Raw genomic sequence first — 57,671 nt, 5'->3', positions numbered from 1 at the left:
GCGTGACTTCGACCGGCTTGGCGTCCGGCGGCATGGCGCTCCGTGGGGTATTTCTGCGGCATTTTTGCGGCTTTTCTGCGGCATCCGGGCGTGATCACGCCGCAGCACGCTGACCAGCCCAAACAAGGGTGCTGGTGGGGTTTTGCGGTTTCTGCGGTTTCTGCGGCAGGGTCAGGGGTGCCGGTGGGCGGGGTGGACCAGGTAGGTCGGCGAGGGTGCCCGGCCGCGTTGCCCGGTGCGGTCGGGGTCCGGTAGCCGCCGGACGTGGCCGTGTTCTTCCAGCACCGCGAGGGCGGGGGCGAGGTCGCCGACCTTGCGGAACTGGGCGCGGCTGATCCCGGTGAACAGTTCTCGCACGGTGAAGCGTTCGGGGCGGACCTTGGCGAGCCAGTCGAGCACGTGCTGGGCGCCGCGGATCGTGGCGTCGGTGCCGAGCTGGTCGAACACGGCCAGGGCGTGGGCGGCGAAGTAGGCGCCGAGCCGCCGTGCGGCCGCGAACGTGTCGGCCTCGATCGGCCGGGTCCAGGGTTCCCGCGGGTGGGCGGCGACGTGGATCAGGCCGGCCAGGCGTGCGGTCTGGCCGGCGACTTTGCCGCCCCAGTCGCCGATGTGGGACCAGGCGCCGGTGACGGGGTGCAGGCGGGGTTCGATCTCGTCTTGCAGTGCGGCCATGGCGTCGTCGGCGTCGGGGGTGAAGACCAGGCGGGCGGGGTCGGTCCAGTCCACCAGGGTGTGCACCAACGCCCGTAGTCGCTGGTCGTACTCGACGGCCACCTGTTCGGGGACCGGGGCGGGGCGGGCGATGCGGCCGCCCACGGTGTTCACGGGCAGCGAGTACAGGAATCGGGCCAGCAGGCCGGTGCCGCGAAACAGCGAAGTCTTGCCCAGCTCTTCCAGGATGGCGGGTTGGGTGGTCAGGCCGATGGTGAGGGTGGTCGTTTCGATGTACTCGGGTGGGCGGCCGCCGCGGTCGACGCGGTGGGTGTCGCCGCTGTAGCCCTTGAGGAACACGTCCAGGTTCGGCGAACCGCTGTAGCGGCCGGCCAGCGTCCCGAACAGGCCGCCCTCGGCGGAGAGGATCGCGAGCCGGCCGCCGTGTTGGGCCAGCAGGGTCGCTGTCTGTTCGGGGGTGATGTCGTCGGCCAGCAGCCGCGGCTCGACCGGGACGTCGACCTGGGCGGCCTGGAGCGCGGCGTCGACGGCCTCGGCCATGGCGTTGTCCTGGTCGGCGCCGAGGGTTTTGTGTGCGCGGGCCTCGGCCTGCTCCATGAGGGCCTCGGCGGTGCGGCGGGTGATGCGGGCCTGCTCGATCGCGGGGCGGGCGACCTCGACCAGTTCCCGCTCGACCGCGGCGATCGGGCGGGTCATGGCCCGGAACACGGGACTTTTGCGGGCCGAGGGCGGGAGCACGACCACGGTGTAGATGTTGGTGGGTTCCTCCCAGCCGGGCCGGATCTCGACCACCGACCGGCCGCCGGCCGCGGTCGACAGGGCCGCGAGTGCGATGCAGCCGGCGAGGTCGGGCGGGGTCTGGGTGAACTCGGCGACCGCGGCGACCATGTCGGCCACCCAGCCGGGGAGGGCGTCGACCGGGAACGGGGGGAGGGTGCGGGCGCCGATCAGTGGGAGCGGGGGCTCCCAGACCTCGACCTGTTCGGCGGGCGGTGGAATGTCGTCGTAGGGGGGCACCGCCCGGAGGTGGGCGGGTCCGGCGTGTGGTGCTGTGCTCATGCCGGCGCTGCCTTTCGCGAGGGGTGCACGCATGTGGTGCGGGAGGGGCGATGGCCGGCGCCGCCACGGTGCGGGCGACGCCGGCGCCGGGGGTCACGCGGCGACGGGAACCGATGCCGGTGTCGGGACGGTGTCCAGCAGCCAGTGCAGGGCGGCGACGGCTTGTCGGGGGACGACGCCGTTGCCCAGTACGCGGCGTTTGTCGTCGTCGGTCAGGCCGGGCACGTCGGTGACCCAGCCGTCGGGCAGGCCCATCAACCACTCCATGAACACCGGGTTCAGGCGGGGGCGTCCGGACCGTCCTGGAACAGCGGGAGCGGGAGCGGGTCGTCCGAGGGCGTGTTCCCAACGTCGGATCGCCGGCGCGTACCGGCCCCAGTCGATCCCGATGTCGTCGGCTCGGTCGCGGTGAGCAGCCGGTGGATGGTCTCGTCCAGCGGGCGGCCGGTGGTGGTGCGGTAGTCCGTGCCGGGTACGCCTCGTCCGGAGCCGTCGCGTGCGGTCGGCGTGGGCAGCAACGAACCCAGGATCGCCTGTGGGCCAGGCGATGCCGATGATCCGGAATCGTCGGTGGGCGGTGCCCAGGTCGGAAGCGGGTAGGCCGACCCAGCTCGCGTCGTACCCGAGGTCGGCCAGATCTCCGAGTACGGCTCCCAGTGCCCGAAGAGGCCGGGATCGGGACGGGTCCAGCCCGTCCCGTCCCACCGGGCGAACGGCGTTGGCACTGAGCAGCCCCCTGACGTTCTCGAACACGACCAGCTGCGGGCGCAGGCGGTCGATGGCGTGGGCGGTGTGGAACCACAGGCCGCTGCTGGTGTCGGGGGTGAGCCCGGCCTGTTTGCCGGCCGAGGACACGTCGGTGCAGGGGAACCCGGTGGTGGCGATCGTGACCTGCGCGACGGTCGACCAGTCAACGGTCCGGATGTCCCCGAGGTTGGGTGTGTAGGGGCAGCGGATGGTCAGCAGCTGGGTGACGGCCGGGTCGTTGTCGCAGTGCCACGCCGGCGTGGTGCCGAACACCTGAGTGACGGCCATGTCCAGCGCGCCGGTCCCGGTGAACAACGACCCGTGCCGCGGTTTTGCCTTGTTGAGCTCAGCGGCAGCGGTCACGCTGCCCTGCCGGGGGTGAGGCGACGTGCCTTGCTGCCGCCGAGCTTGAGGCCGGACCGGATGGTGGCGTCGACCTCGGCCTGGGTGCAGCGGCAGGCGCCGGTCACCAACGGCTGGGCGGCATGCTGCAACAAGGATTCGGCTTCTGCGTGGTCGAGTTCGCCGCCCGCGACCAGTTGGCCGAGGGTCAGGGCGGCCTGAAAGAGGGTCTTGTTGTGACGGCCTGACGGGGCCGCACGGACTTTGTCCTGCTCACCGGTGACTATCGCGTGCAGCAGCCGGTTCGGGTTGGTGACGGGCTTGTCGTTTCGCCCTGGGGTGGCCGTGGGCGGCTTGGGAGACAGGGCCTGGACCAACCAGGCGGGCAACTCGGCCGGGTCGGCCTCGTCGACCAGTTCATATCCGCCGTTCGGCAGGGTCGAGCCGGCGGCGACGACGTAGCCGCCGTGTCCGCGGGTGTCGAGCAGCCAGCCGAGGGTGCCGATCGTCGACCGCAAGCGGAGCCCGGCGGGCTGCCGGTAGACCAGGTGCAGCCCACCGGACGGGGTGGCGACCATGTAGGTGGCGGGCAGGTCGCCGCGGGCGCGGCGTGCGAGTTCGCCCAGCACGCCGAGCCCGTCGTCAATTCCGATCATGTTGAAGCCGTCCGGTCCGACCTTGCCGTCGGCGGCGACGTCGCAATCGACGACCAGCAGGTTGGACGGTCCGCAGGCCACGCCGATGTTGTGGTGCGGGCGGGTCGTCCAGAACTCGGCGGCGTGGCTGCGGTCGAGGGTGGCCCGGTTCTCCCAGTCGGTGATCGCGGGGACCTTGCTGTTGGGTTTGAGCGGGAAGACCGCGAATCCGCGGTCGATCAGGTCGAGCACGGCGCCGACCCGGGCGGCCTGGGTCGGGGACAGCGCGGTCATGGCGTCACCACCAGGTGCTGTCGTAGTTGGGCGTGTGGTCGTGGGCGCAGGCCGGGCACAGCCAGTGCCGGCCGTGCTGGCGCCAGCCGAGCTCGGTCGAGGTGGCGGCGAGGAACTCGCGGTCGGTGGTGGGGCGTTCGATCCAGTCGCCCTCGCCGGCGAACCAGCCGCCGACGGCGGGCTGGTCGTGGTGGCACAGCGGCGCGGCGCACACCAGCCGCCAGGACAGGTCTCGGTCTCGCGAGACGGTGATCGTGCCGATCAGTGGGTCGGCGAACGGGTCGTCGTGGATCAGGTCCAGCCAGCCGACGACACCGCGCCAGGTGGTCCAGGCCGGGCCGAAGTCGAGGGCGGAGATCCAGCCGTCCTCGCCGTCGGCGACGTCGATGCCGTTCAGTCGCCACAGCGGCGGGCAGGCTTGCCAGCTCGGTCGCGCCCACCACAGCGGAACGCCGCACTGCCAGGCCTCGGTGGCCGCGATGGTGACGTGCAGGATGGCGGCCCGGAGGCGCGGTCGGGTGGGTTGGGCGGCGACCGGGTCGGTCCAGTCGATGCCGTGCTGGCCGAGCTGGTCGGCGACCTCCCGGGCGTAGACCAGCGGCAGCGCGGTGTACGGGACGACCATGCTGGACGCGGCGTGCACGACCACGAAGCGGCCGGTCCACCGGTTGCCCTGCCAGTCGGGCGCCAGGACCAGGCCCGGGGTCGCGATGGGTTCGGCGGGCAGGTCGAGCGTGTGATCCCCGCGGCGGGTGGTGACCGGGACCCAACCGGGCGCGGGCGTGACGGTGCGAGTCATGTGCTGCTCCCCAGGTGGATGGGTTAGGAGGCGTCGGGCGGCAGGAAGCCGCGCGCGGCCAGCACGGGCGCCAGCCGCTCGATCCGCGACCAGTGCCGCCGGACCAGCCGCCGGGCGTCGGCGACGGCCTCGGCGCGGTCGACGTCGCGGAACAGCGGCTTGCGGCGCAGGTCGCGGTAGGCGACACGGTCGTGGACGTCCTCGCCGACCAGGTGCGTCAGGCCGTGCCGGTCGCACCACCGGTGGCCGGCCGCGACGCCGGCGAACACGCCGACCAGCACCGCGTGGGCCTGGGCGGCGTCGCGGGGCGGGTCGACGTCGGCCTGCACGTAGCCCTCGGCTCGGATGCGCGAGCCGAACAGGCGGACCTCGATGATCTTGACGTCGGCGAGTTGGAAGGCGATCAGGTGGCCGACCTCGTGGGCGGCGACGATCGGCCGGACGTCCTCCACGTCCGCGCGGTTCCGGGACATCAGGCGCTCTCCCCGGCCTCGCCGACCGTCGGGACCGGGCGCAGCCGAACGAGCCGCCCGGCGCGCTTGGCCGCGTACATCGCGGCGTCCGCCCCGGCCAGCAGCCCCGACAGCGATACCCGGTGTGTGGGCGCGGTGTAGGCGCCGACGCTGGCGGTCACGGTCAGCACCAGGCCGTCGACGTGCACCGGGGCGGCCAAGGCGGCGGCGACCTCGGCGGCGCGCTGTTTGGCGATCCGCTCGGCCGCCTGGCCGTCCGGCAGCGGGCCGAGCCAGAGGGCGAACTCGTCGCCGTGCAGCCGAACCGGGACCTCGCCGGGCTCGGCGGCCTCGGCGAGCCGCTCGGCCAGCTCGATCAGCACGGCGGTGCCGGTGGGGTGGCCGTGGGTGTCGTTGATCTGCTTGAACCGGTCCAGGTCCAGCAGCAACAGGCCGGCCGAGCCGTGCCGGCGGCGGCCGGCGTGGCCGGCGAGTCGGCGCAGGGCGGCGCGGTTGGCCAGGCCGGTGGTGGCGTCGGTGTGCAGGCGGTGGTGCAGCAGCGCGGCGTAACCGGTCGTGCTGGTCGCGGCGAGGGTGGTTGTGCTGATCAGGGCGGCCGCGAGGGTGGTGTCCATGGCGGTGACCTCTCGGTGAGGCGACGACGTGGGCGACGGACGCGACAGCGGAGACGACCCGGTGATGTGGGCCGCCTCCGCTGTCGGGGGGCTGGTGGTGCGGGGACCTGTGCTAGAACGGCGGTTCGTCGGCGAACCCGCTGCTGCCGGTGGCGGCACCGACCGGCGCGGGCGCACGCGTGGCCCACGAGTCCTCGCCGGCCGGGCCGGCGTTGCGGGTGACCTTGCGGACCTCGACGTTGGCCCACTTGAGGCTGGCGCCGACCTCGGTGACGTCCAGCTCCATCGCGTAGCGCTTCTCGCCGTCCTTCTCGTAACTGCGCTGGCGCAACGAACCGGTGACCAGCACGCGCTGGCCGCGCTTGAGGGACTCGGCGACGTGCTCGGCGGCGTCGCGCCAGATCGAGCAGCGCACGAAGGTGGCCTCGCCGTCCTCCCACTTGCCGGTCTGGCGGTTGAGGGTGCGGGGGTTGCAGGCCACGGTGAAGTTCGCGACCGCGATCGCGCTTTGGGTATAGCGCAGTTCGGGGTCGGCGGTGAGCGTGCCGGCCATCGTGACCTCAGGCAATCCGACCATGACGAGTTTCCTTTCGAGTGGCGGTGCGGGAATGGAGCGGCCAGCGCTGGCTCAGAACGTGAGCCCGGCGCACTTCCTGGAGCGGGCGAGGTCGGCGGCGGCGCTGGTGGCCTCGGCTATCGCGCTGCGCGCGTCGATGACCTGGTGCTGGGCGCGGGTGAGGTGGCTGGACATGACGTCGGCGTGCTCCGCGGCGACCTCGTTGGCCGTCGGGTTGTCGCCGTTGACGGTCTGGCGGAGGCGGACCGCCAAGCCCTGGGCGGCCCAGGCCAGCCGGTCGGTGACCCGGGTCAGCAGCTCCAGGCCCGCGGCCAGTTCCTTGGGGGTCGTCGCCGACGGGTTGTCGATGCAGCGGATGACGGTGGACATCGCGGTGAGGGCGTCCTGCGTGGCGTCCACGAGTTTCGACACAACGGGTCCTTCCACTGGTGGGGTGTGGTGCGGACGGGGTGGCGCGGTCAGAACGTGAAGGCGGTGCCGCGGACGGCGGCCACGAGGTCGCCGAGCTCGCCGTGGACGTCCTTGAACGCGTCGCGGGTGATGCCGGCCTCGGTCTCGGCCTGGCGCAAGTGGTCGACGACGCTGCGGGTGATGTCCACGACCTGCTCGGTCGCGGTCGGGTTGCCGCCGTGGGCGGTCAGCCGGCTCTCGTGGGCCAGGCGGCGGGCGACGATCCGCAGGTGGTCGGCGACCTCGATCAGTTTGCTCATGCCCTCGGCGGCGGCCTGCGGGCTCAGTGGCGTGCCGGTGACGGCGCGGGCGGCGGCGTCCATGGCCTGGGCGGCGTCGAACGTGGCGTCGGTGAACAGCGACGACGTCATGAGTTCTCCCCATCGGCGTCGGACGTGATCACGACCGCGGTGCTCTCGGTGATGACGACCGTTGTCGGGTCCAGTGCGATCAGCGGCGTGCCCGGGTCGTCGGCGTCAACGAAGAACGCGGGCTGCCCGCCCCACACCGGGATGAACACGATTCCTTCGGCCGTGATGAAGTACAGCGACCCGCCGTCCCGCACCACCTCGATCTCGGTCACCGTCACGCGCGGCATGAGCGCGCCGGATGCGCCGAGAAACAGTTCGACCGCGGACGTGCCGAGGTCGTGGTTGTCGAATCGGGTGAAGATCAGACGACCGTCGGGGTGCTGGAACAGGTGCTGCTGGAATGCGGCCACAGCTCGGCCTTTCTTTCGCGCGGACGGCAAGGCGCTGCCTTGCCGCGGATGTGGGTCAGGCGGAGCGGGTGTCAGTCGTCGTGCGGCAGGTCCATGTCTGAGCGGACCTGGCACAACGAGCCGACGTGGACGTGCACCGCCCGCAGACGCTGGGCGGCCACGCCGAGGGCCTCGCGGGCCTTCTCGATCGCCCGGTCCTGGGCCTGGGCGAACCGGGCGGCCTCCGGGGGCAGGGTGCGGCGGGCGTGGCGGTTGGCCTGCTGGATCAGCTCGGCCCACCAGCTCAGGGACTCCAGACAGGCCGCGGCGTGGTCGAACGAGTGCCACTGCTCGCAGCAGGGCGTGGTCAACCCGCCGCCCACCGCCTCGCGGGCGTGGGTCGTGGCGCCGGCGGCGCGGGAGATGGCGGCGGTGCTGGTGTCGGTCATGAGCAGGCCTCTCGTCACAGTGAGGCGCTGGGGGTGTCAGGCGGTCAGGGCGGCGAGGGTGAGCAGCACGGTTGCGGCGGCGGTGCCGATCAGCAGCGCCCGGCGCAGGCGCGTGACCCAGGCCAACGCGACGGACTCGGCCACCAGCCGGCCCGCCAGCGACGCCGGGTGCCCGACCGCAGTGCGCGCGAGGTCGGCGTACACCGCGCTGGCCGGGGCCTTGGCGAACAGCGCCCATCGGCTGAATCCGGCGGCGGGGTCGGTGGGCTGCTGGGCGGCGCCGAGCAGCCCGGCCACCAGCGCGCCGCCCGCGGTGAGCGCGGCGGCGTCCAGGATCAGCCGCACCGCCAGGCCCGGCTGGGTCTGGGCCAGCACGATCGCGGCGGCCAGCAGCACCGCCGGCACCGGCAGCATGCCGACCAGCCGCCGTTGGGTGCGGGTGGCCTGCTCGTCGACCTGCTCGACCGCGGTGCGCAGTCGGGCCTGGATGACCGGGTGTGACCCGTCGGCCAGGCCGCCCGCTGGCTGGTCGCCGTCGTCGTGCTGGTCGTAGGGCGGCAGGGTCGGGTCGACCACCGACACGGCCGCCGACGGGCCGCCGGCCACGGTCACGTACTCCATGGGAGACACTGCACAACCTCCATTTGGTTACACTGGGTAGTTGAATATGGGCGAGCAAGGTCGGTCCGGCGTTCGTCAGGCGATCGTCAGACCGTTGTTAGAACAGTGTTATGAATGAGTTTTCGCGCGCGCACGTGCGCGCGCACGCATTGACCCGGGGAATGGACGGGTGTGACGTCACGTCACGTCAGATGACGTCACACCCGCGCGTGTGTCACGCTGCGTTACGCGCGCGGAACGCATACACGATCGCCTTGCCGTCCACGCCGGCCTCGGTGAGCGTGCCGTCCAGCACGAGCTGGCCCAGCTGACCGGACAGCCACGACCGGCCCCGGCCGAACGCCTGCTCCGGATCCGGCAGGTCCCGCACCGTGATCGTGGTACGGCCGGACGCGGCCAGCTGCTCGATCATCTCCGCCAGCAACTCCCGCGCCTGGGTCGGGCTGAGTCGGTCCTGCGGCAACGGCATGTCGGGGTCGTTGGGGAGCTCGGTGTCGGCGGTGACGTCCAGGTCCGGCTCGTGCGTGGCCGGCAGCGGCACCAACGTGTCAACCTCCTCCTCATCCAGGTCGTCGACCATCTCGTCGAACGCCACGTCGTCGTCCTCCTCCCAGGCCTCATCGGACTCGGTGACCGAGCTCCCGCCGGTCGCCGAGGTGGCAGTGGCGGGCATGCCGTCGACCTCGCCGGGCCGGATCGGCAACCCGAGCGCGGTCGCGGTGATCGGGTGCAGCGCGGCCCGGTACGGCTTGCCGGCCTCGATATCGGCCGCCAGCTGGGCGTCGGTGGCGGCGAAGGTGCGGCCCGCGACGGCGAAACGTTCTTCCGGGATGCCGGGGCCGACCAGGTAGTTGCAGCCCGGCCGGCGGTTCTTCCACCGGTCCGGCCGCGCCCCGGCGTCGATGACCTGCTCGTCCAGGGTGTAGGCGGCGTCTTCCAACTCGTTCACGCCGAAGCACCACACCGCGCCCAGCTGGGACCGGGTGTCGGTGGACATCTGCCGGAAGCTGGCCTTTTGCAGCGACAACACGACGCTGATGCCGGCCGAGCGGGCTTCCTGCACGATCCGGGTGACGGTCGTGGCGTCTTCGAGCACCCGCGGCGCTTCCTCGATCCACAGCACCACGTAGGGCATGCCGTAGCGCTCGAACGCCTCCGGGGTCCACTGGTGGGTGGCGTTGCGGTGCGTGCGCTTGTCGCCGGGCAGGAACAGCAGTTGCGGCTCGTTGTCCTCGTACAGCCCGACCCGCAGACCCTGCATGATGCTGCCGCCCGGCGCGGAGGGGCCTTGCCAGGGCTGGGGGTGGCGCAGCACGTCTTGGGGGACGATCGTCAACGTGCCTCGGGCCTGGTCGTCGGGGTCCTCGGTGACCCGCACGGCCCCCTTGTGCAGGTGCAGCAGCCGGCCCATCGTGTCGGCCTGGGCCTGCACGTCAGCGACGCTGGTCTCCGCCGAGGTCAGCTGCAACGGGGCGGTCACCTTGTTCGGGCCGACCTCGATCTCCCCCGCCCGCACCCCAGCGAGCTTGACCTTCTCGAACAACCCGTCACCGCCGGCCTCGTTCGACTTGCGCAGCAGGCGGCGGATGTTCCAGCTCAGGGCGACGGTGGCGCCGCCCAGCGCCCACAGTTGCAGCACCGGCGTGACGGTCGCGCCGGTGATGGTCGCGGTGGTCAGCCACGCGGCGATCAGGCCGGTGGTGGCGGTGGCGTGCCGGCGGGTCAGCACCGACCGCGCCTTCGAGCACATCCAGGTCAGGGCGGTCAGCCCGGTGCCCAGCAGCGTCTCGCCGGTGGACACCCACGGCAACGCGGTCGCCGAGGCCAACCACAGGTGCAGGCCCTCGCCGGCCAGCCACACCGCGCCGACCCCGGCCCACTCCCCGGCATACGGGGCCAGGCGGGAGGCCCAGTAGGAGCGGGGGACGTAGTAGCCGAACTCGCTGTTGGCCTCCGTGCCCGCGAGGTCACCGCCACGGTTTCGCTTGCCTGCCACGGGTTTCTCCTTTCTCGGTGTCCTCGCGGAACAGTCGGAAGAACGATCGGTGTCAGCCGTTGAACTGGAACTCGCGGCGCTGCGGGGACCGGTCCCGGTCGCTCATCGGCTTGACGTAGTGCTGGCGGAAGCTGGCGTACACGCGGACCAGGGAGGTCGAGGCGACCTCGATCGCGTCGGCGGCGTGGTGCATGTGCCGGGCCACGAGCCGGGCCCGGACGCGGGAGTCCAGGCCGAACACGGTGGGGTTTGCCGAGGTGATGTGCTTGAGCACGGCCTGCAACTCCTCGGCGGAGATGTGCAGCTCGTTGTGCAGGGGGCGCAGCAGGTTGCGGCCCTTGTTGCAGAAATCCCTGATTGCGGTGGTCGAGAAGAACTCGGGGTCGTCGAAGAACTGCTGAGCCATCACTGGCACCTTTCGTTGCAGGACAACACGGTTCGGCCGCAACCGGCCGATGTGGAGGGTCAGTGGGCGGCGTCGCCGTTGAAGCGGCGTCGGGTCGGCTTGGGGGCCGGCAACACCACGTCGTCGGCGGGCTGGTGGCTGGCCGCGGCGATCCGCAACCGCAACCGCGCGGCCGTGATGTGGCGCTCTTGGTCGCCGGTGTGGGGGCGGTCCTCGGCTTTGCGTAACTCGGCCGCGGCGGCCAGCACGTCGTCACGTCCGCCCGGGTACTGGCGGGCGACCTCGGCGGCGTCCAGGTAGACCTCGGCGATGGTGATATCGCTGGCGGCCATGAACCTCTTGTTGAGCAGCAAGCGGGCCTGCTCCAGCATCTGCTCGACCAGGCTCGGCGTGGCGGTCGTGGTGGTCACGTGTCCCTCCAGTGGTGGCGGGCGGGTGGTCGGAGTCGAGTCGACGACCACCCGCCCGGGCATGTGGCGACGGTTGGCGGGCGGCTGGCGGTGCCGGTGGTGGGGTTGGTGTGGGCGGCCGCCAGCCGCGCGGCAACCGTGCGGGAAGGTGTGCGAGATGGCCCGGAATGCGGGCGGGAGTCAGCGCGGCTGGTCGTCGATCGGGGCCGGGCTGGTGTCGGCCTGGCGGTCGGTGGTGGTGGGCTGGTGGCGGCTGGCGGTCGAGCCCGCCAGCATGGCGAAACCGCAGATGGTCATCAGGCCGTCGATCACGAGTGGACCAACGCCTGCGCCGAGAACGGTGTAGCCCCAGGCTGTCAAGACTTCGTTGATGTGGCCGTAGGAGATGACGGCGGAGCCGAGGGCGACGGTGCCGGCGCCGCCGAACCGCGCGACCGTCCACATGGCACCCTTGGGCCAGCGGACGCGGGACAGGGCTTCCACGGAAAGCAGCAGGCCCAGCGGCCACACGGCCGCGCCGATCTCGGCCACCACGCTGGGCGCCCAGCCGGCCGGGGCGTGTTCCGGAGGGATCCGGGCGGCCAGCACGTTGGCCGCGATGGAGACTGCGGCGCCGAACAGGAATCCCGCCCACGCAACGAACAACCCGCCGCGCGAGCGGTGCTCGCCTCGGGTGTCAATGCTCGGTTCGGGTGGGGATGGGGCTGGCGCCAGCGGTCCGCCAGCCTCTCCAGCCGCCGCCAGCCCACCCTCGGCGCCGTTCGAGGCGGCGACCGGCGCCGAGGGGTCCAGTGCGGTGCCCGTGGGCGGGACGGTGGCCGATCCGGGGGCGCTGGCGGGTTCGGCGGGCGGGGTGGCGGTGCTGGTGGCCTGCTCGGCCTCCAACGCCTCCAACGCCCGCCGGATCGCCCAGTCCGACGCCCCGGTCAGCTTGGTCAGGGTCGGTCGGCCCGGGGGCTGCTCGCCGTTCTGGCGGGCGGTGTCGAGGTGCTGGCGGACTTGGTCCACCAGCGCGCCGTTCGTCGTGGGCATGCTCACCGCCCCCTCCGCGAACGGCGGCGGTAGTCGTCCTCGGTGGCCGGGCCGGCGATGACGATCGTGCCGCGGCCCAGGGTGCGCAGCGAGGCCCGCAGCCGCAGCCGCCAGATCGAGAGCACGATCAGGGTGTAGATGCCGGCCAGGCCGGTCAGGACCAGGGCGACGTTCAGCGGCGCCCACAGCCAGCCGCCGGTGACCACGGCCGCGGGGATGAGCAGCATCCGGATTAGGTCGAACAGCACGACGAACGGCCAGGCCAGGAACGAGCGGACCTTCACGGGTCGCTCCCTTCGGTGTCGGTGAGGTGGTGCTGGGCGGTGAGCTGTTCGGCGCGGATGCGGGCCCGCTCGGCGAGCTCGGTGGCCAGTGGTGCTTGCGGGCCGCAGGCCTGGGCGAACGCGGCGAGCCGGGCGGCCTTGCGGCGGAGGTAGGCCACGTGCTGCTCGGCGGGCGCGTCGTAGCGCGGGCTGGTGGTCAGCAGCTCGATCACGAGGTCCTGCAACGGGTTCGGCGTGTCCATCAGGCCGCCGCGGCGGTGTGCAGGCCGGTCAGGGCGTCCAGGTCCAGCTGGAACGTGGGCTGCCGGGTGATGCCCAGCAGGTGGCGCAGGCCCTCGGCGTCGGCGTCGGTGGCGATCCAGGACACCGTGATCGGGTGGTCGCCGAGGTGGCCGGCCAGCGTGACGTGCACGTAGTCATAGCCGCTGCTGCTGGGCTGGGCGGTCAGCGTGGTGTCGGCGAGCGAGTCCGCCCACCGGCGCAGCGTGGCGGCCAGCCCGCGGGTGGCGTCCTTCACGCTGATGTTGAACTCGCCGTAGCTGATCCGCACGCCGGTGACCGACTCGGCCAGGTCGTGCCGGTCGACGTGGGCGGTCAGGGCGCGGAGCAGGGTGATCGTGTCGCGGTTCATCGGGATACCTCCGTCAGGCGCAGGTCGAGGGCGTGCTGGTGGGCGCGAACGGACTGCTCGGCGTAGCTGGCGGCCTCGGGGTCGGCGCTGTCGGCGAGGCGGGCGAGCAGGGCGGCCTTGCGGTCGTACCAATCGGCAACCTCACGGCCGGTGGCGTCCGGTCCGGGCCGGGTCGAGGCCAGCAGCTGCATCTGGGCGAGCAGCGGCAGCGGCAGCGGGCAGGTGAGCGTGGGGGACACTGGTGGGGCTCCGTTCCGGTGTGTTCGGGGTTGCTCAGTCCCCGGTCGGGCGGCGCGTTCGTGGAAGTTCGGACCGCCCGACCGGGGTCAGCGCACCCGCCGGCCGTCGATGTAGATCTCGGGGCCGTCCTGGTCGTCGCTGCTGTTGATCACGATCGGGCCGTTGATGTGGGCGGCCTGGATGCCGCCGAAGTCACCGCCGTCGACCATCGTGGTGACCTCGTTGTCGTTGCTGACCTGCGTGATCCGGAAGCGGCTCATGAGCGGTGGCCTTTCGTGAGGGCGAGGATGACGGTGACGGCGGTGGCGACCCAGCCGAGCAAGCGGTGGGCGGAGCGGTCCATCTCGTTCCAGGCGGTGCCGGCGCCGTGCTGCTCGGCGGCGCCGTCGGGCTGGCGGACCACGGTCACGCTGGCCAGGTACTCCGAGCGCCCGGCCAGCGCGGCCAGGCGGGTCAGGGTGGGGCCGCGGTCGAGCAGCCAGTGCGTGCCGGCGGTGATCGCCGCCCCGGCCAGCACCGCGGACGGCGGCAGGCGGTAGCCGAGCATCCGGGTCACCGCGGTCGCGGCGGCGATCTGACCGGCGGTGTAGACGGCGACGTGCGCGGTGCAGGCCCGCCGGCCCAGCTGGGAAGCGGTCAGGGTCGGCTGGCCGGCCCGGTCGTCCGGCTCGGCGCCGACCGGGACGCCGTCGCGGTAGACGCGCTGGTCGCCGTGGCGGCGCTTGTTGCACGCCATCCACGAGGTCTGAAACCAGTGGTCCAGCGACTCGTGGAACAGATCGAACGTGGTGCCCAGGGCACCGAACAGGCCCAGACCGCGAGCGGTGTTGTCGGTCATCACGCCGCCTCCGCCTCGACCTCGACCACCGGCAGGAACGCCGGGTGCAGCGTGTGCACGTTGTCGGCGGCGGCCTGCTGCTGGCGGCGGGCGATACGGGCGTCGCGGGCCTTGCGGGCGCTGCCGTCGACCAGGGCGGTGGTGGGCTCGGGGCCGAGCTGGCGCACCGCGGCCAGCTGAGCGGACAGCCGTGGGTGGCTGATCAGGTAGGCGAACTCGGGGTCGAGCGGGGTCAGCATCAGGTTGGCCTGGTCCAGGTCCACCGAGCCGTTCTCGGCGGTGAACTCGGCGTCGGTGACGGGCAGGTACGGGGTGGTCATCGCGGTACTCCCAGGTAGCTGGTGGAACGGGTGACGGGCTGGTCAGTGGGTGGCGGTCGGCAGCACGCCGGGGCGGACGGGCAGCGGGGCGCGGCGGCGCGGGCGCAGCCGGCGGGGCAGTCGCGTGGCCTCCGCCGTGGCGGCGGTCGGGGCGGGCTGCTGGGTGGGGGCGGTGCGGGCGGCGGTGCGGTGGTCGCGGCGCTCGCGGGCCTCGCCGGCGGCGACCGAGCTGGTCAGGCCGGAACCGGCCAGAGTGCTGTGGCCGGCGCGGACCGCGTCGACGACGGCGGTCAGTTGGTCGAGGTCCACGCGTTCGGTGGGGACGTATGACGTCGACATGGAAGCCTCCGAGTGGAAGCGAGCGACAAGAGGATTGGAGCGATGGGGCGTTTGCGGTCGCCGTCCGGGTAGGTGGGGCTTTACGCAGGTCAGGAGGTGTGGGGAAGGGGTGTAGGCCCCGGGGGAGGTTGGTCTGCACTCCCTCGGCCTACTCACGTTTTACGACCGCCGTACTGATTCGAGATGCGGTCGCTGGGGGCGACGTGCAGCCACCCGAAGGTGGCTTGCGGCGCTTTTCTTCAGTTCTCAAAGAACAGTGACGCAGCCTGTTTTGGGCGTGCGTCACCCACAGATGTCGACGTGGGATTGGACTGCTGGTTTTCCAGCGGCCTGGGAGATGCCCGGACAATTCGTTGCCCCGGGTACCCGGCCGGAACGCTGGGTACTGCGAGTTACAGCACGGCGTCGCCGTGTCCTTCGCAGGCGGTGACAGCGCCGGTACCGAGCTCCGGACTGGCCTCACGAGCCGGGGGCGGCCAGACGATTTGCTTCTGCATCGACGCTCCCTGCTTCGTCTAGGGGGGTTCTACCTGCAACTTCCCTCGTTGGCTACTACAGAACACCACGGTAAACCGGCTGCGTCAACCCCTCTAAACCAACTTTTTAGTGGGGTATCAACCTGTCGTACGTCGCTGGGGGTAGGCAGGCGTGGGTGTTGCAGGGGGGTGTAGCCAGCTAGACTGCGGTTTAGCCCCCATGACAGGAGCGGAGCAGGCTGTGACAGACGTAGAGCGCGTGGCAGCGGTCGCGGACCCTGCCGAGCGTGCGCAGTTGGTTGGAACGCTGATCGACGAGCATCAGGCTGTGATTGCCGAGCTGTCGCGACTGCGACGAGAAGCGCTCGAACAGCTGCAAGCCGGAGGCATGACACAGACGCAGATGGCTGCGCTACTGGACATGTCCAAGGGGCGGATCTCTCAGCTACTCACAGCCGGCCTGCGGCCAGAACGGGCCTTCTACGGTAACGGGAATCTCACTGTCGCCATTGGTGCAAAACGCGAGCCGAACCGCAACGATCCCAGCGATGTTCTTTCGGCCGAGTCATTCGCGTCGTTCGAGCTACTCGGGCAGTCCGCCCGGCGGACCGGGCTTGACGCGACATACGAGGTTGTGCCAGCTCCCGGCAATGTCGATCTGAACAGGTCCAACCTAATCGTCCTAACCAACCCTCGACTGCTGCCCTTTCTGGCGCAGGTCATGGGCGCGGACCCTCACATCCGGTACCTCTCCGACGATAAAGGCTGGTATCTCGTCGATCTCACAGAAGGCAAGGAGTATCGTTCGCCGCGAGACCTTGGCGAGAGCGCCGACTACGGTTATGTGGGACGTCTGCCCCGTCCAGACGGCAAGGGAACCTTCCTGTATCTCGCAGGGCTACATGCACCGGGAACGTTGGGTGCCGCGCAATTTGTAACCCAGAACCTTGCAGAGCTGCACCGGGAAATCAAAGCTCGCCGGTTCTCAACCATCGTGCGCTACGAGTTCGAAGCGGGCGACCAGCTGAAGATGCGCAGTGTCGATCGTGTCGCTCCTATTTACCGCCACGAGGGGTGACCAATGCTAATCCAGCTTGCAACCAAACCTGGCTCAGTCAATGCCGATAATGAGGATTGTGCCGCATGCAACCCGCGCGCAATGGTTGTACTCGACGGCTTGACAGCTCGAACCGACACGGGATGCGCGCACGGCGTCGCGTGGTTTGCGGAGAGGCTCGCGACGTCCATACTAGATCACTCTCACCTCGACCCGACCGAGGCTTTGCGTGCGGGTATTCTGCACACCGCAGGACTACATGCTAGATCGTGCGACCTAACCAACCCTGCAACGCCTTGTGCAGCCGTAGGAATCGTAAAGATCGACGGCGACCGTCTTCGGTACCTGGCCCTAGGTGACGTCACCATCGTAATTGACAGCGGCACGAATCAGCTCGCGATTAGCGACCTTCGCGTAAACAAGACCGCCCTGGCTGAACGCGCGGAAGCAGACGCACTACCGGCCGATTCTAGCGACAAGGCCGCAGCGCTGATCAAAATGAAGCGGGCAGAGATAGCCGCCAGAAACACACCCGGCGGCTACTGGATCGCCGCCGCCGACCCCAGTGCCGCAGATGAGGCAATAACCGGCGAGATGCCACTTTTCGCTGTTCGAAGAGTTGCAGTCCTAACCGACGGCGCCGCGCGAGCCGTGGACCCGTTCAGCCTATACAGCTGGCGTGGGGCGCTTGACGTTCTGACAAATGATGGGCCGCGCGAGCTTATCTCACAGGTGCGGGCCGCCGAAGAATCAGACCCGCTGGGTAAACTTTGGCCTCGCAATAAGATATCGGATGACGCAACGGTGATCTTTCTTGATCGCACCTAATTTCACTAACGCCGCGGACGGTCAGGCGGACCGCCTTGGTCAGTACTCCACTTATGCTGTGCGTCTCTAGACAGGGTGTCGCACCTGCTGCCTGCGTGCTTAGCGGCTTACTCGCCACGGAGAGATCGCACGTGAGCGAGGCTGGTTCGGCTGATCACTGTGCTGGGGTGTTCCGGACCCAACACCCGAATGCGCGCTTCCAAAACGGCGCGGTGCTCTCGCTCGGCCTCCTCCAACCGCCCGAGGTCCCGGAGCACGGCGGCGAGGTTGTTGCGGCTGGTCAGCGTGCCCGGATGCTCCGGACCCAACACCCGAATGCGCGCTTCCAAAACGGCGCGGTGCTCTCGCTCGGCCTCCTCCAACCGCCCGAGGTCCTGGAGCACGAGGGCGAGGTTGTTGCGGCTGGTCAGCGTCTCCGGATGTTCCGGACCCGACACCCGAATGCGCGCTTCCAAAACGGCGCGGTGCTCTCGCTCGGCCTCCTCCAACCGCCCGAGGTCCTGGAGCACGCTGGCGAGGTTGTTGCGGCTGATCAGCGTGTCCGGATGCTCCGGACCCAACACCCGAGTGGAGATCTCAAGTTCGGCGCGGTGCTCTCGCTCGGCCTCCTCCAACCGCCCGAGGTCCTGGAGCACGAGGGCGAGGTTGTTGCGGCTGATCAGCGTGCCCGGATGTTCCGGACCCGACACCCGAATGCGCGCTTCCAAAACGGCGCGGCTCTCTCGCTCGGCCTCCTCCAACCGCCCAAGGGCCCGGAGCACGAGGGCGAGGTTGTTGCGGCTGATCAGCGTGTCCGGATGCTCCGGACCCAACACCCGAGTGGAGATCTCAAGTTCGGCGCGGCCCTCTCGCTCGGCCTCCTCCAACCGCCCGAGGTCCTGGAGCACGAGGGCGAGGTTGTTGCGGCTGATCAGCGTGCCCGGATGTTCCGGACCCGACACCCGAATGCTCGCTTCCAAAACGGCGCGGCTCTCTCGCTCGGCCTCCTCCAACCGCCCAAGGGCCCGGAGCACGCTGGCGAGGTTGTTGCGGCTGATCAGCGTGTCCGGATGCTCGGAGCCATTGTCGGCGCTGTTCTGTTGAACCGCTGCCGACAATGCATCAGCGGCAACCTCGTAATAACCCTGTTCGCGGGCCGTCGAGCCGATAGTTTGCGCCGTGGAGCCGTCGGCGTAGTCCACGGCGGCGCGGAGCACCGACGCCGGGACAAACGTGTCGGGTGTGCTTTCGCGTTGGGTCAGGTCGACCAGGTAGTCGAAGACGTCGTAGCCGGCCTTGGCGGACCCGGTCATCAGCGCGGTGGTGGCGCGGCGCGGGCGCAGCGCCCATTCCCACGCGGCCTCCATGCTCTCTGGCCGTAGCCGGTCTCCGCCGTCTCGTTGGAGGTACGTGTCGGTCAATTCCTCCAGCAGCCGGCCGGGCAACGGCGGCACCAGGCCCGCACGACGGACGTCCACCGCCGCCGCGACCAGCGCGGCGCCCCGCGGGTGAGTGCCGGGTTCCCAACCGTTGCGCCAGGACCGAACCAGTTCGGGACCAGCCGCCAGGTACTCGGCCAGTCCGTAGTCCCCGCTGTGCCGCAAGGCGTCGGCGATCCGCAGGTCCCAGGCGCGATCCTCAGCGCTGGCTCGCTCGGCGGTGGACAACCGCCGCGGGACCCGGACCTCTTCGTCAGCCGACGCCAATACCGCACGGGCGGCCCGGAACGTCTGCCGGGCAGCGTCATCGCCGGCGACATCGGTGAATCGGTCGTATTCCACGGCGCGGATGGTGGCAACCACCACCCGATGTCCCTTGCCGGTGCGCAGTCGGGCCAGCATTTCCGAGGTGAGGCCGTCGGCGCCGAGGTAGTGCTCCAGGTCGTTGAGCCACACGACGCAGTTGCTGGTCTGGGTCGCGCGGTCCACCGCCACCCGCACCGCGGCCGCGTTCGTCGGGGCTATCAGGACGTGGTCGGGCACAGTGGCCGCGATCGCCTCGTACGCGGTGCGGGATTTGCCTGCGGTGGAGTCGCCGACCAGCAGCACGAATCCGCCGCGCGCGATCCGGCGCCGCACCGTCTCGTCCACGTCGCGCGGCACGTAGGCCGGCGCGGTCTCCGTGACGGGATCTGCTCCGTCGGAGTCGGACAGGCGAGCGGCGGGGTGCACGCCGAGTTGGCGTGGATCCCGGATCTGGCGCACGGTCGGCAACTCGCCCCGGGCGGTGACCAGACAGCCGTTGAGCACGGCCAGGTCGTTGTCGTCTCGGCGCTTTGAGATCTGCTGCATGCGTTCGGTCAGCGGCTTGGCGAACACCCCCAACACCACCGCAGCGCCAGCAGTGAGCCCTGTCCACCACGTGTCTTTGATCCCCGCCGCGGCCAGCGCGCCGGGCACGGCGACCATCGCGGTGACAGTGAGCAGGGCGAACACCGTCCAGCCTCGCCGGCTCCACCTCTGCACCCGCATCACGGCTCCCTCGTGGTCCCGCCTCGACATCGGCAGGTCACGCAGTGTCGCAACCTGCCAGACGAATCGAAGTCGCGAAACAGGGCGTAATCACCCGAATGTACGCGTCGCCAGATCCCCGTCGGCGGCACCGGGAGGACTCACCGTCCAACCGGTGTTGATCGCGACCAGCGGTGCACCCGGCTGACCGGGGCGCGGCAACTCGGCGAGGGCGGTCAGCGCCTCCGCCACGGTGCCCTCAAACGTCCACGTCGGCTCCCCGCCCGCCATCGCGCGGACGGCGTGCGCGTCGGAGGGGCCGAAGATCCACAAGCATTCCATCCACAGCGGGGTCAGCGACCGATAGCCGCACAGCCCGCACTCGGCGAGGTCGCCCGCGCCGTCGCCGCGCTGCCACGACCAGCCGTCCAAGTGGCGAAGGTCGTCCAGCTCGGGCCACAGCGCGACGGCGACGTCGAGGACGTTCACGCGCCCGCTCCCTTGGGAAGCCCGGTGGACACAGCGGCCGGGGAGCCCGCCGTGTCCACCGGAGCTTGGAGCCGGCCGTCCCGAGCGAGAGCGCGCGGGCCCGGGACGACCGGAGTCGAAGTGTTCGGATGTAGGAGTCGGCCCAGCCACGACGGGCGGCGGTGCCGGTGCGGATCGAGGCGCTGTTCCAGGCCACGAAGCGACTCTCGGGCCGCGAGGAACGCGGTGCACCGGGCGCAGCGCGGGCCGGGCGGGGTCTCCATGCTCGCGAGCATGATCACCGCGCCGCACATTGCTTCCGGCTCCGGGCGGTTCGCCGCGAACTCCTCATCCGAGACGGCGTGATCCACGCGGTCCGTGGACGTCATCCACGCCGTGAACAGCTTTTGCTCCCCGGTCATGGAGAAACCATCGGGCCGTCGCGCACGACGCCGAGATGTCACCGCAGGGATCAACCGTGGTCACGGTGGGTCAGATCAGCGTGACCACCCCGGCACCTCGCGCGGGCTGCCCCCGGCCGTCAAGATGTTGACATGCCCGAGCCGAACCGCCTGCTCCGCGCGCGCCGGGAGGCCAAACCCTCCCGGACGACCCCTGGCCAGGGCATGAGCCGTCAGGAGCTGGTGAAGGCCGTTGTGGCGTGGCTGTGGGACACCACGAACACCCGGTACGACCTCGATCCGCGGCTTCTGGCCAAGTGGGAGAACGGCACCGTGAAGTGGCCCGCCGCGCACTACCGGGCGGCGCTCCGCGCCGTGCTCGGGGCCAGCACGGACGCCGAACTCGGCTTCGCCCCCTCCGGGCAACTCGTGCCCACGACATCCGGGAGGCTTGGCCCCGTCGTCGATGTGGAGCCGTGGCGGCTGACCGACGCCCTGACCCGCTCCGCCATCTCCGGCGCCGCACTCGACCACATGGAACACGCCGTGCTGGGCTACGCCGCCCGCTACCCGACGACGCCGCCCGACGAGCTCCTCCCGCTGGTGTCCGGTCAGCTCCACCGCCTCCGCGAAGCTCTCGACCAGCCCCAGCACCTCCGGGAACGTCGCCGGTCCGTCGTCCTGCTCGGTGTGCTCGCTGGCCTGTCCGGCGGGCTGTGGCTTGACCTTGGACGGCCCGGCGAGTCCGCGGACTACTTCGACATCGGGGAGCAGGCGGCGCAGGAAGCCGCCGACCCCGACCTTGCGGCGTGGGTGCTCGCCACCCGCTCCGTCGGCCCCTTCTACGCCGGACACCACGACCAGGCCGGGGAACTCCTGGCCCGCGCCGAAGACCTTGCCCGCGCCCGGTCCAGCTACCGGCGACAGGCGTGGATCGCGGCGTTGCACGCGCGCGCCGCCGCGATGGCCGGCGACCGTGAGGGCAGTCTGCGGGCGTTGGATCGCGCGCACTCCGCGCTGTCGAGCAACACGGACGCCGCGTCCGGCACCGATTTCTTCGACGGCCCACGGCTGGACGGCATCGCCGGCACTGTCTACCTGTCGCTGGGCGACACCGCCCACGCAGCGCCGCTGCTGGACGCCGCCCTCGACCGGCGTGCGCTGTCCGACGCGAAAGGGCGGGCGCTGATCACGCTCGACCTGGCCGAGTGCCGCCTCATCGAGAACGAGCCCGAGGAAGCGGCGCGGCTGACGGTCGGAGCGCTTCGGTCGGCCGCCGGCTCGCTGGTCGGGCCGATCCTCGACCGGGCCCGGGGACTGCACGCCCGGCTCGCTCCGTGGCGCAGCACGGGCGCGGTGACCGACCTCGACACGCATTTGAAGGAGCTTCCGCGTGGCTGACTCTTCCCGCTGGACCACCCACGGCACGCGCCGCGTGTACGCCTCGCCGTGGGTCAACGTGGACCTGGACGACGTCGAGGTGCCGGGCGGTCAGCGGTTCGAGCACCACGTGCTCCGGTTCCCGCGCGCCTCCGTCGGCGCCGTCGTGGTCGACGCGGACCGGGTGCTGTTGTTGTGGCGGCACCGGTTCGCCACCGACTTGTGGGGCTGGGAGATCCCCGCCGGCTGGTCCGACGACGGCGAAGACCCGGCGGATGCGGCGCGACGCGAGGTGTTGGAGGAGACCGGATACCGGGTGTCCACAGTGGAACCGCTGACCACGTATGCGCCGATGGCCGGGATCAGCTCACACCTGTACCGGGTGTTCGTCGCAACCGGCGCAACGCTCGTCGGGGAACCTGAAGCCGCCGAAGCGGACCGGGTCGAGTGGGTGCCGTTGGCGGAGGTGCCGAAGCTGATGACGGCGGGCCAGGTGCCGGACGGGCCGTCGGTGACGGCGCTGGCGTTCTACCTGGCGACGCGGTGACGGCCCATGTCAGAGGATGAGCCGGGTTTGTCGTTGGTGGCTCGGCGAAGTCGAACTCTGGATTCCGCGGCTCGCATCACCGCAGGTCAGAGGACCATGTGGTGCGCTCTCTGGTGCTACGGTGCCGGGCATGGCTGTGGAGCGTTCGGGGTGGCGGGAGCTTGCGGCTCGGTTGGTCGCGGACGCCTCCCTCATCGACAGCACGATGCAGGCGTCCGACGTGCCGGATCCGGCCGAGGCTGCCGAGGTTGCCGCGGCGGTCGCTGCCCTGACCACGGGGCTACGGCGGCTGTCGATCGGCGTTGGCCGCGCGTACGGTGGCCGGCTGCCCGACCCTGTGCTGGCCGGCTACCGCGAGGCCGTGAAGCACCTCGCCGATGCCGAGCCGAGCCTCACCCTGGTTGCCGGTGAGCTGCACCGGACGATGAGGGATCCGTGGAGCGACGCCCCGGTGAGCAACCCCGACCCCGATGCGTACTGACCACGGGCAATTCCGCGGTTCTCATCACTACAGCGGTCTTCGTTGACATCGCTACGTCCTGGCCGTGCAGAGGCAATAGCGTGGCCGTGCTCAGCCCGCGTCGACCACCGCGTTGCGAGGCAGCCCGAACTCGAGCAGCCGCCAGCGGTCGAGGATTTGACCGTGCAGCACCGACGCGGAGCCAGACCGCCGGCGGACCGTGTCGACGAAGTCGAGGCGTAGCGGTACGCCGAGGAACGCCAGCCCCCACTGGTGCCGGCGACGATCAGGTCGCCGTTGGCCACCCACGCCCCGGTCTGGACCCGGTCGTCGAGGTCGTACAGGAATCCCTCCACGTACGTGGCGCGGCGTTCCCGCGCTTGCGTGGCCACTCCGGAGATCCCGCCCACCAGCACCGGCGCCACAGTCGGCAGGTACCACCGCCCCGCGTCGATGACCACGTCCTCCATCGACCCGTACACCCACAGGGCGTCCTTGGCCTGTGCGCGGGTCGGCGCGGCCAAACGGTTGAGCTCGGCGAGCAGCAGCTCCTCAGCCGAAGTCAAGACATGGCCAGGCCGGTCAGGGGACATCGACATTCCTTCGGTACCAGTCGAACACGATCTCGGCCGCCGCCGGCGGCAGCAGGTCCACCTCGCCGAGACCGTTGCCAGGGCGGTGGGCAGTGACGACCTCGGCGGTGACGGCCACGAGCAAGTCGAAGTAGTCGGGCCGGCCGCCGAACGTGCTGGTGCTGCCGGTGGGGTCGTAGGTGATCGGGACGCCGGCCAACAGCAGCCGCTCGTACAGCTCGCCGGTGGGCCACCGGTCGAGTTCGGCCTCGTCGGCGTCGACCAGCACGGCGACGTCAACGCCGACCAGGAACCTCTCCCACACCACCTCCATGTTGTCCATCGTCGCTGCTCAACCGTGGTTCGCCAGTCGACACGATCGAGCGTTCACCCGCCGTCGTGAACCTTTCCACCGACGGTGATCAGCGAGAATGGGCCGCGGGCACGGTGATCGGGGAGGCGTTCGACATGGCGGCGACGGCGACGATGACGGCGGAGGACTTCGAGAAGGGCGCCCGCGACTTCTTCGTCCGCCACTGCGGCGACATCCCGCGCTACGAGAAGTACGGCACGATGATCGTCGCCTCGGTCGAGCTGGTGAAGGCCGTCGTGCAGCTGCTGACCGACGCCGGCGTCGAGGTTCAGCTGGCGGACCCGGTCCGGTCGGTGCCGGGGGAGGATCACCTCCAGTACGGGGCGCTGGCCGGCAACCACGCCGGGCGGCCGGTGGTCGTGCCGCTGGTCCCCGGCTTTCCGGAGGTGCGGGTGTTTGCGGCGGCCGAGGGCACCGCGGTCGGGGAGGTGGTGACCGTGGTGACGGTGCCGGCGGATCGAGTCGAGCGTGGCGGGTGGGTGCCGGCGGCCGCGATCGCCGAGCAGTTGCGGACCATCCTATCGACGGCGGCCTAACTACGGCCTCCGCTAAATCTGGAGCTATATATCCAAATCGTTGTCAAGGCCTTTCGTGGCGTAATCTTCGCCAGAGCTGATACGTGCGAGCTCCTCGCGGCCACGGGCCACCACATTGGTTGACAAGCGAAGCGCCTCTTGCGCTAACCCTTTATCGACACCGCGGCGAATACTCCACCAACGCGAACCACTTCGCCAAACCGGGACGGCGCCACTTTCATTCACAATAACAGCAGAGACTGGACGCGAAGGACTGGGGGTAACCAGTACAAGCTCGACTTCGTCCGCATTGTATAGACGGTTAGCGGCCTGCCGGAGAATCTTCACCGTGGAATAAGCTTGTCGAGTATCACTACCCGGGCCGATGTGCCCTACTATAAACTGCTTTTCACGATAAGAAACTAACCTAGCCTCCACTTCTGGACTATCCTCTAGCGCGAAGTCGAAAAACACCTTCGCGCCTTGGTCTTTCAGGAATGAAACATAGCCGTCAAGACTATTGCGACCTCCTTCGAATGGATCGAAAAGTTGAGAGTCCCGAAGGATTGCATCGCCACCAACCCTGAAAACGGTAGCCGCAGTGCGTTCGTCAATTAGCTCCACCTCGCGAATGGAGTTCGGTTCAACCTCAACCTTCAGAAGGCGTCGAATGTGATGAAGAAAGCTTTCGGGGCGAAGCATGTAGAGCGCCACACCAGCTTTCGACTTCATCTCATCGAAGAGTTCAACGCGCGGCCCTCGGGTCCGCCCGCCATCAATGCGCCACCAGTCTTCCTTAACGTCACCTGTTATAAAGAGGACATCAACTTGCCGCCTCTTTGCCTCCTCTAGCATTTCATGCCAAATTAAATAGTCTCCGATTGCCTCATCTACCGGCTTTTTGCTATCTTTGTACGCTGGCGGCTGCATGGCAGCTATTCGCCTCTCGGCCTCGCCCTTCGCATCATCTCTATCCTCCCGCGAAATGGGTGCACCTATGCGCCCGTGCAGGAGGCCTGACAGGTCACTAAGGACGGGGTCGCTATTCGTATCACTTACAGAATGCAACTCCTCGTTGCCATGGAACTGCAACGAGGTAATCAGACGGTCAACACTTGCACGGAATTCTTGTTTTAAACCGTCTTGCTTGGCCTCTTCCAAGGAGATTCGCTTAGCCCATTTGTCGATCTTCTCGCAAACGGCAACATAGGACTCGTTTGCATAATCGATTATATCTTGAGGCGATGCCGTCTTATCCCGCATCACCGAGTCTCTATTTCGCCAAAATTCAATTAGAACCTGATGTGGCACCCATAGTTGTTCCTTAACCGCACGAAGTGCAGTTATAAAGTCGTGGCGCGTCTGCTCCGCATATCGGTACAGATTGTGTATCGCGTTCGTGTCGAGGACAATCAAGCCGCTGTTAAATAAGTCTAGATACTTGTTGTCGTCGGCGGTCAGGTATGCCTCAAAGCCGTCAAACAGACCAAGGCGCGGGGGTGTATTGAGCTGTTTGCCTGCGCTGTTCTCCATGGCGACGCTATCTCCGAAGATGTGCACTTGACGACGACTAACGTAGGCCCGTCCAGGTTCGCGGCGAGGTTAGGCTAAGCTGACTCATCTGGCCTGCGCCGTTCTGGAGCTAGCGGCAGGTTATGCGCTGGCGCAGCGTTACCAACCCCCTTTCAGTGTAGGCCATTCGGGTGGTGTTGGCTGCAAATTATTGTCCAGGTAAACTCCTTGCGCTCTTGGCCAAGTCGTGGGGTGCCAGCCAACGGCCAGGTGGTTGCGTTCCTGGCGGCGTTTGTCTTGAGGTCGCGGCCGTTCGTTGAGCGCCGACGGGCGCCTCTAACCGCCTGATTGCGAACGCCAGTAGAGTCTGGTCATGGTGCAGAGACGAGGTCGGGTTGGTACGTCAATGACGACGGTCACCCGTGGCGCGGACCCATTGAAGAAGTACGAGCGTGCGGACGTGCCATGTGAGGTGGCAGGTTGCAAAGCTGGCCGTCGCGAACCGTGTCGGCAGCTTGTTCCCGTCGGGCCAGCGCGCAAGCCGTCTCGTCGGAACCCGCTCGGTGGATCGACCGTGCGAGTCAAGTACCTAGTCAAGCTGCATCCTTCGCGCGCCCGTGCGCAGGCAGCGTACGAAGCTGAGCGGAAATCGCGAAAGGCCACTCGTGGCGGCCAGAGTCAGTCGGACGTTGACTGACGGGTCCCGTGAGGCTGCGCTCCCGGGGACCAACGGCTTCGTCATGTCCACAGCCGGCTCGGCCAGACCGGTGCACTAACCCTAGGCGCCAGGACATCGATTCCGGCACCCGCCCAGGTTGCGGACCTTGTGGCCGAGGTGACGGTGCCGGCCGCGCAGGTCGAGCGCGACGGTTGGGTGCCGGCGGCAGTGATCAGCGAACAGCTCCAGGCCGTTCGGTCGTCGACGGCCTGATCTTGGCCTGGCCCGTCACGAGCAGGGGCGCCTGCCAGCGTTGTCGCCTGCGGGATGGTGCGCAGTCAACCGTGTACAACGACCATCAGGACGTGGAGTCAACCCATTGTCGCAACTCTACCCGAATGGTCGTCAGCGCATTGGCCATTTGGACACGAATCGAGTCCCAGGCCTCAGACCACCTTGGCGGCGCATCGTCGATACCAAGTTCCCGCAGTTTTGCCGTCAAGCCGCCACCTTCTGTTATGCCATGCTGAATAGCATTCCTGGCCTGTCGGATGCGACGTATGGTCCGAATCGCGTCAACTACGGCTGGCCGATGACGCTCTGGAAGCTTATTTAGTAGGCACTGCTCCAATTTGTCAAGGCTGCCCTTGTTGTCATTCTGTGAGCCGCCAACCGGGAGTAGTGACGAGTCAATCTTCAATCGATCAACAATGTCTGCCAGAGCGCTAAGACGCGTTTCGAATTCCGCACGATTTGCGCACCCCAAAGACAGCGCTGCCGAACCTGTTGCCGTACTCAGTGCGAGCAGGCGATTATTTCTGCCGAAGGCCAATCTCCATATTGCATCAAGCACGTCGAATGACTCCGCCAAACCTAGTGGAGATATCGACTCGGCGGCAGGCTGCTCAAGCTCAACTAGTCGCTGCCAGCAACTGTGACCTCCCGCGCGACATTGCTGAATTTCTCGCACCGCGGACATTCCTTGGTCGCATAGCGCTCCCACGACCTGCCGTTGATATAGCCCACCGGCCGCTACCGAGCCAATTTCTGGATGTAGCAGATGTGAACATATGTAATCCGTATGAGGAAGGGTGCACTCGCGACAAACGGCCCGCGAGGTTGGGGAACATCTGCGCCCTTCGATGGTATATATCGCCTTACCGTCATGCTGTGATGGTGCCATGCAGAAGAGGTCACGCCCACTCTTCCGTTGATATGTACACGTCTTCTCATTGGTGAGAGATAGCAGCTCGGAGGCGTCGCTTGCCGCAAGGTTCCAGACGTCAGTCTGGGGCTCGCCTTCTAGATCTTTGATCTCCAAACCGTGCATATGACGTTCAAGTCGGCGGACGCCATATCGTAGAAGCAGGCCCCGTAGAAATTGGTCGGCATCTGCAATGTCGACTAGTCGAGACTTGATCAGGTTGGCAGCGTATCCACTCAACTGTACCCAGGTCTGAAAGATCTTTCTATCGCCATATTCGGCTTTAAATGATGGAATGTACGGATACATGTCCGCGACGGGCAGGCCGGGATAGGAGGGCATGTGACCCGCGTAGCTGATCACCAGGTCCGACATGAGATCCCCTTTACCGGTGCTCCAGTTCGACGAACGGCCGGCTTCTGTCGCACCTCCGTCAAGCCAGCAGGTCAGTATACGGACAGTGTCAAGTTCCGGACAGGTGTCGGTCGGCTGCCTGGAAGCCCTCTAGCGGGCCGCCTGGTTCCAGTTAAGTTGGACGGTACCGGTGCAGTTCTGGTTGCATTCGCCTCGTTTCGGGGAAGATCACGACATCTACTCGTTGGGGGTTGACCAGGTAAAACAGTCTCGGCGATCGCCGGCGGTCGCCAAGTCACAGAGCTCGAAAGAGTGTGAGGGAAACCCTGAGACCGTCGAAGTAGCCGGACCCCAGGGCCCGAAGGTGGTCGATGTTTGAGGACGGAGCGCATGCAGACGATCCTGTCCGGCGCGGCCTGACAGTGTAGGTTTCGCTCCCAGGCCGGGCCAGCGCGCGGTCGTCGATCAGGCCCCGGGCCTGCGGCCTATCAGTGCCTGGGGTCGTTGAGGGTTGAGTTGAGCAGGCGTAGACACCTGCGCGGCCATGTAGCGCCGTGTGAATGGCCGTACCTGGCGAATGCATGCAGACGGTGTGGCAGGGGTACGTCGCTGCTGATCGGACGACGGTGGTGTGGCTGCGTATAGGTCAGCCGCGGCCTGACCGTTGCATCTGTCCTACCCATCTTCTCTGTCGAGGCGGTTGCGCCAGTAGGCGAGGTTGTTGCGGGTGGTCAGGGTGTGGGGGTGGTCGGGGCCTAGGACCCGCAGCCGGTCCGCGAGCAGTTCCTCGAATGCGGTGACGGCTCCGGCCGGGTCACCAGCCTGGCCGCGCCAGTGGGCGATGTTGTGGCGGGTGGTCAGGGTGGACGGGTGGTCCGGGCCCAGGACTCGCAGCTGGTCGGTGAGCAGCGCCTCGAACGCGGCGGCGCTCCAGGCCGGGTCACCAGCTTGGCCGCGCCAGTGGGCGAGGTTGTGGCGGGTGGTCAGGGTGTGGGGGTGGTCGGGGCCCAGGATCCGCAGCCGGTCGGTGAGCAGCTCCTCCAGCGCGGCGGTGGCCCCGGCCGGGTCACCAGCCTGGCCGCGCCCGCCGGCGATGTTGTGGCGGGTGATCAGGGTGTGGGGGTGGTCGGGGCCCAGGACCCGCAGCTCGTCGGTGAGCAGCTCCTCGAACGCGGCGGTGGCCCCGGCCAGGTCACCAGCTTCCCCGCGCCAGTAGGCGATTTCGTGACGGGTGGTCAGGGTGGACGGGTGGTCCGGGCCCAGGACTCGCAGCTGGTCGGTGAGCAGCGCCTCGAACGCGGCGGCGGCCCCGGCCGGGTCACCAGCTTGGCCGCGCCAGCGGGCGAGGTTGTGGCGGGTGGTCAGGGTGTGGGGGTGGTCGGAGCCTAGGATCCGCAGCCGGTCGGTGAGCAGCTCCTCCAGCGCGGCGGCGGCCCCGGCCGGGTCACCAGCCTGGCCGCGCGAACGGGCGATGTTGTGGCGGGTGGTCAGGGTGTCGGGGTGGTCGGAGCCCAGGACCCGCAGCCGGTCGGTGAGCAGCTCCTCCAACGCGGCAGCGGCCCCGGCCAGGTCACCAGCTTCCCCGCGCCAGTAGGCGATGCTGCTGCGCGTGGTCAGGGTGGACGGGTGGTCCGGGCCCAGGACTCGCAGCTGGTCGGTGAGCAGCGCCTCGAACGCGGTGGCAGCCCCGGCCGGGTCACCAGCTTGGCCGCGCCAGCGGGCGAGGTTGTGGCGGGTGGTCAGGGTGTCGGGGTGGTCAGGGCCGAGACAGCGGGTGGCGGTGGCATACAGCCGCTGGAAATAGTCCACAGCCTCGGCAACCAAACCCACCTCACCGAGGCTGTTCCCCGCACGAAACAGCACTTCGTGCCCGTCCGGTTCCCACATGCGATCACCTCCGGCCACGGCGACCGCATCCGTGTTCGCCCGCAGTACCTGTGCCAGCTGAGGGTCTCGCTCCACCTCCGGCCACACCTCCCACAGCGCATCGGCCGTGAGACGAACCAGAGCCGGCAGCGCTTCATCAGACTGGTTTTCCCGGGTGACCCGCTGCACCAAGCCGTGCACCCGCACCGCCCGCGCTGGCGAACGGGCGTCCAGGGTGATCAGGCTCAGCCGGTGCAGACACGCCAGCCCCTCCCGCGCCTGGTCTGCGCTGACCTCGCGACCCGTCCGCTCGGCCAGCAGCGAGAGCACGGCCGGGGCGGTGAACACCTCGACCGGGATGCCGTTGGGATCCAGCACACTGGCCACCTCCAGCACCACCCCCGCCAGCCCGATCGGGGGAAGGCGGTTGGCATGCTCGATCGACAGCGACCAGGTCGCGGCCACCGTCTGCTCGTGCTGGTCCGGCAGGCCCTCCGGATCGGGCAGCACCGACGCCAACGTGCGCTGCCGATCAGTCACCAACACCCGGTACTCCGCACAGGTCAGCGCCCGATCCAGCGTGTACGCGGCGGCCTGCGCCAACGCCACCGGCAACAACCCCAACTCCGCCGCCAACCTCGCGGCCCCGTCGATCAGGTGCGCCTGCCCAGCCAGCGCCTCCTCCAGGTAGGCCAGAGCCTCAGCCTCGCTGAACACGCCGACCTCGACCACGCGGCGGCGGTGCCCACGCAGCGCCGCGTCCCGACGCCGGGTGGTGACCACTACCCGCCCCGTCGGCGAGTGTGGCGGCCACCAGTCCCGCACATCCCGCGGGCTCTGCACGTCATCGAGCACCACCAGCCACCGGGCCGTACTACTGGCCAACCAGCCCAGCAGGCGTCGGGCACCTTGCTCGGGATCGGCGTCCTCGACCCCGGTCAGGTCGGCGGCCAGGCCGGCGTAACTGGACACGATCGCCTCACGCGAACCCGTCGTCACCCACACCAGCAGATCGATCTCGTGCGCGTCCCACTGGCGCTCGGCATAGTCCACCGCCAGCTGCGTCTTGCCGACCCCACCCAACCCCGACAGCACACTGGTCGTGGCCGGCCCGTCCGAAGTCAAGACGACGGCGTCGCCGTAGCCCAACGCGCCCTCGATCATCCGGGCGGCGTCCCGGTCCTGGAACGCCCCCGCCCGCAACGGCACGGTTCCCCACCGATACGGCAACGCCACCACCGGCCGCGACGTCTGGTGGTACTGGTGAACGCCGCCGTTGATGGTGTGGGCCTGCACCATCTGGTCCACGGGTGCCTGGCTCCCCATGTTGCCGACCAGGTGTGTCGGCCCGGCCTGCGGGGCTGGCGCCACGGGTAGGTGCGAAGCAGTGTTGTCAGCGGCGGCGGGGATGGTCTTGTGCATCTCCAGCACCTCGACCAGCGCGCGGTGGCGGTCCCGCCACACCTGCTCCGCAGACAGGTCCCTCAAGCCGCGCGGCAGGTTGCCGAACTGATCGGCACCGAGAGTGCGGCACGCCGTGACGAGGGCCCACACGACCTCCCACCGCGGCGCTCGGGTGAACTCACCGCGCAACACAGTGCTCAGCACGGACGTGGTCAGCACCGGCGAGCACTTGGCCAGGGCCGACAGCGACAGGCCGCCCGCGAGCGAGCGCACCTCGCGGAGTTGCTCAGCAAACCGCGCCCGCGGGTCTCCCTGCACGCCGCCGCATCCCTTCGCTGTCCCGACTCGGCCGGACTACGGAACCCGGAAACCTAGCCCGACCAGCCGCTTCACCGCCGACCATCCGGGGTCGGCCGGCACGAGTCCGCCCGAACGGCCCAACGAGGACCGTTGTCATCGGCAGGCCTGCCACCCCTATCCACCGGCTCTCTCGGAGGTCACCATGCCCCGCCGCAGAAAACATCGGAACACCCCGCAGCCCGTTATCCACGCCGTGCTCGGCGCCGTCCTGTCCGGACTCACCCGAGCCGTGGCCACCTGGCTGCTCGACCACCTCCACCTCTGACGGACGCACACCACCGCCGAGCAGGTCTCCGGGCTCGATCGCCGGCCGCGCGACAGCGAGTACAGCAGCGAAGTACAGCAACCGCAGCGACCGTGGGCGACCGTCACCGCCGGTCGGAAGCAATCGCATGCCCGTGCGTGACCTGCGGAAACGCGTCTGCCGTTAGTTCAGACCGAGAAGGTCACACTACGCATCGGCCGGCTGGGAGCTGATGACGTAGCAGCACATCAGTTGGACCTGCTACCTGGCAACCGCTTCTGCCAGTAGGCGATTTCGTGGCGGGTAGCCAGAATGGAGGGGTGGTCGGGGTCGAGGATCCGCAACTGGTCGGTGAGTAGCTGCTCGAACGCGGTGACGGCTCCGGCGGGGTCACCCGTCTCCCCGCGCCAGAAGGCGATGTTGTGACGGGTTCTCAGAGTGTCGGGGTGATCAGGGCCGAGGATCCGCACGCGGTCGGCGAGCAACTCCTCGAACGCGGCGACGGCTCCCGCAGGATCGCCAGCCTCCCCCTGCCAGTAGGCCATGTTGTGACGGGCCCTGAGGGTGGAGGGATGGTCGGGGCCGAGGATCCGCGCCCGGTCGGCGAGCAACTCCTCGAACGCGGCGACGGCTCCCGCAGGATCGCCCGAGTGCCCGCGCCAGTGGGCGATGTCGGCCCGGGTGGTTAGGGTGTCGGGGTGGTCGGGGCCGAGGATCTGCAGTCGGTCGGTGAGTAGCTGCTCGAACGCGGTGACGGCTCCCGCAGGGTCACCCGCCTCCCCGCGCCAGAAGGCGATGTTGTGACGGGTTCTCAGAGTGTCGGGGTGGTCGGGGCCGAGGATCTGCAGTCGGTCGGTGAGTAGCTGCTCGAACGCGGTGACGGCTCCCGCAGGGTCACCCGCCTCCGCACGCCAGTAGGCGATTGCGTGGCGGGTGGTCAGGATGGAGGGGTGGTCGGGGCCGAGGATCCGCAACTGGTCGGTGAGTAGCTGCTCGAACGCGGTGACGGCTCCCGCAGGGTCACCCGCCTCCGCACGCCAGTAGGCGATTGCGTGGCGGGTGGTCAGGATGGAGGGGTGGTCGGGGCCGAGGATCCGCACGCGGTCGGTGAGCAACTCCTCGAACGCGGCGACAGCTCCCGCAGGGTCACCCGCCTCCCCGCGCCAGTAGGCGATGCTATGGCGGGCTCTCAGAGTGTCGGGGTGATCAGGGCCGAGGATCCGCACGCGGTCGGTGAGCAACTCCTCGAACGCGGCGACAGCTCCCGCAGGGTCACCCGCCTCCCCGCGCCAGTAGGCGATATTGCGGCGGACTCTCAAGGTAGCAGGGTGGTCGGGCCCGAGACGACGGGTGGATGTGGCCCGAAGTCGCTGGAAATAGTCCACGGCCTCGGCAGCCAATCCACTCTCGCCGAGGCTGTGCCCGGCACGAAACAGAACTAGGTGCCCGTCTGGTTCCCACAGATGGTCACCACCGGCTGTAGCGACCGCGTCCGTGTTGGCCCGTAGCGCATGTGTCAGCTGGGTATCCCGTTCCACGTCCGGCCATGCCTGGAGGAGCGCGTCCGCCGCGACACGCGCCAGTATCGACAGCCGATCCTCAGTAATGCTGTCCCGGGTGGCGCGCTGCACCAACGCGTGCACTTGTACAGCCCGCGAAGGCGAGCGCGGATCCAGGGTGATCAGACTTAGCCGGTGCAGACATCCCAACCCGTCCCGCGCGTCCTCCTCGCTCACCACGCGCCCGGCCCGGTCGGTCAGCAGCTGTTGCACGGTGGTGGTGCCGAACACCTCGGCGGGTATTCCGTTGGCGTCCAGCAGGCTGGCCAGCTCCAGCATCGGGCCCGCCACTCCTACGGGCGTGAGCTGGTTGGCGTGCTCGACCGATAGCGACCACGTCGCGGCCACCGTCTTCTGGTGCTGATCGGGCAGTCCCTCCACGTCGGGCAGCAGCGAGGACAACTGGCGCTGTCGATCGGCCAGCCGGGCCCGGTAGTCAGTACACGACAGGCCCCGGTCCAGCAGGTAGGCGGCAGCCTGGGCCAACGCCAACGGCAGATATCCCAGCTCGCGCGCCAACTCCGCGGCACCATTGAGTAGATGGGGCTGATCGGCGAGGGCGGCGTGCAGGTAGGCGTGCGCTTCGGTCGGGGTGAACACCCCGATCTCGATCAGCTGGCGGCGGTGTCCGTGCAGGGCGGCATCACGACGACGGGTCGTCACCACCACGCGGCCGGTCGGCGTGGTCGGCGGCCATAGTCCACTCAGATCGCGGGGGCTCTGGAGGTCATCGAGGACCACCAGCCAGCGCACTGACGCGCCGGCCAGCCACTCCAGGAGCCGTTGCGCACCGAGCACGGGCTCGGGGTCCTCCACCCCGGTCAGGTCTGCGGCCAGGCGGTCGTAGCTGGACACGATCGCCTCACGGGAGTCCGCCGTGACCCACACCAGCAGTTCGACTTCATGGGCAGACCAGAGACGTTCCGCGTAGTCCACAGCCAATTGGGTCTTGCCCACCCCGCCCAGCCCGGACAACACACTGGTCGACGGCGACCCGTCAGAGGTCAAAACCACGGTATCTCCGCGGTCTAGCATCCCCGCCACCAGCTGAGCGGCGCCGCGATCTTGAAACGATGCGGCCCGCAGCGGCGTGATCCCGGCCCGATACGGCAGGTCCACCGCCGGCCGCGCCGACTGGTAGTAGTGCACGCCGCCGTGGATTGTGCCGGCTTGGACCCCGTAGTTGTCGCCGTGCACGACGTTGGTCACCTGGCTGGGTGGAGGATCGGACCCGTTGGTCACGGCCTGAGTATCCTGCCACGCCTGCCGGCCCGTGCCCGATACCGATGGGACACCCCGAATGGCCGCCCGCCGCCTCTGTCCCACTCCCAGACAGCGCAGCAGCACGCCGCAGTCGGTAGCACGGAACATCCACGGAATGCGGAGTGGCTCCGCAGATGCGGAACGCCTGAAGCGCCAGTTCAATGCTCTGTCAGTCGCACAGCAAGAGTTGCACCACAGAACTGCGGCGGACGCAGTGCTAGCCAGGCCATCTGCAGGCCGTGGAGGGTCGATAGACGACGAGAAACGTGGCTGATCAACAACTGTGTCCGCCGCAGGTCAGGGGCAGCATTGGAGCCTGGACCTGGGTGACAGCAAGATCTTCACCATCTCGGGGAAGTGAACCAATCCACGACGGAGCCCAACGCGTCGGCCGGCGCCGTGGTGCCCAAACCGGTAGCTGGGCGAACCTGCTATCGAGCTCCACGCTGGGACACCAACGGGACGGATCGACTGACGCCGGCCGTTCGAACTGCGACTATCGCGATCAGGCGGGACGGCTGGGACATGCCCGGTACCGTTCACACCGAAGAGGTCACTGGTTCGATCCCAGTATCGCCCACAGCGTGTTTTCGCTGATCAGACGGCCTGTCGATGATCTTCATCGGCGGGCCGTTTCTGACTTTTGGGAGCAAATTGGGAGCACGGTCTCCTGACCACAAGCCCCGATCCGAAGAGGTCACGCCGCTTCTGGCTCCACAGCGGGACTTTCCCGCCACGCCCAGCCGCCGTCCTGCTCCCACCGCTGTTGGAGGGCCTCGAGCATGTCCTCGATCATCTGCTCGGTGATGTGCGAGTAGATGTCGTCGACGTCTTTCCGCTTGTGCCCGAACCGAACCAGCCGCAGGATGCGCGGCACCCGGTCCTCGATCAACCACGTCTCGTGGGTGTGTCGCAGGTCATGGAAGTGCATCTCCTCGTTGAGCGGTGACCATCCCTTCTCCTTGTCCCCGGCCAGTGCGGGCAGCCAGGCCCGGCGGCGGAAGTTGGACCGCCGGTGCAGCCCGCCGTTGACCCCGGTGAAGACGAACTGGGAGTCGGGGTTGCGTTGCCGGTGTGCCTTCAGCGCGTCGGCCAGGAATGGCGGCAGATGCACCGTGCGGACACTGGCCGGGGTCTTGGGCGGGCCGAGTTCCAGCCTGCCCTTCACTTCGTGCAGCGCGCCGACCTTCGGGTCGACGTCGATGTGCGGCGTGTCGTCGTCGAGGTAGGTGCGGATCCACTGCAACCCGGCGATCTCGCCCCACCGCAGCCCGGTGTAGGCGGCGGTGATCGTCATCAAGCCGTTGTCGGGGGCCATGCGCCCGGCCAGTGCGTCGACTTCATCGGTGGTGGCGTGCGGGCGCTCCGGCCGATCGTCGAAATTGATGCGGAGCTTCCGGCACGGGTTCGCGCCGATCAACCCCTCGTCCACGGCTTCCCCGAGAATCATCGAGAACAACACGAGGATGTCCTGGGCGCTCTTGTCGGCCATATTCTCGCGGAGCGTCTTGTTCACCCACCCCTTCACCGCGATCCGTTGAACGTCTCCTACGGCGGTGCCGGACCAGCGGGGCAGGATGTGGTTGCGGATGTGGGAGCCGTAGGTCGCCCCGGTGACCTCGGCGACGCGGTGCGCGTCTGACCAGGTGCGGATCCACTCGTCGATCGTGGTCTGCGCGAGCCGAACGTGGGCGGAGTTCCTTCGGGGTTCAGATGACCTGTTCAGTACCCCGAAGCTCATCAGGTTCGGTGAGCTCGAAACGCTCACGGTCGATGCCGGAATCGATGACCGGTACTGGGGCCCCGCTCCCGTCGGATCTGAGTCCGGGCCTGATGATCCGGAGCCGGACGAGGCCGCGCCTGAGTCCGATGACGACGAGGCCTCGCAGGAGGTCTTCGAGCTGCTCGCGCTCTTCGGCGATGACGAGGGCCTGTACGACAACGCGGCCAGCATCGATGACGAAGCCGGGGCGGCTGGCGGGGGCCGCTCGTGATGCGCGCGTACGTCCTTCCGGAGCCCGAGCTTGAGTTCGGTGGCGCCAGCCGCCACATCGATCCACGGTTCGGGATCAGTACGTTCGGACCCGCCGACCTGGGCGCACCCGAGCAACCTAAAGCCATGCGGATCGGTCTCGTCGGTTCCGACAGCGACCTGGAAGCTCTCAAACTGTGGCTGGAACGCTGCCGCGACGAGATCCCGGCCAAGGACGAGCGCTACCCGCATCTGTTCCCGGCGTTTCCCGGATGCGACGTAGACCGCGGTCTCTGCTCGACGGTTGTCTTCTCCGACCGCGCCACGAACACGATCAGTCCAGCTGCCCTTCGCGAGATTGATCGGGCCACCGGCACGACCGCGCTCGATCGTGCCGTCGAGGCCTACTGCGACGAGGCTCGTGCCCTCGCGGAACGCAACCGTGTCGATGTCATCGTCATGGCGCGACCGACCGGGCTCAAGGACCTCGCCATGCCGCCGCGCGGCCACTCCCGACAGAAGACCGATGACGGTGCAGACGCCGACGTAGCGGCCGATGTCGCCATGCGGTTCGCCAACTTCCACGACCTCGTCAAGGCGCGACTGCTGTCCATCGGCACGCCGGTTCAGATCGTCCGACGAAGCACGTTCGACGAGTCAGTCGCACCACCGACCGGATCGAGCCGTCAAGACGAGGCCACCCGAGCCTGGAACCTGCACGTAGCGCTGTATTACAAGGCTGGTGGCGTGCCATGGCGGATGCAGCGGGACAGCCGCGATCTGACGACCTGCTTCGTCGGCGTGTCGTTCTACCAGTCAGGCGGCGACGGCAACCTGGAGACTGCGGTAGCCCAGGTCTTCAACGAGCGCGGCGACGGAGTAGTCGTTCGAGGCGAGTCGGCGCTACCCCGCGGCGATGATCGGCAGCCTCATCTGTCCGGCGACGGCGCGTCGCGCCTCCTTCTGAGCGCACTCGACGAGTACCGCCGCGAACACCGCACGGAACCCGCTCGAGTGGTCATCCACAAGACGTCGGCCTTCACCGACCATGAGGCCGAGGGCTTTCGGGCAGCAGCCGACGACCGCCGGCTCGATGCACTCGACCTGACCTGGGTGACATCGAGCGACGGGATCCGCGCGTATCGCCGAGGTGATGCGCCGCCACTCCGGGGAACCATGGTCGAACTCAGCCACCACGAAGGCCTGCTGTACACGAAGGGCAGCATTGACTTCTACTCCACGTACCCGGGCATGTATATGCCGACGCCGATCGCCATCCGTGCTCTCTCCCCGACAAAGTCGATCCGTGCTCTGGCGGACGAGGTCATGGCGCTCTCGAAGATGAACTGGAACCAGACGCGGCTCGATGGCAGGTTGCCCGTGACGCTCCGGACTGCCGACCAGGTCAAACGCGTACTGCGGTTTGTCGATTCGTCGTCACCTGTCGCAGCCAGGTATGCGCAATACATGTGACGCGGGAGCCTGGCCAGTGTCCGAAGCCCTGGGTGTGACCACCGGGTGCGCCGTTCGTTGGCTGCCGGCCGCGAGCTGCTTGGACGGTGCTGCGACGAGGCGAGAAAGTAGCTCGACGCCGGCGGCAATCCTACCGGTCGTTCCAGGCGTCAGTGGCATCTGCATTGGTCGCGCCGCCCGGACCATTGACAGGAAACCGCACACCACCGATGCAGGGCGCAGTGGCTTGTTTGGGCGGACCTTCTCCGACACCTGAACTGCATTCAACGACTCTGAACGGACCTGCGCTGACCTGCGGAAGTCACGTTTCCGCAGGTCAGCGCATTATGGCGTCCTTGGTTCACACCTATGGGCTCTTCCAACTGCGCTTAACGGACCTCAACGGCGCTGAACCGCAGGTCAACGGCCTTGAACGAGCGTGCGTGACGATCGCGGCATGGGTGAGCACTTAGGACGTCTGGGAGCAGGCAAGGCTACTGCGGCCGGAGAGTCTCTCAAACGCACTCTTCAGCCGGCGAGCGGGCGAGCCGGTATTCCGTTTTTTGAGGTTCGTAAACTCGGGTCGTGCACGAGATCTGGGCGGGTGTGCGGAGCCGAGTCGAGGCCCTGGCGGGTCGGCCTGGCGCGGCCGAGGTGTTCGGTGCGTCAGGACACGGCTTCGCGCTGGACGCGCCCTTGACGCGGGAACAGCTCGTCGACTGGGAAACACGAGTCGGTGCGACCCTGCCCACCTCGTACCGCAGTTTTCTGACCGAGGTCGCGGCCGCTGGGGCCGGCCCGTACTACGGGCTGCTGGGCTTCCGGGTAATCGACGGGATCGCGCACTGGATCGGCGACAGGTGGCGCGGGCCAGCAGAGCTCAACCTGCGTGTCACGTTTCCCCACCGAGACACGTTCCAGCCGGACATGTGGCCACAGTTCGACGCGCTCCCTGCACCAGAGCAGTTCCCGACCCTAGCCGATCACGCCGAGGCCGTACGCCGGCGTGCGGAACTGGTGCAGGCGTTGGAGGACCGCGACGAGGCCGACACCTACGGCACCATCCCGCTGTCCCACCAGGGATGTGGCTACTACGACCTGCTGGTGGTCAACGGCCCTGACGCCGGCCACGTCTGGCTCGACGAACGAGCCTCCGACGGTCCTATCTCCCCATACACCGACGACACCGGCCACGTCACGTTCGAGCGCTGGTACCTGACCTGGTTGGAGCAGGCCGAAGCAACCTGCGCCCGACACACGGCCTGAACCGGGTGCTGATCGCCGAGCATCTGCTCGTGCCGCAGGTCGTGCGCGGGAACGCTCGCTCGGGCCGAAGGTCGGATGTCAATCCGGATGATGCGCGTGGCTCAAGCCTTCTTGGGGCCGTGGGCTACAGCGGCAGTAGGTCCTTGACGAGGCGGTATCGCACGTCCCACTGGGCATCGTCGCCGGAGGGCCACGGGAATCCGCCGTTGCTGAAGACCCAGTTCAGGTAGGAGACGAATGGCATCGGAGTGTCCCAGGTGAACGACCCGTCGGCGCAGCTGTCGGGTAGGACGATGCCGTAGGGCGAACCTCCGCTGGTGTTCTCCTTGTGAAACCGGTCGGGCGCAAGAGGCAGTTCGAACAGGTCGGACGTGCCCGGGACGTCGGTTCGGCGCTCGAGCCATGCCCGCATCGACGACTCGGGCGGGTAGCCGGTCCGCTCTACCTCGATCACGAGCGGATCAGCGGATGCCGAGGTGGGCCAGTGCGGGTGGGTGCCGACGAGCCAGACGTCTCCGACGATCCGTATCCAGGACATCAAGGTCATCGGCACCGTGTCGAATCGCTGCTGCAGCCAGTCCGCGTACGTCGCTGACGCCGGTGTCGGCGGTATGTGGGCCTGCATGGGGGTCTGGTCGTCGTTGTTGGCGTGGAACCGGTAGCCGTCGTTGGACAGGCGGTCGACGATGAGTTCGATGTTGTGCCGGGCGCGGCGGGCCATCTCGTCGCAGACGAGCTGTGCCTCCTGGGCGAATTCGGGCTCCCTGACGCGGCCCCCGAGTTGGCGCAACTCGTGCCAGACCTGTTTCCGCTGCCCGCTCTGATAGCGGCTGAGCCAACTCGATGGAGACACCATGGCGCAATCCTGCCCGAGCTGCTGATTCGGGCTGACACCAGCCGCACCCCTGACTCTTCCGTCAGCTGAACGAGGCATCCGCTCGTGCCGCTGGTCGTGTGCTGGCGCGTCCGCCTCTAGCCGATGGGCGGATGGTCCAGTCCAGGTCGGTATTCCTGGTCGAGTCTTCGCTGAGATCGCTGGGCTACAGCGGTATCAGGTCCGTGACGACGCGGAACCTCACGTCCCACTGGGCCTGGCCACCCGATCGGTTGTGAGGCCGCGCACGAGGCTCACGCGCTCCGGAGGAAATGAATGGTGCTGGCTCGTCAGGCCCGACAGACTGGCGTGCGTGCGCGAGCCAGGGCCGGACCTGCCAGTGTTGTGCGGCCTGGCCGCCAATCCAGCGTCACCACTCCCGGTGCTGCTTCGGCTGGCCGTGGACTCGATCCATGGTTCTCCAGCCCCGTCACGCGCGCTCCTCGACCGGGACCTTCTGCCAACACCGGTGGCCTGGGCACTGGCGAGACATCCCCACAGTGAGATTCGCCGGGGACTGGCCGCCCATCAGTCCACCCCCGAGGAGATCCGGTGCTCCCTGGCCAGGGACAGCGAACCGACGGTACGGGAGGCGGTCGCGGCCTGGCCGGAATCCCGGGTCCAGCTACCTCGGCCCCACCCTGTCACCGCCGACACCCTGCCCACCGAGGTCTACCGCGGCTTGGCGACCGATCCCGTGTCGTCGGTGCGAGCCGCAGTGGGCATGAACCGTCATGTCCCGCAAGCCGTACGTGTCCTGCTGGCCCGCGACCCCGACCCGGGGGTCCGCCGCTGTGCCGCCCTGCGCGACCTGCCGCCGGCGGTGCTTCACCAGCTCATGGCCGATGCCGATCGCGGGGTGCGCCAGGCCGCCCTGATGACGGCGGTCGTTCACGCGCCGGAAGCGACGATCTCCGCGGAACAGGCCGCGATCTTCGACGACGATCCGGTCTTCTATCGGCTGACAGCGATGGAGTTGGTCGAACTGACTCCACAGCTGCTGGCGGACCTGTGGACGCAGCCGGACCTGCGGGCGGCACTCGCCCGCAACCCCAGCCTCCCGCCCGAGAACATGCGGGTCCTGCTGGAGGATGCCGGTGCGCGTGTCGCCCTCGCCGGCAATCGAGGGCTTCCGTTGTCCGTCGTGGAAGAACTCGTTGCCACCGACGATGCCGAAGTCCACCGGGAACTGCTGTGCCGAACCGACCTGCCCGACGGCCTACGACGACGCCTGATCGCCGCCGACGAGGCCGCCGAGCCCCTTCCCCCCGCGCGGTCGCTTCATCCCGATCACGCCGGTCTGGCGGAGCGCCTCAGCTATCCCGACCACCCCAACCCCGCGTTCCGCCGCGCCGTGGCCTTGTCCGACGATCTGCCGCCAGGCGCCGTCCACCGCCTGGCCAAGGATGCGGACTTCAGCACCCGACTGCTGATCTGCGAACGCCCCTCCGACGTCCCCACGCCGATCCTGGTCGATCTCATCGCGCACTGGCACGGTCACAGCCGCGAGGACCTGCTTCGCCACCCCCCCCCCGCCTACCAGCGGAAGCCATGTCCGCCCACGCGGCTGGCGACAGCCCCCGGGACCGCCAAGCAATCGCATCGCGGGCCGACCTTCCGTCCGAACTCGCACTCAGACTCCTCACAGACCCCGTGGTCACCGTGCGCCGCGTCGCCGCCGCCAACCCCAACCTTCCCCATGACCGTCTCTGCTCACTGCTGTCCGACCATGACCCGGTGCTTCGCGAAGGCGCGGCCAGCAACCCCGCGCTACCGGTCCATGTCATCGAACGGTTGCTCGCCGACACGTAGTGAAGACCACGTCCACGGGCGTGGTTGTGCGGTGGGGTTGCCGAGCTGCCCAACTGCGCTCCGCCACTCGCGTAGGCATTGGCGCGGTGACTGTGGTTGATGACAGGATGGCAGCGTGACGATTACCAGAAAGGTCCATGCCGCGTAGGCGGCCAGGCGCCATCCGCGCCGCACAGAGCCTCGAAGCGCACCGCATGCCCGCGTGGACAGGGGATCTGCCACCCATCGACCGGTTGTCGCCCCACACGAGCGCGGCCATCCGCCTGGCCGAGCACAGCCACCAGGGTCACCACATACGGCCGGACGGCACCGCTGAATTCCTCCGCCGCTACCGGAACTTCGTGCATCGACCCGAACGGAACCTGAGACTGGTCGCCTCGGAAATGCCGTGCTGCCCCGGCTGCCAGTACGACGACATCGCGGTCGTCAGAGATGCCCTGCAGGAGGTCATGAGAGTCCTGCCGCGTCAAGCGCGAATCGAACTGCGGCAGCTACTCGCCAACCTCGACGCCGAGTTCCGCCGCCGTACACTGCCCGACCCTGATCCAGAACACTGGACAGATTGGAGTGGGACGCCGGACGCCTGGTGGCATCGCCGGCTGTACCAGGGTGGTTAGCCACGCGCCGTGTCAGGTCTCGTGCTGGTAGATTCGGACGTCGGTGGGCACACGGCCGTTGAGCTCAAGCCACTCCGGGCGTCGCCGGACGGATCGACTCCAGTCGCGCAGCACAACGGAGTCCTCAGGCCACCACCACTCGTTGTGCGCCGCGACGGCCACGAGATGGTCGTCCAGCTCGAACACGAGCTCCAGATGAACCTGGACGTACTCGTCCGCATCGGCAACCGCGAACTGACGCACCAGATCAAGGTGGAACATCGGTGTGCCAGTGAACTCATAGACGCCGAACTGGTACAACAACCCGTCGGCATCCGCGATCGCGGGAACGGCGAAGGGGACTTCCGCGAAGCCGACGAACAAGTCCCATGCCGACGACGCACTCATGCCCAGCACCGGGTATCCAAGCCTGTCCACCATCGTCAGGAGAACATCGGCTGCATGATCAACTCTACGCGGCGCTGGCTTCACGCCGCCACGGTATCCGGGCGGGCTGGGCAGCAAGTAACGCACGCTCATGCCGCGAGCCGCGTGTTCCGCAGCTGCTCGCTCATGCCGATGTAGGCCCGCCCAACACGGTGGTCAGTAGGCTGAGGAGGCACTGTGGGAAGTTCGCGCGGTGACAGCCGAACGAAGTGAGATCAGACGTCGTCGTGGTCTGGGCGGCGGGCCCGGGGACCAGCACCTCCAGCGTGTCCGCCCGGTTCTGTTCCGTGCTGTGTCGCGCTGTCTTGACGACCCGGATCAGAAGGTGCGCGAGGCGGCGCTCGCCGCTTGCGTGCTGTTTTTGGATCATCCGTGCCTTCGGGATCGTCGTGTCGAGGTGGCGCCGCTGATACGTGACCTTGTGGTCACCGGAGTGGAGTGGCGCCACCGGGCGTGGGTGATCCGCGTGTCGGAGGCGTGGGGCGAGGACACCACCGGCCTGGATGACGGCCAGGAGGGTGGCACCGGCGGTGAACAATGCGAGCCGAGTCCGTGGGACTTGATTCCGCAGCCGAGCATTACCTCGGGTGACGCCTCCGACCCGCCGTTCTGACCGGTCATCCAGCAGTTCGCGGCACGAGTGTGCGTTGGCCGGCACTCCGGTCCGGTCGGCGTGGAAAGTGTCGCGGACGGGGACACCGATCCGTTGGACCACTGCGTCGGGGCCCGAACGTGTCGGCGAGGCAACCGGTGCGGCGGAGGCACGGACAGGCAGGGGCAGCCAGGTCTGAGGGGCTACCAGCAAGGCAGGGGGAGAGGTTCAGACAAACGGTTGGCCCATGTGGGGTGGCAGTTCGCGGCTGTGGTCGTAGCAGCGTGGCCAGCGCGGTGGTCATGATCAAGGACGGCGCAAGCCGACCAGTAGAATCTACGCGCCCGTCCTGGTGGCACAAGCGGTCCTCGTTGTCCAGTTGTCCGGCACGGTGTGCAGCCGCCGGTGCGACAGGTATGCGACCTTCGTCCGCAGTATCCGTTTTGCTTGATCGTTACGTGTTTTTGGTGACTCGAAAGGCTGTTCCCGCCCGGGCCCTTGGTCCCTAACGTGGTCACGTTTGTGAGCTGCGTGTGAGGGGGGCTTGGTAATGCGTATGTCGGCGCGTGTCCGAAGAGTCGCGGCTGTCGCCACGATGACGGTGATGGCCTTGGGTTTCGCGACCCAGAACGCGTCGGCCGAGCAGTTGGCGCTGCCGGCGTTGCACCTGCCGGCCTTCCCGGACCTCGGCGCGTGGTTGACGACCCCTCACTGGGGCGTGCTGCCCCAGCAGAGCGGCGGCAGCGCCGCAGGCCTGAGCCACTCCGCGTCGGCGGCCTCCACACATGCCACTGGTGGCGCGGGCAATCCGCGTGGTAAGGGCGCGGGCGAGTTATCCCCGTACCAGCCGCAGCCGCCGCGGCCACGCACCGGCCCAGGGCTCAGCCGGACCGTCGCGGCCGGGTTCGACGCCGCGACGAGTGTGCGGGTGCCGGGCAAGTCATCGGCGACGATGACGTTCTTCCAGAACACCGACGGCACGGCGACCCGCAGGTACAGCGAAGCCCCGGTCAACTACCAGGACGCCAGTGGGAACTGGCAGCCGATCGACACCACCGTCGAGCACGGCGCCGATGGTCGCTGGCATGAGAAGGCGAACTCGGCCAAGGTCGACTTCGCGCCCACCGCGACCGACCCGACACTGGCCAGTCTCGCGGTGGACGGCTCGCATGCGGTGGCCTACTCGGTGCAGGGCGCGGCCCCCGTGACCCCGCAGGTGTCCGGTTCGGACGTCACCTACGGCTCGATCCTGCCCAGCACCGACCTGCAGCTCGCGCCGAACGCGACCGGCGTCAAGGAAGCCATCGTCCTGCACGACGCGAAGGCCCCGTCGACCTGGACGTTCCCGCTCAAACTCACCGGCCTGACCCCGAAACTGGCCGCGGACGGCTCGGTCGACCTGGTCGACGCCGGCGGCACAACCAGGGAGCGGATCCCGCACGGCTACGCCTACGACTCGAAGACCAGCAAACCGGCGACGACCAACGCCGTCACCTACCAGCTGACCACGGTGGACGGTGCGCCGGCGCTGAAGGTCAGCCTGGACACGACCTGGCTGGCGGACTCGGCGCGGGTGTTCCCGGTGACGGTGGACCCGACCTTCGGCCTGGTCCCGACCACGACCTATGTCCAGAAGGACAGCCCGGGCGATCACTCGATGGAGCAGACGATCAAGGTCGGCTCCAGCAACGGCGGCGGCGACTCGGCCCTGTCGTTCCTGGCCATGCCCAAGGACATCGACAACCAGCACGTCCAAGTCACCGCGGCCGCGCTATCGGTGTTTGTCACCTCGGCCGGCAGCTGCACGCCGGCCCCGATGGACATCGTCAACCTGGTGCAGCCGTGGACGCCGACCACCGTGGCCTTCCCCGGGCCCGGCGGGGGCAGCCTGATGGGCACGGCCACGCCGAACGTGCCCACCGCGTGCACCAACACCGCCAACGACCACTCGCGCGGCGACTGGGTGTCGATCCCGTTGTCCACCGACGCGTTCAACGCCTGGTCCAACGGCAACCAGCCCGACTATGGCGTGGCGATCATCCCCAGAACCTATCAGGACCCGGCCCAGCGCAAGGAGATCGCGTCGTCGAACATGGGCGGCGCCGAGTGGCCGTACTTCACCATCACCACCTCCGGTGACGTGCCACCCCAGATCGACACCGTCTACCCGCCGAACAACGCCGCGGCGTCGACGACGACGCCGTGGTTGGAGGCGACCGCGCACGACCCGGACGGCACGGTCAGCACGATCACGGACTTCGATTTCCAGGCCGTGGACGCCAACAACACCACCGTCTTCGACTCCGGCACGGTGCACACCGGGGCGTCCTGGCAGGTGCCGGCCGGCAAGTTCCAATTCGGACAAACCTATTTCTGGACGGTCGCGGCCTCCGACGGGCAGGCGTGGTCGGACTGGTCGCCGTGGACGGCGATCTCGATCCAGGTGCCGCAGCCGGTGGTGACCTCGTCGTTGTCGCAGAACAACGGTGATCACGGCTTCGACCCCGGGATCGGCAACTACACGACCAGCGCGACCGACGCGGAGGTGCAGAGCGCCGGTCCGGCGTTGGCGGTGACGCGTGATTACAACTCGCGGGATCCGCGCACCTCGGGCGGGTTCGGCGCGGGTTGGTCGAGTGTGTTTGACGCCAAGGTCACCGAGTTGACCACCACCGACTTCAACAACAACCCGGTCTCGGTGAGCACCGTGGTGTCCTATCCGGATGGCTCGGAGGTCGGGTTCGGGCTGAACACAGACGGCTCGTACAGCTCACCGCAGGGTCGGTTCGCGGTGTTGCGGGCGTTGCCGAACAAGACCGGGTACACGCTGACCGACAAGAACGACACCGTCTACACCTTCGCCCAGGCGCTGTCCGGGGGTGGTTTCGGGATCAGCTCGATCACCGACGCCAACGGCCGCGCCCAGAACTTCACCTGGGCAAACGGACATATTTCGACGGCAACGTCGGCGGTGTCGGGCCGGGCTTTGCACTTCACGTGGTCCACCCCGTCCGGGGCGAGCAACGCGCATGTCGCGACGGTGGCTACCGACCCGGTGACGGCCGGGCAGCCGTCGACTGCGTTGACGTGGACCTACAACTACAGTGGCGATAACCTGACCAGCGCGTGCGCGCCGGGCGCGGGCACCGCGTGCACGACTTATGCCTACACGGGCACGTCGCAGTACCTGAACACGGCGTTGGATATCGGTCCGCATTCGTTGTGGCCGTTGGGTGAGCAGCCGGGTGCGACGACCGCGGTGAGCGCGATCCATGCCAACGAGGGCAATGACAACGGTACCTACAACAACGTCACCCTCGGCCAGCCCGGAGCGCTGGTGGGTTCGTCGGCGACGTCGGCCGGTTTCAACGGCACGTCGTCGTATGTTCAGTTGCCGACCTCTCTGAGCAGCGGCTGGAACGGGTCGGCGATCTCGATGTGGTTCAAGACCACCTCCACCAACGGGGTCCTGTACTCCTACAACGGCAGTGACCTGTCGCAGCACACCGTGGTCGGCAACTACGTGCCGGCGCTGTATGTCGGGTCGGACGGCAAGCTCAACGGCGAGTTCTACACGGGCAACGTCAGCCCGATGCAGTCCAAGACTCCGGTCAACGACAACCAGTGGCACCACGTGGTGTTGCAGGAATCGGGCAACAGTCAGGGCATGTACATCGACGGGGTGTTCGTCGACTATCGGGTCGCGAACATCCCGCTGATGACCAACTCCTTCCGCTACATCGGTGCCGGTTTCCTCGGTGGCGGTTGGCCGGACGAGTCGCACCAGGGCGGCGCGGCGACCGCGACCTACTTCAACGGCTCCATCGCCGACGTGGCGTTGTGGGACAAGCCGGTCTCCAGCGTCTACCACCCCCTGCTCTACCAAGCCGGTCTGCACTCCTCCTCGCTGTTGACGTCGGTGACCCGCCCGTCGGGCAATGTGCACGCCCAGATCACCTACGATCCGACCAGTGGCGCGGTGCAGCAGCTGACGGACGAGAACGGCGGGGTGTGGAAGGTCGGCGCGCCGACGGTGACCGGATCCAGCCAGGTCTACCGCTCGGCTGTGCTGGGCGCGGGCCCACGGGCGTACTACCGGCTCGGCGACACTGTCGGCGCGGCGCAGGCAGTCAGCGAGGTCAAGTACGGGGCTGGCACCTACAACGCCGTGACCCTCGGGTCGGCGGGTCCGTTCCAGGACGCGACCGCGGCCGCGTTCGATGGCACCAGTTCGTACGCGCAGATTCCGACGGATCTGGTGTACTCGTCGTCGCCGAGCATGTCGGCGGAGTTGTGGTTCTCCACCACGACCGGCGGCGGGATCCTGGTCGGCGCGGACACCAACCAGCTCGGTCCGTGTAACGGCACCGCGTGTACGCCGATCCTGTGGGTCGGCACGGACAACAAGCTGTACGGCAACTTCCGCACCACCGCCGGTGCGCCGCAGTTGATGTCGTCGAAGACGGTGACGGACGGTAAGTGGCATCATGCGGTGATCTCGGCGTCGTCGTCGAGCCAGTCGCTCTATCTCGACGGTGACGCGGTGCAGACCAAGGCGACGTCACCGATCGGTGGCGACGTGTACAGCTTCGCCTACCTCGGCGCGGGCACACCCGGCCTCGGCTGGAACGGCCTGCCCGGCGGAAACCCGGTGTATTTCAAGGGCTCGATCGCGGACGCGGCGTTCTACCGGTCGGCGTTGTCGTCGGATCAGGTCAGCCAGCACTTCACCGCGGCCAAGAACTCGCAGGGCCTGCTGCCGGTGTCCACGGTCAAGATCACCGACCCGGGCGGCAAGACCCTGACCTACCAGTACGACCTGGCCAACGGCAACCGCAAACTTTCAGAGACCGACGGGCTGGGCAACAAGACCAGCTACGGCTACGACTCCGCCGGCTTCCTCAACACCGTCACCGACCCCAACGGCGTGGTCAACACCACCGGCCACGACGTGCGCGGCAACACGGTGTCGCAGACGACGTGCCAGAACCAGTCCGCCGGTATCTGCTCGACCGCGTACTTCACCTACTATCCGGACGACACGACGAAGACGTTGACGCCGGATGCCCGCAACGACGTGATGTTGACCGTCCGGGATGGACGTTCGTCCAGCGCGACGGACAACACGTACCTGACGTCGTACAGCTACGATGCCAACGGCAACCGCACCGGCGTCACCACCCCGCCGGTACCGGGCTTCCCCAACGGGCGAACCACGACCATCGCCTACGCCAACGGCCTGCCGACCGTGACGACTTCACCGGGCGGGGCGAAGAACACCATCACCTACGCCGCCGGCGGTGATGTGCAGCAGACGCAGAACGCCGAAGGTCTGGTCACCAAGTTCACCTACGACGGCCTGGGCCGGGTGGCGACCAAGACCGAGGTCTCGGACTCCTATCCGAACGGCCTGGTCACCAGCTACGGCTACGACGGCCAGGACCACGTCACCACGCAGACCGATCCGGTGGTGACCGACCGGATCACCGGCGCCACCCACAACGCGACCACCACCAGCGTCTACGACGCCGACGGCAACATCACCTCCCAGACCGTGGCCGACGGCACCGGTGGCGACGCGTCGCGGACGTCGACCTCGACGTACAACACGTTGGGGGAGTTGGCGTCCTCGACTGATGCCAGCGGCAACACGACCACGTTCACCTATGACGCCTACGGGCACAAGGCGTCGGACACGGACCCGAATGGAGCCGAGACTGACTTCACCTACGACCCCGACGGTCACGAGCTGACGCAGTCGATCCAGTACACCGGCAGCCCGCTCAACCCGCACGCGGCGACGCCGCTGGTGGAAAAGTCGACGGCGTATGACCCGACGGGTCGGGTCGCGTCCGAGACGGACTCGATGGGTAACAAGACATCCTACACCTATTTCGACAACGGGTTGAAGGCGACCGAGACCAAGACCGACCCGACCGGCGTCAACTCGTTCGTCAAGGAACAGGACTTCTACGACGCCGCCGGCAACCAAATCAAGAAGGTCACCAACAACGGCGCCACCACCGAGACATCGACGATCGACGCCGCGGACCGCACCATCCAGACCGTCACCGATCCCGGCGGGTTGAACCGGACGACCAGCGTGTCCTACACGCCGGACGACAAGCCGGCCGTCACGACGATGTCGGACTCCACCGGCGCGGTGCGTACCACGGCCGCCACCTATGACCCGATGGGCAACCTGATCTCGCAGAGCTTGTTCACCGACGGCGCCGGCCGCCCCGCGGGGTGGTGGCCGCTGAACCAGACCACCGGCACGACCGTGCCCGACACCTCAGGTAACGGCAACACGGCCGCGGCCACCAACGTCACCTGGACCGATGGGGCGGCGAGTTTCGACGGTACGAGTTCGCAGATCGACACCAACGGGCCGGCGCTGAACACGGCGGGCAGTTACAGCGTGTCGGCGTGGGTGAAGCTGACCAAGGTCGGCGGCTACTACACCGCGGTCTCCCAAGGCGGCAACGGCGACTCGAGCTTCTACCTGCAGTACAACGACCACCTTCAGGGGTGGACGTTCGACAGCCCGAACATCGAGAGCAGCACCCCGACCAACATCCCGGCAGCGCACGACACCCAGCCGCCGGCCCTGAACACGTGGACGCATCTCGTCGGCATCTTCGACTCCTCGACCAGCACGATGTCGCTGTACGTGAACAACCGGCTGGCCGGCACCGACACCAACACCACGCCCTGGTCGGGCAAGGGGTCGCTGGTGATCGGCGCGACGCACAACACCAACGGTGTGCAGGGCGACTACTTCCCGGGCGAGATCGGCAACGTCCAGGTCTACCAGCGGGCCCTGTCCGCGACCGACGTGCAGACCCTGTTCAATACCGGCCGTTCTGGTGGCACCACAGCCTCGTCGCACGCGATCACCATGACGCGCACGCTGGACCAGCGCGGACTGCCGACCTCGGCCACCGACCCCGACGGCAACACCACCACCTACAACTACGACGAGGCCGGCCACCTCGCCGTCACCACCTCGCCCGTGGTGTCGGCCGAAACCCATGGTGGCACCCCGGCCCAAGTGCATCCGGTGTCGATGACCGGCTACAACACCTTCGGCGAGGCCACGGAAAAGGATGACCCGAACGGCAACGTCACCACCACGGTGTACGACGCCGCCGGCCGCCCCGTGTCGATCACCCGCCCGAACTACACCCCGCCCGGCTCGTCCACACCGATCACCGCGGTCACCGTCAAGACCTACGACAAGCTCGGCAACCTGACGCAGGTGTCCGATCCGCTCAACCGGGTCACCAAGTACGTCTACGACCAGCTCGGCGACAACGTCCGCACCACCGACCCGGCCGGCAACAACGTGGACACCGTGTTCGACACCAACGGCGACAAGCTGTCGGTGACCGACCAGGCCGGCGCCCAGACCCAGGCCACCTACGACTACCTCGGCCGGCAGATCACCTCCACCACCCTGGAGCGCTACCCCTCCACGATCACGTCCACGACCACGAACTCCTACGCCGGCTCGCCCGGCAACGCGTTCCTCGCCTCGACCACCACCCAGAGCGGGGCGAACACCCAGTACGGGTATGACGCGCTGGGGGAGAAGACGTCGATCACCGACCCGGCCGGCAACATCACCCGCTCCACGTACGACTTCCTGGGGCGTAAGACGTCGACCACACTGGCCGACGGCTCCTCGACCGCCACCACGTATGACACCTCGGGTAACCCGGTGTCGGTGGCGCAGAAGGCCCCCTCCGGGGCGGTGCTGGCCACGTCGTCGGCGACGTTCGATGACAACGGGTTCCAGCTGTCGACGACCGACGCGTTGGGCCACACGACCCGGTTCACGCACGACGCCACCGGGGCGGTGACCCAGGAGGTGCAGCCGACCTCGGCGACCGCGTCGATCACCACGTCGTTTGGGTATGACACCGCCGGTAACCGGACCCGGTTCACCGACGGCCGCGGCAACTCCACGATCTACACCTACACGCCGTGGAACCTCAAGGAATCGGTGATCGAACCGACCACCGCCACCTATGGAAGTGCGGCGGATTCCACCTTCACCACCGCCTATGACGCCGACGGTGAGCCGGTGTCGCAGACCCAGCCGGGCGGGGTGACGATCACCGCCACCTACGACGCGGTCGGCAACCTGCTGACGCAGAACGGCACCGGGGCGGATGGGCAGACCGCCAACCGCACCTTCGGCTACGACTCGGTCGGGCGGATGACCTCCGCCGCCACCAGCGCGATCGGCACGTCGGTGCCGGCGTCGAATGAGACATTCACCTACAACGACCGCGACGAGTTGCTGTCGGCGTCCGGCTCGGCGGGGTCATCGTCGTTCGGGTACAACGCCGATGGCCTGATGACCACCCGTACCGACGCGTCGGGGACCAGCAGCTACGGCTATGACTCAGCCGATCGGCTGTCCACGATCCAGGACTCGATCACCGGCACCCAGCTGACCTACGGCTACAACACGCTCGACCAGGTCAACTCGGTGAAGTACGGGTCGGGCAACCAGCGCACCTTCGGCTACGACGGGTTGCACCGCCTGGCCAGCGACACGCTGAAGACCTCCGGCGGCGCGACCGTCGCGTCGATCGGGTACGGCTACGACCTCAACGGCAACCTGACCTCCAAGACCACCACCGGTTTCGCCGGTTCCGCCGCGAACACCTACACCTATGACCAGGCCAACCGGCTGACGTCGTGGAACAACGGTTCGTCCACGGTCAACTACGCCTACGACGCGTCGGGCAACCGGACGCAGGTCGGGTCGAACGTCTACACCTACGACGCCCGTGACCAGCTGACTTCCGACGGCGTCAACTCGTACACCTACACCGCGCGGGGCACCATGTCCTCGCAGACGTCGACCGCCGGCACGACCCGGTCCACGTCGGATGCGTTTGGTGAGATGACGTCGCAGGGCAGCCAGTCCTATACCTACGACGCCCTCGGCCGGGCACTCACCGACACCGGCACGACGTTCGCCTACTCGGGTATGGGCAACACTCCGGCCTCCGACGGGGTCAGCACCTACAGCTACGACCCCTCGGGCGGTTTGGTCGGTATCGGCAGCTCCGGCGTCAACACGCTGGCGTTCGTCGATCAGCACACCGATGTCGTCGGTGACTTCACCGCTAACGGCACGTCGCTGTCGGGGTCGACGACTTACGACCCGCTGGGCAATGTCACCGCCACGACGAACCAGGCTGGGCGGTTGGGTTTCCAGTCTGGCTGGACCGACACCTCGACCGGCAAGGTGAACATGGCCGCGCGGTGGTACTCGCCGCAGACCGGCCAGTTCATGAACCGGGACACCGCCTCCCCGGATCCCCTGCCCAACTCGGCCGCGGCGAACCCGTTCGCCTATGTCGATGACGACCCGTTGACCCGCACTGACCCGTCCGGGCATGGCTGGTTCTCCGACTTCGTGTCGTCGGCCTTCCACGCCGTCACCCACGTCGTGCACACAGTCGCCCGGTATGTCGCGGTGCACGTGGTGCAGCCGGTCGTGCACGCGGTTCAGGTCGTGGTGCATGCCGTCGCCGACGCCTACCACGCCGTCGTTCGCGCCGCCGCTCGCGTGGTGCAGCGGGTTGTCCGCGTAGTCCGGGTTGTGTATCACGCGGCGGTGCATGTGGTGCAAACGGCATATCACGCCGTATCCACAGCGGTCCATCACGCCGTAGCAGCGGTGACGACAGCGGCAAAGGCCGTTGGCAACGCTGTCACCTCTGCGGCCAAGGCTGTGGCATCCGTGGCCAAGAAAGCGGTCGCCACCGCGACCAACTTCATCAAGGCCCACGCCTCAACCATCGCCGGTATTGCCGTCGGCATCGCGGTGGGTCTGGCTTGTACCGCCATCGCTGCCCCCGCCGGCCCTGTCGGTGTCATGGGCTGCGCCGCGTTGGCAGGCGCCGCCGGCAATGCCGTGTCCTATGCGATGGACTGCCATGCCAGCCACACCTGCTCGCTCGGCGGCGCCGCCGAAGCCATCGGTCTTGGCGCTCTTGGCGGCGCCTTGGGTGCCGGTCTCGCTGGTCCTCTCGGCGGCAAGCTCGTCGCCAATGCCCTCGAAGACGTCATGCCCAAGGTTGCCGCCTCCGCCCTCGTCGGCCTCGGCGCTGGCGCCGCCTCCGGCGCCGTCACCTCGGCCGTCGGCTACGGCGCGTCCTGCGGCTCCTCACAGGATGGCTGCTCCCTCTCCGGCGCCGCCTCCGCAGTCGGCTCCGGCGCCCTGTGGGGCGGGTTGATCGGCGGCATTGCCGGCGGCCTGTCTTCCGGAAGCAGCGGGGCGGCTGCCGCCGATGGGGAGGGGGCTGGGGCTGAACACGGGCCGGCCGAGTCTGAACCCACCGCCGGGAAGGCGGAGAAGGAGAACACTGGCTGCGTGACCCACAGCTTCGTCGGCTCCACCGGGGTGCTGATGTCGGACGGCTCCAGCAAACCCATCAGCCAGGTCAAGGTAGGCGACAAGATCGCCAACTCCGTCCCCGGCGACACGACGTTGCAGACCCACACCGTGCAGAACGTCATCGTCACTCAAACCGACCGGGACTTCGTCGATCTGACCGTCAAGAAGCTCGCGACCAAGCTCGGCAAGGCCGCTGCCGGCGTGGCCTTGGCCGCCGCTGCGGTTCTCGGCTCCGCCGCCCCAGCCTCCGCCGACACCTCGACCCTGACGACGACCTACCATCACCCCTTCTACGACATCACCCAGACCGCCTTCGTCGACGCCGTCAACCTGCACCCCGGCGACCAACTCCAAACCGCCGACGGTGCCACAGCCGAAATCACGTCCACCCGGGCCTATCACGAGGCCGATGTCACCTACGACCTGACCATCGACGGCCTGCACACCTACTACGTCGAAGCGGGTGCCACCGCTCTCCTCGTTCACAACTGCGATAATGTCAACTGGAGCCCGAAGAGCACGAAGACCTTCGGTCACGTGTTCGAACGACATGGCGCGGGAGGGAAGAATCTCAAGGGGCTCGTCGGACGAGCCGCCAGCACAGGCGAAGAGCAAGGTCAGTGGCTGGACAACAACGCAGCAGCCGACCTGTTGCGTGAACACTGGGATCCAGACAATCTGGAGCCGAGGGTGATCGATATTCCAGAAGGACTTGGCCAGGTCGTACGACCGGACGGCACAATCGTTCCAGCCAGTCGAGCGGTAATCGTTCCACGTAAGCCTGGCGGGGTTTACAAGACGGCATATCCGGTCAGCGACGATTTTGAAGGATAGTAATGACGTTCGAGATCGAAATCGACACATCGGAAGCCATCCGCGCTTCCGGAACCGGATCGACCGACCTGAGGGGCGATCTAGACGAACTGGCGCTACCCTTGTGCGATCTCCTGGACGAGGCTGGCGTCAAGTTCCGGGCCGGCGGATTCGGCGACGATCAATGGCCTGTCGATGTCCGATTCGATCTTGCCAGCATAATACCCCAACTGCCCAGCGTTATTGACAGCCTAAACTCTGGATCGGACACGGAGCTCGACTTTTTCGAGCAGGGGATACAGCGGCTGATAGTCATCACGTTCCACGGTGACCAAGCAGTCTTGAAATGCCATTCATCGGGAAAGTGGAAGCCTCGAGAGTTGCAAGAAGAACGTTCACGCAGAGATCTCGGTGACATGCTCATCAGGTTCGTTAATAAACTCTCGGCTGCGGTTTCCCTCGTTGCGCCAGAGCTCTCCATAATCGAACCATTCACAACGTGGGCAAGACTCTGAGGAGATTGCGACCGACGCTGACGCGCGTTCCCCGGTCCCTCGTGTTTCGCGGTTCTGATCGGTCATGTTCCGGCGGCGTGTCCTGGTCGAAAATGTCGTCACCGGCTGTGAGCTGGGGTTTTAGGCGGCTGGTTCATAGTCGTTGAGTAGTCCCGCGAGGCGTCTCGTGCGCTTGATCCTGTCCGGCGGGATAGGCAACGGGGTCACGTGTACCGTGCCAAAAGTCGACGCGTGGGCGGTGACCAGGTGTTTCGCCGGCCAGGTCAGGCGACACGCCGGTACTCGTTGATCACGCCGCCGAGGACCTTCCGGCGTGTGATCGGAGCGTCCAGGTGGATGACGACCGCCGGATCATGGTTCGGTGGCCGCTGATCGAGGCCTTGGTGTGGCCGGTGGTCATTGAAATGCCGGGCGTACTCGCCCAGGATGGCGGTGGCGTGGCGCTCGTTGTAGATCAGCATCCGATCGGTGCACTCCGTTCGGACGCTGCGTACGAATCTCTCGGCGTAGCAGTTCGCTCGAGGTGTCCTTGGCGGGATCTTGACGGGCTCGATCCCTTCGCCGAGGAATACAGCGTCGAATCCTCTGGTGAACTTCGTGTCTCTGTCGCGGATGAGAAACCGGAACGAGGCGATCCGTTCGCCCAGGCCCTCCACCAGGTTGCGTGCCTGCTGGGTGACCCACGATGCGGTCGGGTTGGCAGTGACACCGAGGATGTGCACTCTGCGGGTGCGGACCTCCATCACGAACAGCACGTAGAGCCTGCGCAACCCGATGGTGTCGATGTGGAAGAAGTCGCAGGCCAGCAAGCCTGAGGCTTGATTACGCAGGAATGCCCGCCACGTCGTGTCCACGCCTCGTGGTGCCGGGCCTGTGCGGTCACGGGTCAGGACCCGGCGGACTGTCCCGGCGCCAGCCTGGTGACCAAGTCGAGCCAGTTCCCCCTGGATCCGCCGGTGCCCCCAGGTTGGATTCTCGCGTGCCAGACGCGTCACCAGCTCGCGGATCTCCTCGGCGATCGGCGGGCGACCTGTCTGGTGCGGAAACGTCCATTCCTTGCGAACCAGGCGGCGGTGCCAGGCCAGTACCGTGGCCGGTGTGACGATCCGGTCTATCCGTAGATGGCGCGGCAGCAGTCTGCAGAGGGCCGACACGATCGCGCGGTCCGGCCATGTGAGACGCGGTCTGTGGATCTGGCGGCGCAGTACAGCGACCTCGTGCCGCAGCACCAGCACCTCGGCGATTAACACAGTCCTGCTGCCAGCGAACAGCACCAGCCATCCGAGCACCCGCACGGTTAGCAAGTACAAGAGACGGAACGCCACGGGAAGTGATCATGCCGGGGTGCCGCTGGTGGCTAAACGCCAGGTCACGGCTGCAGCATCGAGTTCTGGCACGGTACACGCAACCAGCCGATGCTTCCCGGCGCCGAGGAGTGGGGGCACTGATGGCTGTCGATTTTTGGTCGGTGATCGGCTCGAACGCCGTGACGAGTCGGGCGGATATCGAAGTGGCAGTAGCCCAAGTAGAACAGCGACTGCGTGCGCTGGACCCGTCGGATCTGGTCAGCTTCCAAGATCAGCTTGAGCGGAATCTGGATGCGTTGGACTTGAGCGCTCTTGCGTCCATCCCAGTTGAATTGGCGGGCGGCCTGGTCCTGGAGCAAACCGCCGATCACTTCCTTTACGCGCGGTGCGCGTGCCTGCTTGCCGGTCGGGATGAGGTTCGGGGGGTGCTCGAGAGCTCGGAGCGCTTCGGTGACTTCGTCGCTCCGAGGCTCCAGTCAGCCGAGGCGCTGCTTTATCTCGCGCGAACTGAGCATCAACGGCGGACGGGCGAGCCAATGGGATAGTCCTCCAGGGCCTGTCCTGGTCGAAAACCTTGCGGCTGGCTGTGAGCTGGGGTTTTAGGCGGCGGGTTGGTACTCGTTGAGCAGTCCTCCGAGGCGCTGCCTGTGCTTGATCCGGTTCGGTGTGGTGGGCAATGGGACCACGTTCGGGTCGTCATCGGGCGCGCGTAACCCAACGCCCCGAGCTTGGTGACTGCGGCCG

General features: G+C 67.8%; 51 protein-coding genes. 15 read left to right on the top strand and 36 right to left on the bottom strand.

What is annotated here, in order from left to right; genetic code table 11:
* Window positions 1–171 precede the first annotated feature (171 nt).
* From BCF44_RS52360 to BCF44_RS52250, 24 genes are all read right to left on the bottom strand, one after another.
* Window positions 172–1,731, bottom strand: a complete 1,560-nt coding sequence (locus tag BCF44_RS52360; protein ID WP_116182098.1) for a YfjI family protein — start codon at window positions 1,729–1,731, stop codon at window positions 172–174.
* Window positions 1,732–1,824: 93 nt separating this feature from the next.
* Window positions 1,825–2,841: a DNA cytosine methyltransferase gene (locus BCF44_RS52355; RefSeq protein WP_211353667.1), complete on the bottom strand. Its 1,017-nt coding sequence runs from the start codon at window positions 2,839–2,841 to the stop codon at window positions 1,825–1,827.
* Window positions 2,838–3,749: a bifunctional DNA primase/polymerase gene (locus BCF44_RS52350; RefSeq protein ID WP_116182097.1), complete on the bottom strand. Its 912-nt coding sequence runs from the start codon at window positions 3,747–3,749 to the stop codon at window positions 2,838–2,840. The genes BCF44_RS52355 and BCF44_RS52350 overlap by 4 nt, the downstream gene beginning before the upstream one ends.
* 4 nt (window positions 3,750–3,753) lie before the next feature.
* Complete coding sequence (locus BCF44_RS52345) at window positions 3,754–4,548, bottom strand: hypothetical protein (protein ID WP_116182096.1); 795 nt, start codon at window positions 4,546–4,548, stop codon at window positions 3,754–3,756.
* Between the two features lie 23 nt (window positions 4,549–4,571).
* Window positions 4,572–5,021: a hypothetical protein gene (locus BCF44_RS52340; RefSeq protein WP_116182095.1), complete on the bottom strand. Its 450-nt coding sequence runs from the start codon at window positions 5,019–5,021 to the stop codon at window positions 4,572–4,574.
* Window positions 5,021–5,635: a diguanylate cyclase domain-containing protein gene (locus BCF44_RS52335; protein WP_116182094.1), complete on the bottom strand. Its 615-nt coding sequence runs from the start codon at window positions 5,633–5,635 to the stop codon at window positions 5,021–5,023. Before BCF44_RS52335 ends, BCF44_RS52340 begins: the two co-directional genes overlap by 1 nt.
* A 112-nt stretch (window positions 5,636–5,747) precedes the next feature.
* Window positions 5,748–6,212, bottom strand: coding sequence for a single-stranded DNA-binding protein (ssb, locus tag BCF44_RS52330; RefSeq protein ID WP_211353666.1), 465 nt, complete (start codon window positions 6,210–6,212; stop codon window positions 5,748–5,750).
* A 51-nt stretch (window positions 6,213–6,263) separates the two neighbouring features.
* Window positions 6,264–6,623: a hypothetical protein gene (locus tag BCF44_RS52325; RefSeq protein ID WP_116182093.1), complete on the bottom strand. Its 360-nt coding sequence runs from the start codon at window positions 6,621–6,623 to the stop codon at window positions 6,264–6,266.
* 47 nt (window positions 6,624–6,670) lie between these two features.
* Window positions 6,671–7,033, bottom strand: a complete 363-nt coding sequence (locus tag BCF44_RS52320; RefSeq protein ID WP_116182092.1) for a hypothetical protein — start codon at window positions 7,031–7,033, stop codon at window positions 6,671–6,673.
* Window positions 7,030–7,383 carry a hypothetical protein gene (locus BCF44_RS56340; RefSeq protein WP_170218235.1) on the bottom strand — a complete coding sequence of 118 codons (354 nt, stop codon included), beginning with the start codon at window positions 7,381–7,383 and terminating at the stop codon, window positions 7,030–7,032. The genes BCF44_RS52320 and BCF44_RS56340 overlap by 4 nt, the downstream gene beginning before the upstream one ends.
* A gap of 71 nt (window positions 7,384–7,454) precedes the next feature.
* Window positions 7,455–7,811, bottom strand: coding sequence for a hypothetical protein (locus tag BCF44_RS52315; RefSeq protein ID WP_116182091.1), 357 nt, complete (start codon window positions 7,809–7,811; stop codon window positions 7,455–7,457).
* A 36-nt stretch (window positions 7,812–7,847) separates the two neighbouring features.
* Window positions 7,848–8,432: a hypothetical protein gene (locus tag BCF44_RS52310; RefSeq protein WP_116182090.1), complete on the bottom strand. Its 585-nt coding sequence runs from the start codon at window positions 8,430–8,432 to the stop codon at window positions 7,848–7,850.
* 214 nt (window positions 8,433–8,646) lie between these two features.
* Window positions 8,647–10,428 carry an FtsK/SpoIIIE domain-containing protein gene (locus BCF44_RS52305; protein WP_170218234.1) on the bottom strand — a complete coding sequence of 594 codons (1,782 nt, stop codon included), beginning with the start codon at window positions 10,426–10,428 and terminating at the stop codon, window positions 8,647–8,649.
* A gap of 52 nt (window positions 10,429–10,480) precedes the next feature.
* A complete protein-coding gene (gene traA, locus BCF44_RS52295; protein ID WP_116182087.1) occupies window positions 10,481–10,834 on the bottom strand; it encodes a plasmid transfer protein TraA in 354 nt (117 codons plus the stop codon).
* Window positions 10,835–10,893: 59 nt separating this feature from the next.
* On the bottom strand, window positions 10,894–11,244 hold the full coding sequence (locus tag BCF44_RS52290) for a hypothetical protein (RefSeq protein ID WP_116182086.1): 351 nt from the start codon (window positions 11,242–11,244) through the stop codon (window positions 10,894–10,896).
* Between the two features lie 180 nt (window positions 11,245–11,424).
* On the bottom strand, window positions 11,425–12,276 hold the full coding sequence (locus BCF44_RS52285) for a hypothetical protein (RefSeq protein WP_116182085.1): 852 nt from the start codon (window positions 12,274–12,276) through the stop codon (window positions 11,425–11,427).
* Between the two features lie 2 nt (window positions 12,277–12,278).
* Window positions 12,279–12,560 (bottom strand): hypothetical protein, encoded by a 282-nt coding sequence (locus tag BCF44_RS52280; protein ID WP_116182084.1) that lies wholly within the window; start codon window positions 12,558–12,560, stop codon window positions 12,279–12,281.
* Window positions 12,557–12,802 (bottom strand): hypothetical protein, encoded by a 246-nt coding sequence (locus BCF44_RS52275; RefSeq protein ID WP_116182083.1) that lies wholly within the window; start codon window positions 12,800–12,802, stop codon window positions 12,557–12,559. Before BCF44_RS52275 ends, BCF44_RS52280 begins: the two co-directional genes overlap by 4 nt.
* On the bottom strand, window positions 12,802–13,191 hold the full coding sequence (locus tag BCF44_RS52270) for a hypothetical protein (protein ID WP_116182082.1): 390 nt from the start codon (window positions 13,189–13,191) through the stop codon (window positions 12,802–12,804). The genes BCF44_RS52275 and BCF44_RS52270 overlap by 1 nt, the downstream gene beginning before the upstream one ends.
* Window positions 13,188–13,430 (bottom strand): hypothetical protein, encoded by a 243-nt coding sequence (locus BCF44_RS52265; protein WP_116182081.1) that lies wholly within the window; start codon window positions 13,428–13,430, stop codon window positions 13,188–13,190. Before BCF44_RS52265 ends, BCF44_RS52270 begins: the two co-directional genes overlap by 4 nt.
* A gap of 87 nt (window positions 13,431–13,517) precedes the next feature.
* Window positions 13,518–13,691, bottom strand: coding sequence for a hypothetical protein (locus BCF44_RS56335; RefSeq protein ID WP_170218233.1), 174 nt, complete (start codon window positions 13,689–13,691; stop codon window positions 13,518–13,520).
* Window positions 13,688–14,269 carry a hypothetical protein gene (locus BCF44_RS52260; protein WP_116182080.1) on the bottom strand — a complete coding sequence of 194 codons (582 nt, stop codon included), beginning with the start codon at window positions 14,267–14,269 and terminating at the stop codon, window positions 13,688–13,690. Before BCF44_RS52260 ends, BCF44_RS56335 begins: the two co-directional genes overlap by 4 nt.
* Complete coding sequence (locus tag BCF44_RS52255) at window positions 14,269–14,589, bottom strand: hypothetical protein (RefSeq protein ID WP_116182079.1); 321 nt, start codon at window positions 14,587–14,589, stop codon at window positions 14,269–14,271. The genes BCF44_RS52260 and BCF44_RS52255 overlap by 1 nt, the downstream gene beginning before the upstream one ends.
* Window positions 14,590–14,631: 42 nt before the next feature.
* Entirely contained in the window at window positions 14,632–14,928 is a 297-nt protein-coding gene (locus tag BCF44_RS52250) for a hypothetical protein (protein ID WP_147329028.1), read from the bottom strand.
* A 717-nt stretch (window positions 14,929–15,645) separates the two neighbouring features.
* On the opposite strand from BCF44_RS52250, the gene BCF44_RS52245 reads away from it, so the two are divergent.
* Together BCF44_RS52245 and BCF44_RS52240 are read left to right on the top strand one after the other, a co-directional pair.
* Window positions 15,646–16,482, top strand: a complete 837-nt coding sequence (locus BCF44_RS52245; protein WP_211353665.1) for a sigma-70 family RNA polymerase sigma factor — start codon at window positions 15,646–15,648, stop codon at window positions 16,480–16,482.
* Between the two features lie 3 nt (window positions 16,483–16,485).
* The gene (locus tag BCF44_RS52240; RefSeq protein ID WP_116182076.1) at window positions 16,486–17,289 is read left to right on the top strand and encodes a hypothetical protein; all 804 of its coding nucleotides are present in this window, start codon (window positions 16,486–16,488) and stop codon (window positions 17,287–17,289) included.
* 107 nt (window positions 17,290–17,396) lie between these two features.
* Here BCF44_RS52240 and BCF44_RS52235 read toward each other — a convergent pair whose 3' ends face one another.
* The 3 genes from BCF44_RS52235 to BCF44_RS52225 form a co-directional block, all read right to left on the bottom strand.
* Window positions 17,397–19,739, bottom strand: coding sequence for a tetratricopeptide repeat protein (locus BCF44_RS52235; protein WP_147329027.1), 2,343 nt, complete (start codon window positions 19,737–19,739; stop codon window positions 17,397–17,399).
* A gap of 90 nt (window positions 19,740–19,829) precedes the next feature.
* Window positions 19,830–20,207, bottom strand: coding sequence for a hypothetical protein (locus BCF44_RS52230; protein WP_116182074.1), 378 nt, complete (start codon window positions 20,205–20,207; stop codon window positions 19,830–19,832).
* Window positions 20,204–20,608, bottom strand: coding sequence for a hypothetical protein (locus BCF44_RS52225; protein ID WP_116182073.1), 405 nt, complete (start codon window positions 20,606–20,608; stop codon window positions 20,204–20,206). The genes BCF44_RS52230 and BCF44_RS52225 overlap by 4 nt, the downstream gene beginning before the upstream one ends.
* Before the next feature lie 132 nt (window positions 20,609–20,740).
* On the opposite strand from BCF44_RS52225, the gene BCF44_RS52220 reads away from it, so the two are divergent.
* From BCF44_RS52220 to BCF44_RS52210, 3 genes are all read left to right on the top strand, one after another.
* Complete coding sequence (locus BCF44_RS52220) at window positions 20,741–21,988, top strand: NsdA family TPR-like regulatory protein (protein WP_147329026.1); 1,248 nt, start codon at window positions 20,741–20,743, stop codon at window positions 21,986–21,988.
* Window positions 21,981–22,514, top strand: a complete 534-nt coding sequence (locus tag BCF44_RS52215; protein ID WP_116182071.1) for an NUDIX hydrolase — start codon at window positions 21,981–21,983, stop codon at window positions 22,512–22,514. The genes BCF44_RS52220 and BCF44_RS52215 overlap by 8 nt, the downstream gene beginning before the upstream one ends.
* Window positions 22,515–22,644: 130 nt before the next feature.
* Window positions 22,645–22,995, top strand: a complete 351-nt coding sequence (locus tag BCF44_RS52210) for a hypothetical protein (RefSeq protein WP_147329025.1) — start codon at window positions 22,645–22,647, stop codon at window positions 22,993–22,995.
* A 90-nt stretch (window positions 22,996–23,085) separates the two neighbouring features.
* On the opposite strand, the gene BCF44_RS52205 is transcribed toward BCF44_RS52210, so the two are convergent.
* Together BCF44_RS52205 and BCF44_RS52200 are read right to left on the bottom strand one after the other, a co-directional pair.
* Complete coding sequence (locus BCF44_RS52205) at window positions 23,086–23,283, bottom strand: hypothetical protein (protein ID WP_116182069.1); 198 nt, start codon at window positions 23,281–23,283, stop codon at window positions 23,086–23,088.
* Between the two features lie 273 nt (window positions 23,284–23,556).
* Complete coding sequence (locus tag BCF44_RS52200) at window positions 23,557–23,889, bottom strand: hypothetical protein (protein WP_116182068.1); 333 nt, start codon at window positions 23,887–23,889, stop codon at window positions 23,557–23,559.
* Window positions 23,890–23,945: 56 nt separating this feature from the next.
* Between BCF44_RS52200 and BCF44_RS52195 the strand changes: the two genes are divergently transcribed.
* Window positions 23,946–24,455 (top strand): hypothetical protein, encoded by a 510-nt coding sequence (locus tag BCF44_RS52195; protein WP_116182067.1) that lies wholly within the window; start codon window positions 23,946–23,948, stop codon window positions 24,453–24,455.
* A 24-nt stretch (window positions 24,456–24,479) separates the two neighbouring features.
* Here the strand turns inward: BCF44_RS52195 and BCF44_RS55090 are convergent, their stop codons facing one another.
* Complete coding sequence (locus BCF44_RS55090; RefSeq protein WP_170218232.1) at window positions 24,480–25,967, bottom strand: PIN-like domain-containing protein; 1,488 nt, start codon at window positions 25,965–25,967, stop codon at window positions 24,480–24,482.
* Between the two features lie 2,870 nt (window positions 25,968–28,837).
* Entirely contained in the window at window positions 28,838–31,750 is a 2,913-nt protein-coding gene (fxsT, locus tag BCF44_RS52190; RefSeq protein ID WP_211353664.1) for an FxSxx-COOH system tetratricopeptide repeat protein, read from the bottom strand.
* A gap of 184 nt (window positions 31,751–31,934) precedes the next feature.
* Between fxsT and BCF44_RS58890 the strand changes: the two genes are divergently transcribed.
* A complete protein-coding gene (locus BCF44_RS58890) occupies window positions 31,935–32,057 on the top strand; it encodes a hypothetical protein (protein WP_281283273.1) in 123 nt (40 codons plus the stop codon).
* A gap of 227 nt (window positions 32,058–32,284) precedes the next feature.
* Here BCF44_RS58890 and BCF44_RS52185 read toward each other — a convergent pair whose 3' ends face one another.
* On the bottom strand, window positions 32,285–34,837 hold the full coding sequence (locus tag BCF44_RS52185; RefSeq protein ID WP_211353663.1) for a tetratricopeptide repeat protein: 2,553 nt from the start codon (window positions 34,835–34,837) through the stop codon (window positions 32,285–32,287).
* A gap of 718 nt (window positions 34,838–35,555) precedes the next feature.
* Window positions 35,556–36,374 (bottom strand): tyrosine-type recombinase/integrase, encoded by an 819-nt coding sequence (locus BCF44_RS56330; protein WP_170218231.1) that lies wholly within the window; start codon window positions 36,372–36,374, stop codon window positions 35,556–35,558.
* A gap of 97 nt (window positions 36,375–36,471) precedes the next feature.
* Between BCF44_RS56330 and BCF44_RS56325 the strand changes: the two genes are divergently transcribed.
* The 3 genes from BCF44_RS56325 to BCF44_RS52170 all read left to right on the top strand — a co-directional run bounded on the left by BCF44_RS56325 (window position 36,472) and on the right by BCF44_RS52170 (window position 39,548).
* Window positions 36,472–36,852 carry a hypothetical protein gene (locus BCF44_RS56325; RefSeq protein WP_170218230.1) on the top strand — a complete coding sequence of 127 codons (381 nt, stop codon included), beginning with the start codon at window positions 36,472–36,474 and terminating at the stop codon, window positions 36,850–36,852.
* Complete coding sequence (locus tag BCF44_RS52175) at window positions 36,852–38,303, top strand: argonaute/piwi family protein (RefSeq protein ID WP_170218229.1); 1,452 nt, start codon at window positions 36,852–36,854, stop codon at window positions 38,301–38,303. The genes BCF44_RS56325 and BCF44_RS52175 overlap by 1 nt, the downstream gene beginning before the upstream one ends.
* A 564-nt stretch (window positions 38,304–38,867) precedes the next feature.
* A complete protein-coding gene (locus tag BCF44_RS52170; protein WP_116182063.1) occupies window positions 38,868–39,548 on the top strand; it encodes an SMI1/KNR4 family protein in 681 nt (226 codons plus the stop codon).
* A gap of 124 nt (window positions 39,549–39,672) precedes the next feature.
* Here the strand turns inward: BCF44_RS52170 and BCF44_RS52165 are convergent, their stop codons facing one another.
* Entirely contained in the window at window positions 39,673–40,404 is a 732-nt protein-coding gene (locus BCF44_RS52165) for a hypothetical protein (RefSeq protein WP_147329022.1), read from the bottom strand.
* 700 nt (window positions 40,405–41,104) lie between these two features.
* Between BCF44_RS52165 and BCF44_RS55085 the strand changes: the two genes are divergently transcribed.
* On the top strand, window positions 41,105–42,334 hold the full coding sequence (locus BCF44_RS55085) for a hypothetical protein (protein WP_147329021.1): 1,230 nt from the start codon (window positions 41,105–41,107) through the stop codon (window positions 42,332–42,334).
* 529 nt (window positions 42,335–42,863) lie between these two features.
* Here the strand turns inward: BCF44_RS55085 and BCF44_RS52145 are convergent.
* Window positions 42,864–43,322, bottom strand: a complete 459-nt coding sequence (locus tag BCF44_RS52145; RefSeq protein ID WP_147329020.1) for a hypothetical protein — start codon at window positions 43,320–43,322, stop codon at window positions 42,864–42,866.
* Between the two features lie 148 nt (window positions 43,323–43,470).
* On the opposite strand from BCF44_RS52145, the gene BCF44_RS55080 reads away from it, so the two are divergent.
* From BCF44_RS55080 to BCF44_RS52125, 3 genes are all read left to right on the top strand, one after another.
* Entirely contained in the window at window positions 43,471–43,890 is a 420-nt protein-coding gene (locus BCF44_RS55080; protein ID WP_147329019.1) for a hypothetical protein, read from the top strand.
* 583 nt (window positions 43,891–44,473) lie between these two features.
* Window positions 44,474–55,126 (top strand): LamG-like jellyroll fold domain-containing protein, encoded by a 10,653-nt coding sequence (locus BCF44_RS52130; RefSeq protein WP_170218228.1) that lies wholly within the window; start codon window positions 44,474–44,476, stop codon window positions 55,124–55,126.
* Between the two features lie 2 nt (window positions 55,127–55,128).
* Window positions 55,129–55,620: a hypothetical protein gene (locus BCF44_RS52125; protein ID WP_116182054.1), complete on the top strand. Its 492-nt coding sequence runs from the start codon at window positions 55,129–55,131 to the stop codon at window positions 55,618–55,620.
* Window positions 55,621–55,883: 263 nt separating this feature from the next.
* Here BCF44_RS52125 and BCF44_RS58350 read toward each other — a convergent pair whose 3' ends face one another.
* Complete coding sequence (locus BCF44_RS58350; RefSeq protein ID WP_116182053.1) at window positions 55,884–56,945, bottom strand: integrase core domain-containing protein; 1,062 nt, start codon at window positions 56,943–56,945, stop codon at window positions 55,884–55,886.
* 122 nt (window positions 56,946–57,067) lie between these two features.
* Between BCF44_RS58350 and BCF44_RS52115 the strand changes: the two genes are divergently transcribed.
* Window positions 57,068–57,472 (top strand): DUF4240 domain-containing protein, encoded by a 405-nt coding sequence (locus BCF44_RS52115; protein ID WP_170218227.1) that lies wholly within the window; start codon window positions 57,068–57,070, stop codon window positions 57,470–57,472.
* Window positions 57,473–57,671: the final 199 nt, after the last annotated feature.

The organism is Kutzneria buriramensis, from assembly GCF_003387475.1.
GTDB classification, from domain to species: Bacteria; Actinomycetota; Actinomycetes; order Mycobacteriales; family Pseudonocardiaceae; genus Kutzneria; species Kutzneria buriramensis.
Note: the sequence above shows the minus strand (reverse complement) of the source record. Positions and strands in the feature narration are given on the sequence as shown.

What these genes read in the sequence shown, in the direction of transcription:
- BCF44_RS52360 (WP_116182098.1), bottom strand. Translation starts at nt 1,731, where the DNA reads ATGAGCACAGCACCACACGCCGGACCCGCCCACCTCCGGGCGGTGCCC.
- BCF44_RS52350 (WP_116182097.1), bottom strand. Translation starts at nt 3,749, where the DNA reads ATGACCGCGCTGTCCCCGACCCAGGCCGCCCGGGTCGGCGCCGTGCTC.
- BCF44_RS52345 (WP_116182096.1), bottom strand. Translation starts at nt 4,548, where the DNA reads ATGACTCGCACCGTCACGCCCGCGCCCGGTTGGGTCCCGGTCACCACC.
- BCF44_RS52340 (WP_116182095.1), bottom strand. Translation starts at nt 5,021, where the DNA reads ATGTCCCGGAACCGCGCGGACGTGGAGGACGTCCGGCCGATCGTCGCC.
- BCF44_RS52335 (WP_116182094.1), bottom strand. Translation starts at nt 5,635, where the DNA reads ATGGACACCACCCTCGCGGCCGCCCTGATCAGCACAACCACCCTCGCC.
- ssb (WP_211353666.1), bottom strand. Translation starts at nt 6,212, where the DNA reads ATGGTCGGATTGCCTGAGGTCACGATGGCCGGCACGCTCACCGCCGAC.
- BCF44_RS52320 (WP_116182092.1), bottom strand. Translation starts at nt 7,033, where the DNA reads ATGACGTCGTCGCTGTTCACCGACGCCACGTTCGACGCCGCCCAGGCC.
- BCF44_RS52315 (WP_116182091.1), bottom strand. Translation starts at nt 7,811, where the DNA reads ATGACCGACACCAGCACCGCCGCCATCTCCCGCGCCGCCGGCGCCACG.
- BCF44_RS52310 (WP_116182090.1), bottom strand. Translation starts at nt 8,432, where the DNA reads ATGGAGTACGTGACCGTGGCCGGCGGCCCGTCGGCGGCCGTGTCGGTG.
- traA (WP_116182087.1), bottom strand. Translation starts at nt 10,834, where the DNA reads ATGGCTCAGCAGTTCTTCGACGACCCCGAGTTCTTCTCGACCACCGCA.
- BCF44_RS52285 (WP_116182085.1), bottom strand. Translation starts at nt 12,276, where the DNA reads ATGCCCACGACGAACGGCGCGCTGGTGGACCAAGTCCGCCAGCACCTC.
- BCF44_RS52275 (WP_116182083.1), bottom strand. Translation starts at nt 12,802, where the DNA reads ATGGACACGCCGAACCCGTTGCAGGACCTCGTGATCGAGCTGCTGACC.
- BCF44_RS52270 (WP_116182082.1), bottom strand. Translation starts at nt 13,191, where the DNA reads ATGAACCGCGACACGATCACCCTGCTCCGCGCCCTGACCGCCCACGTC.
- BCF44_RS56335 (WP_170218233.1), bottom strand. Translation starts at nt 13,691, where the DNA reads ATGAGCCGCTTCCGGATCACGCAGGTCAGCAACGACAACGAGGTCACC.
- BCF44_RS52260 (WP_116182080.1), bottom strand. Translation starts at nt 14,269, where the DNA reads ATGACCGACAACACCGCTCGCGGTCTGGGCCTGTTCGGTGCCCTGGGC.
- BCF44_RS52255 (WP_116182079.1), bottom strand. Translation starts at nt 14,589, where the DNA reads ATGACCACCCCGTACCTGCCCGTCACCGACGCCGAGTTCACCGCCGAG.
- BCF44_RS52250 (WP_147329028.1), bottom strand. Translation starts at nt 14,928, where the DNA reads ATGTCGACGTCATACGTCCCCACCGAACGCGTGGACCTCGACCAACTG.
- BCF44_RS52240 (WP_116182076.1), top strand. Translation starts at nt 16,486, where the DNA reads ATGCTAATCCAGCTTGCAACCAAACCTGGCTCAGTCAATGCCGATAAT.
- BCF44_RS52235 (WP_147329027.1), bottom strand. Translation starts at nt 19,739, where the DNA reads ATGCGGGTGCAGAGGTGGAGCCGGCGAGGCTGGACGGTGTTCGCCCTG.
- BCF44_RS52225 (WP_116182073.1), bottom strand. Translation starts at nt 20,608, where the DNA reads ATGACCGGGGAGCAAAAGCTGTTCACGGCGTGGATGACGTCCACGGAC.
- BCF44_RS52220 (WP_147329026.1), top strand. Translation starts at nt 20,741, where the DNA reads ATGCCCGAGCCGAACCGCCTGCTCCGCGCGCGCCGGGAGGCCAAACCC.
- BCF44_RS52210 (WP_147329025.1), top strand. Translation starts at nt 22,645, where the DNA reads ATGGCTGTGGAGCGTTCGGGGTGGCGGGAGCTTGCGGCTCGGTTGGTC.
- BCF44_RS52200 (WP_116182068.1), bottom strand. Translation starts at nt 23,889, where the DNA reads ATGGACAACATGGAGGTGGTGTGGGAGAGGTTCCTGGTCGGCGTTGAC.
- BCF44_RS55090 (WP_170218232.1), bottom strand. Translation starts at nt 25,967, where the DNA reads ATGGAGAACAGCGCAGGCAAACAGCTCAATACACCCCCGCGCCTTGGT.
- BCF44_RS58890 (WP_281283273.1), top strand. Translation starts at nt 31,935, where the DNA reads ATGCCCCGCCGCAGAAAACATCGGAACACCCCGCAGCCCGTTATCCAC.
- BCF44_RS52175 (WP_170218229.1), top strand. Translation starts at nt 36,852, where the DNA reads ATGCGCGCGTACGTCCTTCCGGAGCCCGAGCTTGAGTTCGGTGGCGCC.
- BCF44_RS52165 (WP_147329022.1), bottom strand. Translation starts at nt 40,404, where the DNA reads ATGGTGTCTCCATCGAGTTGGCTCAGCCGCTATCAGAGCGGGCAGCGG.
- BCF44_RS52130 (WP_170218228.1), top strand. Translation starts at nt 44,474, where the DNA reads ATGGCCTTGGGTTTCGCGACCCAGAACGCGTCGGCCGAGCAGTTGGCG.
- BCF44_RS52125 (WP_116182054.1), top strand. Translation starts at nt 55,129, where the DNA reads ATGACGTTCGAGATCGAAATCGACACATCGGAAGCCATCCGCGCTTCC.
- BCF44_RS52115 (WP_170218227.1), top strand. Translation starts at nt 57,068, where the DNA reads ATGGCTGTCGATTTTTGGTCGGTGATCGGCTCGAACGCCGTGACGAGT.